This window comes from Lentzea sp. NPDC005914, from assembly GCF_040629405.1.
In the GTDB taxonomy this organism is placed as follows: domain Bacteria; phylum Actinomycetota; class Actinomycetes; order Mycobacteriales; family Pseudonocardiaceae; genus Lentzea.
The window spans coordinates 55,218-110,909 of the sequence record NZ_JBEXVQ010000012.1 but is presented as its reverse complement, the minus strand read 5'-3'; the positions used below and the strand labels follow the sequence as shown (position 1 = coordinate 110,909).

Below are 55,692 nucleotides of genomic sequence, written 5' to 3'. Positions count from 1 at the left end.
CACGCCGCGTGCGGTGGCTCGTCTGGAAGACGGGATCCGGTCCAACGCCCGCGAGATCATCGCCAACCTCTCGGGTGATTTCGCCGCCGACGTCGCCGATCTGCCGCTGTTGACGCTGGCCGACGTCTTCGGGGTGCCCCGGCAGGACCGCGCGTTGCTCTACGACTGGAGCAACCGCGTGATCGGCTTCCAGGACTCGGAGTACGCGCTGTCGTCCAGTTCGACCGCGGGCATGACCGATATGGCTCTCCAGGCGTTGGAGCTTCGTCCTGAAGACGGTCGTGATCCGCGCGCACGGGGTGGCATGCCCGACCTCTACGCGTATGCGCACGCGTTGGGCTCGTACAAGCGTGCGCATCCTTCTGATGATGTGCTGAGCAACCTCATGCAGGAGGACATCTCTCTTGAGGAGTTCGAGAACCTCTTCTGGCTGTTCTCCGTGGCGGGCAATGAAACCCTCCGCAACGGGATTCCCGGCGGCATGATCGCCCTGCTCGACCACCCCGACCAGTACGAGCGGTTGCGCGCCGACCGTTCGCTGCTTCCGACCGCCGTCGAGGAGATGCTGAGGTGGTGGACGCCCGTGATGCACTTCCGCCGCACGGCTGTCCAGGACACCGAGCTGAGCGGCGTGAAGATCAGGGCGGGGGAGAAGGTCGTGGTCTGGTTCTCGTCCGCCAACCGCGATGAGAGAGCTTTCACAGAACCGAGCAAGTTCGACGTCGGGCGCCGCGAGGCCGATCATCTGAGCTTCGGGCACGGTCCGCACTTCTGTCTCGGGGCGCAGCTGGCCAGGACCCAGATGCGCGCGATTTTCGCAGCGGTCCTGGACCTTTCTGGCACGATTCAGTTGGATGGTCCCGTCGACAGGCTGCGGTCGAACTTCCAAAACGGCGTCAAGCACCTGCCTGTCAGTGGGCCCAAGTAGGCTCGTCGCGAGACGAGACGCAGGAGAAACAGGGAGCGCAAGTGGCTGTCATCGAGCAGGTCGGAGCACGCGAGATCCTGGACTCGCGCGGCAACCCCACCGTCGAGGTCGAGGTGGCGCTGGACGACGGCACGCTGGAGCGCGCGGCCGTTCCGTCGGGCGCGTCGACCGGTGAGCACGAGGCGGTGGAGCTGCGGGACGGCGACGCCAAGCGGTACCTGGGCAAGGGCGTCGAGCGCGCGGTCACCGCGGTGCTCGACGAGATCGGGCCCGAGCTGGTCGGCATCGAGGCCGTCGAGCAGCGCGTCGTCGACCAGAAGCTCGTCGACCTGGACGGCACGCCGGACAAGGGTCGTCTCGGCGCCAACGCGATCCTCGGTGTGTCGCTGGCCGTCGCGAAGGCCGCGGCCACGTCGTCCGGCCTGGAGCTGTTCCGCTACATCGGCGGACCGAACGCGCACGTGCTGCCCGTGCCGATGCTGAACATCCTCAATGGCGGCTCGCACGCCGACACCGAGGTGGACATCCAGGAGTTCATGATCGCGCCGATCGGCGCGGAGACGTTCCGCGAGGGCCTGCGCTGGGGCACCGAGGTCTACCACGCGCTCAAGTCCGTGCTGAAGAGCAAGGGTCTCGCCACGGGTCTGGGTGACGAGGGTGGCTTCGCGCCGTCGCTGGGCAGCAACCGCGACGCGCTCGACCTGATCCTCGAGGCCATCGAGAAGGCCGGTTACCGGGCGGGCCGCGACATCGCGCTCGCGCTCGACGTGGCCGCCACGGAGTTCTTCTCCGACGGCGCGTACACGTTCGAGAAGAACAAGCGGTCCGCCGAGCAGATGATCGGCTACTACTCCGAGCTGGTCCGCGATTACCCGATGGTGTCGATCGAGGACCCGCTGTCCGAGGACGACTGGGACGGCTGGGTGCAGATGACCGCCGAGCTGGGCGAGAAGGTCCAGATCGTCGGCGACGACCTGTTCGTCACCAACCCGGAGCGCCTGGAGGAGGGCATCTCCCGCCGCGCCGCCAACGCGCTGCTGGTGAAGGTCAACCAGATCGGCACGCTGTCCGAGACGCTCGACGCCGTCTCGCTGGCCACGTCGTACGGCTACAAGTCGATGATGTCGCACCGCTCGGGCGAGACCGAGGACACGACCATCGCCGACCTCGCTGTCGCGACCGGCGCCGGCCAGATCAAGACCGGTGCTCCGGCGCGTGGTGAGCGCACCGCGAAGTACAACCAGCTGCTGCGCATCGAGGAGTCGCTGGGTGACGCGGCGCGTTACGCCGGTGAGCTCGCGTTCCCGCGCTACACGCCGGAGAGCTGAGAAGCTGAGGTATGGCCGAGCGCGCGCGTCGTCCCCGCCGCCCCCGCGAAGAGCGGGAGGCGCGGCCCGCGCGCGCTCGAAAGCCACCCCGTCCCAAGGCGCCTTCGCGGCGCAGTGACGGCACGGGTGGCGCGTTCGGCATGACCGGGACGCGGCGGGCCGCGATGTTCGCGATGGTGCTGTGCGCACTGGCGTTGAGCATCGCGGTCCCGCTGCGGACCTACCTCTCGCAACGCGACGAGCTGCGCGACGTGGGTGCCGAACAGCAGAAGCTGCGTGAGCAGGTCGCCGCCCTGGAACAGCGGAAGGCGCAGTTGAACGACCCGGCGTACGTGGAGATCGAGGCGCGCAAGCGGCTGCACTGGGTGCGGCCGGGCGAGACGCCGTACATCGTCCAGCTGCCGGGTGACGAGAAGCGGAACACTGAATCGGAGAGGCCGTCGGGCAAGCCCGCGGCACAAAGGTCTTGGTACGAGGAACTGTGGGAATCGGTGACGCACAAGTAAGTGCTGCTGACCTGGAAACGGTCGCTCAGCAGCTCGGCCGCATGCCGCGCGGAACGCGTGCGATCGCCTCGCGGTGCCCCAGCGGGCACCCGAACGTCGTGCAGACGGACCCGCGGCTGCCCGACGGGACGCCGTTCCCGACGCTGTACTACCTGACCTGCCCGAAGCTGAACTCGCTGGTCAGCACGCTGGAGGGCGGCGGGCTGATGAAGGAGCAGCAGGATCGGCTGGCGTCCGACGAGGAGCTCGCCGCGGCGTACCTGCGCGCGCACGAGTCGTACCTCGCGGAGAGGGACGCCATCGAGTCGTTGGGCACGCAAGTCACCGCGGGCGGCATGCCGAGCAGAGTTAAGTGCCTTCACGTGCACGTCGCTCATGCCCTCGCGAAGGGCCCTGGGGTCAATCCCATGGGGGACGAGGCCCTGGCACTCTTGACCGAGCAGGGCCTGTGGCCGGCGGGTGACTGTTCGGTGAGTTAACAGTCAACGGAACCGAACACACGCTTCACTCCGTCTTGGGTACACCTAGGCTTCAGCAGTGGGGCAGGGTGGAACTTGTGGGGGCGTTCGCCGTAACTGCAGGACGGCGAGCCGCGATGACGCACGAGAGGTGAGTATTCGTGGCAATGGCCAAGCTGCGTGGTCCGTCGGCGCTGAGTCCTAGGCAAAAGGGCTTCGCCGTGGCTGCGCTGGCTGCGATGCTCGCGCCCACCATGATCGTCGGCACCAAGCTGGTCGACTGGGTCAACCTGTCCAAGCACAACGACATCGCTGTCAGCCTCGGCCCGGCCGACGTCTGGAACGCCCTGCACCGCGACCCGTCCGAACTCGGCGCGTCCGGCCGCCTGCCGCTCTCCGACGAGCTGAGCGCGGCCCTGCTGGCCGACCTCGAGGACGGCAAGCTCGACGACAACCTCGACAACGACCCCGGCGACGCGATCGACGACTTCCCCGGCAGCTACGACATCCCGGGCGTCGTCTTCGAGGCCTACCTCCGCGCCGAGGACAAGATGGCCGAGCTGGTCCCCGGCTGCAACCTCGACTGGGCCCTGCTCGCCGGCATCGGCAAGGTCGAGTCCAACCACGCCAACAACGGTCGCGTGAACGCCGTCGGCGACGCCACCCCGAAGATCCTCGGCCCGATCCTGAACGGCGCCCCCGGCGTGGCCGCCATCCGCGACACCGACGGCGGCCGCCTGGACGGCGACAGCGCCTGGGACCGCGCGGTGGGCCCGATGCAGTTCATCCCGGGCACCTGGGCGAGCTACGGCGGCGACGGCAACGAAGACGGCAACGTCAACCCGAACAACGTCTACGACGCCGCCCTGGGCGCCGGCCGCTACCTCTGCGCGGGCGGCGGCGACATGACGAAGCAGGACGCCCGAGCCAAGGCCGTCTTCCGCTACAACAACTCCACGACGTACGTCGAAACGGTCCTCAAGTGGGCCAAGGAGTACAGCGAGAACGTCAACGCCCTGCCGTCCCTGCCGAACAACGGCAACAACGTCCAAAACCCGACGCCGGGCAACAACAACCCGGGCGGCACCGACCCAGGCGGCACCCCGGGCACCTCGAACCCGCCGTCGTCCTCCTCGTCCTCGACGCCCCCGTCGACCCCGGACTGCCCGACCCCTTCCTCCTCGACGCCGACCTCCTCCTCGACCCCGTCGTCCACGTCGTCGTCGTGCCCGCCCTCCTCCTCTTCGTCGACGCCTCCGTCTTCTTCGTCGTCCTCCTCGACGCCGCCGTCGTCGGACCCGTCGAAGCCGTCCGACCCGCCGCAGCAGTCCTCGAACCCGCCGCAGCAGTCGTCCGGCACCTCGCAGTCGTCCACGTCGGCGACCGAGAAGTCCACGACGGGCGCGAACAGCAGCTCGGCGCAGCCGACGACGAACAGCCTGATCACGAGCACGCCCAGCTAGTACTGCGCGTTCCGCTGGTTCGGCGAAGGAGAGCCTGCTCCTGGGTTCGATGCCTCTCGACGCGGGCTGTGCGCCCCCATAAATCGCGAGGCGGGGGCGGCGATCCTTGGCAAGGTGGTGTGCGTGCGCCCTGTCTATCCCTTGAGGACCGACCGCCTCGTCCTCCGCCCGTACGAACCCGCGGACTTCGACGACTTCTACGCCTACCGCTCCCGCCGCGACGTCTACCGCTACCTCTTCGCCGACCACCTCGAAGACCGGGCAGTCGCCGAGGAAGCGTTCGCCAAGAAGATGACCCAGACCGAGCTGACCGAAGAGGACCAGTGGCTCGTGCTGGCGGCCTACTGGCCGGAGGCCGGCCGGGTCATCGGCGACGTCGTCCTCAGCTGGCTGAGCGAAGAGCACCGCCAGGGCGAGATCGGCTACGTCTTCAACCCCGAGTTCCACGGCAAGGGCCTGGCCCGCGAAGCCGCCGCTGAGATGCTCAAGATCGGGTTCAACGACATGAACCTGCACCGGATCATCGCCACGTGCGACCCGCGCAACGAGCCGTCGTGGCGCCTCATGGAACGCCTCGGGATGCGCAGGGAAGCCCACCTGAGGGAGTACGAGATCTGCAAGGGCGAGTGGCGCGACGCCTTCATCTACGCGCTCCTGGAAGAGGAGTACGCGCGTGCCTGACTTCCCGATCAAGACCGCGCGCCTCGTCCTGCGCCCGTTCGAACCGCACGACCTCGACGACCTGCACGCCTACCGCTCGCAGCCCGAGGTGCACCGCTACCTCTACAGCGAGGCCCAGGACCGCGAGCAGACGAGAGAACTGATCGCCGAGCGGATGGCCTGCACCGAGCTGTCCGACGAGGGACAGAAGCTCTGGCTGGCCGTCTACTGGCCGGAACAGGGCAGGGTCGTCGGCGACGTGGTCCTCAAGTGGCTCAGCAAGGTCAACCGCCAGGGCGAGATCGGCTACGGCTTCAACCCCGAGTTCCAGGGCAAGGGGCTGGCCACCGAGGCGGCTGAAGCGCTGCTCGAGTTCGGGTTCGGCCACCTGAACCTGCACCGGATCATCGCCCAGTGCGACCCGCGCGACGAGCCGAGCTGGCGGCTGATGGAGCGGCTCGGGATGCGCCGGGAGGCGCACTTCAGGCACAACGAGATCTTCAAGGGCGAGTGGGGCGACCTGTACGTCTACGCCATGCTTGCGCAGGAGTATCAGAGACTGAAGTAGGGGTGATCATGTCGCGGGTCGCGGCCATCGACTGCGGGACCAACTCGATCAGGCTCCTGATCGCCGACGTGACCAAGCGCGACGACGGCACCGCGTGGCTGCGGGACGTGCACCGCGAGATGAAGATCGTCCGGCTCGGGCAGGGAGTCGACGCCACCGGACGGTTGCATCCCGATGCGATCCAGCGGACGAGGGAAGCACTGACCGACTACGTGCGCACGATGCGGCGCAAGGGCGTGGAGGTGGCGCGCATGGTCGCCACGAGTGCGACGCGCGACGCGAGCAACCGGGACGAGTTCTTCGGCATGACCGAGGAGGTTCTCGGGGTGCCCGCGGAGGTGATCACCGGGGACGAGGAGGCAAGGCTGTCCTACCTCGGCGCGGTGGCCGATCTTGACCCGGACGAGGGACCCTTCCTCGTCACCGATTTGGGTGGAGGTTCGACCGAGTTCGTCCTCGGCGGCGGGACGGAGGTCGAGGCCGCGCGGTCGATGGACATCGGATGCGTGCGGTTGACCGAGAGGTTCATCCACTCCGATCCGCCCGAGAAGGACGAGATCGCCGAAGCGGAAGCGTTTGCGCGCGCGCAGATCAAAGAGGCGTTCGAGATCGTCCCGGTCGAGAAGACCAAGACGTGGATCGGCGTCGCGGGCACCGTCACGACGTTGTCAGCCCTGGTCCAAGGGCTGGAGGTGTACAACAGCGACGTTATTCACCTCAGCCGAATCACACTTGACAATGTAGAAGAAATCACCGACCGTATCCTGTCGATGACTCATGATGAGCGTGCCGCGCTCGGGCCCATGCATCCCGGTCGGGTGGACGTGATCTGCGGTGGAGCCATCGTTCTGCGCGCGATTGCCAGGGAGCTGGAGAATCGCGCGGGTATTCGCACGCTCGTGTGCAGTGAGCACGACATCCTCGACGGCATCGCGTTTTCGCTGGTCTAGCCGAGAATTAAGGTCGGCTTGAGGTGATCGTGACTACTTTGTGACCGCTTTCGATGCGCGTACTCCTGGACACCCCGGTTAACGTCCTCTCACGTTTTGGGAGGTGGACGAGACCTCCCGGGGAGGCGTGCGCACGCAATAACTGCGGCGGCGCCGGGGAAAGGCGGGAGAGACTGATGTCGCGATCACGGGTTGCGTGGGTGGCTTTGCCAGCTGCGCTCGCCATGACGCTCACTGCGTGCGGCGGCGGTGGTGGTTCGTCCACGACCGGTGGCAAGGAGAACCCGGACGGCACGGTGTCCATCTACGGCACCGAGCCCAAGAGCACGCTCTTCCCGGCCAACACGACCGAGGCCGGCGGTGGCAAGGTCACCGACTCGCTGTTCTCGCGTCTGGTCGGCTACAAGGCGGAAGACGGCGCGCCCTACAACTTGATGGCGGACTCGATCACGTCCAGTGACGCGAAGGTCTACGACATCAAGCTCAAGCAGGGCTGGAAGTTCCACGACGGCACCGAGGTCAAGGCGAAGAACTTCGTCGACGCCTGGAACTGGGCCGCGTACGCGCCGAACGCGCAGCAGGCGGCGTCGTTCTTCTCCCCGATCGCGGGCTTCTCGGACGTCCACCCGGACGACGAGAACGCCAAGCCGGCCAAGGACAAGATGTCCGGCCTCGAGATCGTCGGCGACTACGAGTTCAAGGTCACCCTGAACGGTCCGACCTCGGTCTTCACCACGATGATCGGCTACACGCCGTTCTCGCCGATGGCGGACTCGTTCTTCGCGGACCCGAAGGCCGCCGAGGCCAAGCCGATCGGCAACGGCCCGCTCAAGTTCGTCTCCCGCACGCCGAACGCGCTGATCAAGATGGAGCGCTTCGACGACTACAAGGGCGAGGACAAGGTCCACTTCAAGACCTTGGACTACAAGATCTACTCCTCCCAGGAGACCGCGTACCAGGACCTGGTCGCGGGCAAGCTGGACTTCATGGAGGCCCTGCCGCCGTCGGCCAAGGTCGGCGAGAAGTACAAGGCGGACCTCGGTGACGCGGTCGTGACCGCGAACCTGCTGGGCCAGAGCGCGATCGCGTTCCCGCAGTACATCCCGGCGTTCCAGAACGTCAAGCTGCGCCAGGCCGTCTCGATGGCCATCAACCGGGAGCAGATCACGAAGACCGTGCTGGCCGGCTCGTACGTGCCGTCCACCAGCTTCGTGTCGCCCGGCATCAAGGGCTACCGCGCGGACACCTGCGGCGAGTACTGCAAGTACAACCCGGAGAAGGCCAAGGAGCTCTTCAAGGAGTCGGGCTTCACCGGCAAGCTGACCATCCAGTCCAACCAGGACGGTGGCCGCAAGGAGCCTCTCGAGGCGGCGTGCAACAGCATCAAGCAGGCGCTGGGTGTTGAGTGCGAGTTCGTCGGTGCCACCAACTTCGGTGCGTTCCGTCAGATCGTCGACGGCAAGCAGCTGACCGGCATGAGCCGTTCGGACTGGTCGGCCGACTACCCGTCGATCGAGAACTTCCTCAACCCGCTGTACCGCACGGGTGGTTCGTCCAACGACTCGAACTACTCGAAGCCCGAGGTCGACGCGCTGCTGAAGAAGGCCGACGAGACGGCCAACGAGGACGACGCGATCAAGCTGTACCAGCAGGCGGAGGACATCATCGCCAAGGACCTGCCCTCCATGCCGACCTGGAACGAGAAGGGCATCGGTGGTCGCTCGAAGAACCTGACCGCCGCCAAGATGTCGTTCAAGCGCCAGGGCGTCCTGGAGTCGTTCCGCGTCAAGGCCTGATTGCCGAACAACCTGAGTTCTGAGTGAACCGCCCGGCCCCGCGTCCGTCGAACGTTACGGGCGCGGGGCCGGAGCGGTGTTCAGGCTCAGGGCGCCCCCCACCACGCAAGGAGCCGACCTCATGGGTCGCTATGTGCTGCGCCGTCTGCTGCAGCTGATACCGGTCTTCCTGGGGACCACTTTTCTGATCTACGCCCTGGTCTGGGCGATCCCGCAGGACCCCTTCGCGGGCAAGTGCGGCCAGCGGCCGTGCGATCCGGCCTACATCGCTGAGATGAGCCAGAAGCTCAACCTCAACGACCCGTTGCTCCTCCAGTACTTCAAGTACCTCGGCAACCTCATCACCGGCGACTTCGGCACCACCTTCAACGGCGTGTCCGTCGGTGAGCAGATCGCCACGTCGTGGCCGATCACCCTCAAGATGGGCATCATCGCCCTCGTCATCGAGGCGATCATCGGCATCACCGCCGGCATCCTCACCGGCCTGCGCAAGCAGGGCTTCCTGGACAACCTGGTCCTGGTCTCGACGCTGTTCCTGATCTCGCTGCCGGTCTTCGTCACCGGTTTCGTGCTGCGGCTCTACCTCGGCCCGCAGGGCTTCGACATCATGGACACCTCGGTCAGCTCCGATCCGACGCTCGGCGAACTGGTCCTGCCCGGCTTCGTGCTCGGCAGTCTCTCGATGGCCTACGTCGCCCGGCTGACCCGTACGAGCATCGTCGAGAACCGGCGCGCGGACTACGTGCGCACGGCGATCGCGAAGGGCCAGCCGCAGACCCGCGTCGTCGGCATCCACCTGCTGCGCAACTCGCTGATCCCGGTGATCACGTTCCTCGGCACCGACCTCGGCAGCCTCATGGGCGGCGCGATCGTCACCGAGGGCGTCTTCAACATCAACGGCATCGGCGGCCTGATCTTCCGCGGCATCCAGGAGAAGGAAGGCATCATGGTCACGGGCATCGTGACCCTGCTGGTGCTGGTCTACCTGCTGGCGAGCCTGCTCGTGGACCTCCTGTACGCCGTTCTCGACCCGAGGATTCGCTATGAGTGACCCAGGATCCGTGTCCGGCGGTTCCGGACTCGAGGCGGCCGCGGCGGCCGGTGTCGACCAGCTCAGCCACGTCGACGACTCGTCGCAGAAGCAGAAGAAGCCGCGCTCGCTCTGGAACGACGCGTGGGGCGAGCTGCGCACGAAGCCCACGTTCATCATCTCGCTGGTGATCATCGCGGTCATCGTGCTGATGGCGATCTGGCCGACGCTGTTCACCTCCGTCGACCCGCGCCACGCAGACCTCGACAAGTCGCTGCAGCCGCCTTCGGGCGACGCGTGGTTCGGCTACGACCTGCAGGGCTACGACGTCTACGCCCGCGCGATGCACGGCGCCCGCGCGTCGCTGCTCGTCGGCATCTTCGCGACGCTGCTGACCGTGCTGATCGGGTCGACCGTCGGCATCATCGCCGGGTACGCGAAGACGTGGCTCGACAGCCTGCTGTCCCGGTTCGCCGACATCTTCGCCGGCATCCCGTTCGTGCTCGGCGCGATCGTCATCCTGACCACGCTGAACGCGCCGTCGGAGAACCCCGGCGTCGTCCGGATCGTCACGCAGGTGGTGCTCTCGATCGCGGTGCTGTCGTGGCCGGTCGCGATGCGCATCATGCGTTCCGCGACACTCGTGGCCAAGCAGCAGGACTACGTCAAGGCCGCCCGCGGTCTCGGCGCCTCGCCGCTGCGGATCGTGTTCCGGCACCTGCTGCCGAACACCGTGGCGCCCGTGCTGGTGTACGCGACGATCGCCCTGGGTGCCTTCATCGGTGCCGAGGCGACGCTGGCGTTCCTCGGCATCGGCCTGCGTCCGCCGGTCGTGTCGTGGGGCGTGATGATCTCGGAGTCGCGCGACTACTTCCAGTCGGCACCGCACATGCTGCTGTTCCCCGCGGGCTTCGTGACCGTCACCGTGCTGGCCTTCGTCATGCTCGGCGACGCCGTGCGCGACGCCCTCGACCCCAAGTCCCGATAGGGGAATCCTGTGACTCAGCCATTGCTGGAGGTCGAGGATCTCCACGTGGAATTCCGCACCCGCGACGGTGTCGCGAAGGTGCTCAACGGCGTTTCGTACCACGTCTCGGCGGGCGAAACCCTTGCGGTGCTGGGTGAATCCGGCTCCGGAAAGTCCGTGACCGCGCAGACGATCATGGGCATCCTGGACATGCCGCCGGCGTTCATCACCAAGGGCACCATCAAGTTCCGCGGTGAGGACCTGCTGAAGCAGTCCGCGGACGAGCGGCGCCAGATCCGTGGCGAGGGCATCGCCATGATCTTCCAGGACGCTCTCTCGGCGCTGAACCCCGTGTTCACCGTCGGGTTCCAGATCGAGGAGCAGCTGAAGGTCCGCCGCGGGATGTCCAAAGCGGACGCTCGCAAGCGGGCCATCGAGCTCCTGGACCAGGTGAAGATCCCGAACGCCAAGGGACGGATCTCCGACTACCCGCACCAGTTCTCCGGCGGTATGCGGCAGCGCGCGATGATCGCGATGTCGCTGGCTCTGGACCCCGAGCTGCTGATCGCGGACGAGCCCACGACCGCGCTGGACGTCACCGTGCAGGCCCAGATCATGGACCTGCTGGCGGAGATCCAGAAGGAACGCGAGATGGGCATGATCCTGATCACCCACGACCTCGGCGTGGTCGCCGACGTCGCGGACCGGATCTCGGTCATGTACGCGGGCCGCATCGTCGAGCACGCCGACGTGTACGAGCTGTTCCGCGCGCCGGGACACCCGTACACCGAGTCGCTGCTGGAGTCCCTGCCCAGGCTCGACCTGAAGGGCCAGGAGCTCAAGACGATCAAGGGTCTGCCGCCGTCGCTGACCAACATCCCACCCGGCTGCCCGTTCAACCCGCGCTGCCCGCGCGCGTTCGACCGGTGCGTCACCGAGGTACCTGCAGTGCACAACCTCGGCATGGGCCGCACCAGCCGGTGCCACATCGCGGAGGAGGTGGTCGCTCGTGGCTGAGCCGATCCTCGAGGTCGAAGGCCTCGTCAAGCACTTCCCGGTCCGCGTCGGCGTGCTGTTCAAGCGCACCGTGGGCCACGTCAAGGCCGTCGACGGCGTCTCGTTCTCGCTGAACAAGGGCGAGACCCTCGGCGTCGTGGGCGAGTCCGGCTGCGGCAAGTCCACGCTGGCCCAGGTGCTGATGCGCCTGGAGCAGCCGACGGCGGGCTCGGCCAAGTTCGAGGGCCGTGACATCTTCGGCATGAAGGGCGCGGAGCTGCGCAGGCTGCGCCGCAACATCCAGATCGTGCTGCAGGACCCGTACACCTCGCTGAACCCTCGGATGACCGTCGGCGACATCGTCGGCGAGCCCTACGAGATCCACACCGAGGTGGCGCCGAAGGGCGACCGGCAGCGCAAGGTCCAGGAGCTCCTGGAGATCGTGGGTCTGAACCCGGAGCACATCAACCGGTACCCGCACCAGTTCTCCGGCGGCCAGCGCCAGCGCATCGGCATCGCGCGTGCCCTGGCGTTGCGTCCCAAGGTGATCGTGTGCGACGAGCCGGTGTCCGCGCTGGACGTGTCGATCCAGGCCCAGGTGATGAACCTGCTGGGCGACCTCCAGACGGAGTTCGGCCTGTCCTACCTGTTCATCGCCCACGACCTGTCGGTGGTGCGCCACCTGTCCAACCGCGTGGCGGTCATGTACCTCGGCAAGATCGTGGAGATCGGCACCGAGGACGAGATCTACGAACGCCCGATGCACCCGTACACGCAGGCCCTGCTGTCCGCGGTGCCGGTGCCGGACCCGACCCAGCGCGGCCGGCGTGACGTCATCCGCCTGACGGGTGACGTGCCTTCGCCGATCGACCCGCCGTCGGGCTGCCGGTTCCGCACGCGGTGCTGGAAGGCGCAGGACATCTGCGCGACCGAGGTGCCGGAGCTGGTGCCGCGCAACGGGGGCCACCCCGCGGCGTGCCACTTCGCCGAGGAGCGCGCGGTCGTCTGAGCAGTTTCGCGTGGTGAAGAGGGGTCGTGCCGTTCGGCGCGGCCCCTCTTTCGCGCTATGGCAGACCGGTCCGGGCAGGCGCAGAATCGCCGGATGAACCCCACCCGGCACACGAACTACTGCGCCATGGCGGTTCAGATCGCCCTGGTGAAGGTCATTCGCATCCAGGCCGCGGAGGTGAGGGCGGGCAGGCTGAAGTGCGGTGACGTGTTCGACGAGTACCGGCGCACCCTGGCGATCCTCGACGACCGGACGCGGCTCACAGCCGACTTGTGGCCGTGGGACCGGTGGAAGGTGCGCCGTGCCCATCGCAGAAGCCTGCGAGATGTGGTCCGCGCGGCGAAGCAGCACCGCCGAACGCCGCACTGATCATCAGCTCGTCCTGGCGAGGTCGGTGAGTGAGACGCCGGGGGCCACCTCGCGCGTGTCGACCTCGACGAAACCGCGCTTGCGGTACAGCCGGAGCGCGGGTTCGTTCCTGGTACCGGTGCTCACGGTCTGCGGCCCGTCCGGCAGCGCGTCGAGCAACTTCGTCGCGATGCCACGCCGATGTGCCCGCGGGTGCACGACCAGCCGACAGATGTCCACAGTGGACCCGTCGAGCTGGTACGAGACCGCGCCGGCGAGTCCTTCCTCGTCGTACAGCCCGAGGAACGTCTCGCCGCACGCTTTCAGCTCGTCGAGTGACTCGTGCAACGGCGGAATGCCGTCGAAGCCGATGATCTCGGCCTCGACGGCATAAGCCAGCCGCTGCACCGTCCACAGCTCGTGCAGGACGGCGTCGTCGGACAGGTCGAGGATCACGTGTTGGACGAGTTCCGCACGAACGTGGCCAGGTCCTCGGACTGCTGGACGCGCGACGGCTCGTGCACGTACATCATGTGGCCAGCCGGGTAGTAGGCCGACTCGATGTTCGCGGTGAGCTCCTTCGGGATCTGCAGGTGCGCGATCAGGTGCTCGGCCGCGAAGTACGGCGTTGCGCCGTCGAACCAGCCGAACGCGACGTGGACCTTCAGGTGCGGGTTCGCGCGCATCGCCGCCGAGAGCTTGCCCGCCGTGGTGACGTGGCGGCCCTCGAACTCCTTGTACGACCACTGTTCGATGGCCCGCGAGAGGATCTCGTACGGCAGGTCGTTGGAGTACTCGAGCTCGGCGTGCAGGTAGTGGTTCAACGACGCCGCGTACGGGCCGAGGATCGCGTCGATGGACGGGTCCGCGGAGATCTCCTCGCGGCCGTAGTCCTTGTCCCAGCCGGTGAAGCGGCCGTCGATGCGGCCGACGGTCTTGCGCTCGTGGCGCAGCAGTTCGGTGAAGAACCGGATGTGCTCGATGCGCAGGTCGACGGCGTCCACGTACTGCTCGGACAGGCCGGTCAGACGCGCCAGCTTCTCGATGGTGGCGGCACGTTCGACGTCGCTGAGCCGGTTGCCGCGGGCCAGCGCGTAGGGGTAGTCGCGGACCGCGAACTCCTCCGCCTCGGCCAGGACCTCCTTCAGCGGACGGTCGCCGTGCAGGCCGTGGTAGTGCGCGATGGCCGCGTACGTGGGCAGGAAGAGCGTGTAGCCGAGGTCGTGGCCCTCGTTGAACTCCAGCGTCGCGAAGTCCAGCACCGAGGAGATCAGCATGAGCCCGTTGAGGTACATGCCGTACTTCTTCTGCAGGTGCTCGGCGAGGCCCGCCGCCCGCAGCGTGCCGTACGACTCGCCGCAGATGAACTTCGGCGACATCCACCGGCCGTTGCGCGAGGTCCACAGGCGGATGATCTCGGCGATGGAGTCGATGTCGGGCTGGTAGCCGTGGTAGCTGCCGGGCTTCTCGCCCTTCGCGGCACGGGAGAAGCCGGTCGACACGGGGTCGATGAACACGAGGTCGCTCTCGGCGAGCAGGCTCTCCTCGTTGTCCGCGATCCCGTACGGCGGCGCGGTCAGGTTGCCGACGTCGCCGCTCAGCACCCGGCGCGGCCCGAGGAGCCCCATGTGCAGCCAGACGCTGGCGGATCCGGGCCCGCCGTTGAACGCGAACGTCACCGGCCTCTTGAGAGGGTCGGCGCCGTCGAGCGTGTACGCGGTGAGGAACACCTCGGCCTTGGGCTTGTGGCCCTCGAACACGCCGTCCTTGAGCACTTCTTCCCTGAGCACGACACGCCCGGCGGTCGCGGTGTAGTTCAGCTCGCGGCCCTTGACGGTGATGCTGTGCTGGGTGGTGACCAGGTCATCAGCGGGAGACTCGGGCTTTTCTTCGGTCTTCTCCTCGGACATAGGAGCAACACTACGGAACTCGACGATCGAATAACGGCCTGCCGAGCGTGCCCGCGCCTGGTCGCCTGGCGCGAGTCCGTGGCCTCGGTGAAACGTGCCGCGTTCCGCGACTGGGACTACTGGGGCAAACCCGTCCCGGGCTTCGGCCCGATGGACGCCTCGCTGCTGATCGTGGGACTGGCCCCGGCGGCGCACGGCGGAAACCGGACAGGGCGGATGTTCACCGGTGACGCCTCCGGGGACTTCCTCTTCCGGGCGCTCTACGAGGTGGGGCTGGCCTCTCAGCCCCACGCCTGGGCGAGGGACGACGGCATGGAGCTGCGCGGAGTGCGGATGGCCTCACCGGTGCGGTGCGCGCCGCCGGAGAACAAGCCGACGCCGGAGGAACGGGACAGGTGCTCGCCGTTCCTGCGCGAGGAGATCGGGCTGATGAAGAACCTGCGGTCCGTCATGGTCCTCGGCGCGTTCGGGTGGAAGGCGTTCCTGCCGCTGCTGGGGCCGGAGCGGCCGAAGTTCGGGCACGGGGTGGAGGTGGAGATGGGCGGGCTGCGAGTGTTCGGGTGCTATCACGTGTCGCCGCACAACACCTACACCGGGAAGCTGACCCAGGAGATGCTGCAGGACGTGCTGCGGCGGGCGATGAGCTGATGGGCAAGCGCAGTCCCGCGCACGTGGTGCGCAAGCGCATCGGCGAGCACGCGGCGGCGCTGCGCGAGGTGGTGCCGCTCCTGGTGAGTCCGGACCCGGAGTCGCCGATCCGGCGTCCCGGACCGTGACCTTCAGCGTCACTGCGACACCGGCGAGTTGGCCGGACGAACGTCCCAACGCCGCCGTTCCGTGTCAGGCTGATCCGCATGAAGTGGTGGCGGGCCGGGGTGGCGGTGGCGGCGCTGCTGATCGTCGTCGTCGCGGCCAGCGGTTCGTCGCCGATCATGCTCGTCAACCGGCTGGACGACCGGCCGCCGCCGCAGAACCGCGAACCGTCGCTGGACCTGGCGATCCCGCAGGAGCTGCCGGACGTCGTCGCCGTGCCGTTCACGGTGTTCCTGCTGATCCTCACCGGGCTGGTCCTCTTCGGACTGGTCGGGATCATCCTCGCGATCGAGCTGCCGCGGTGGCGCCGTCGCCGTGGCGTGCGCGGGGTGGAGATCGAGGAGTTCGACGTCGGTGCGCCCGTGCCCGCGATCCGGCGCGTCGAGAAGGCGTTGCAGGAGTTCACGAACCACCTGCAACGGCCGCCGCGTGACGCCGTGATCGCCGCCTGGCTCGCGCTGGAGGAAGCCGAGCAGCGCTTGCCGCACCAGACGCCCACCGAGTTCACCGAGAAGCTCGGCGTGGACGCGACCGTCCTCAGGAACCTCTACCAACGCGCGCGGTTCGGGCACGAGGACGTCACCGCGCAGCAAGCCGCCGAGGCGCGACAGGAACTGGGCCGCATCATCCGGGAGCTCGCATGAGAACGGCGCTGGCGCTGGGCATCGGGGTGATCATCGGGGTCGCCGTCTGGCTGCTCGGCGCCGAACCGCTCTGGGCGACGGCGCTGGCCGTGCCGCCGACCGCGTTCGCCGTGCTGGTCACCAGGCTGCCGCGCGCGACGGACGTCGTGTGGAGCTCGGAACCGCCGCCGCCCGGCTCGATCAGCACCGCGCACGCCAGCACGCTCGCGTCGAGGCTGCAGGAGGCGGCGGAGAACCCGAGGCGCTTCCAGGACCGGTTCCGAGGCAGGCTGCAGCGACTGGGGATCGACGCGGCCGAACTACCGGATCCCGAGGATCTCGCCGAACGGCTCAGGAGGGTCGAGTGAGCATCGAGCTGGAGGCCAAAGCCGTTCTCGACGAGATCGGCAAGGTCGTCGTCGGGCGCACGCGGACCGTGCGGCTCGCGCTCGCGGCCGTGCTGGCGGGCGGGCACGTGCTGCTGGAGGACGTGCCGGGCCTGGGCAAGACTCTGATCGCGCGGTCGCTCGCGCAGGCGCTCAGCCTCGACTTCCGCCGCCTGCAGTGCACGCCGGACCTGCTGCCCGCGGACGTCACCGGGTCGTTCCTCTACGACCCCGGCAGCCGCGAGTTCGACTTCCACCAGGGGCCCGTGTTCACCGGGCTGCTGCTGGCCGACGAGATCAACCGGACACCGCCCAAGACGCAGTCCGCGCTGCTGGAAGCCATGCAGGAGCGGCAGGTCACGGTCGAGGGGCGCACGTTCCCGCTCCCCAGGCCGTTCCACGTGCTCGCGACCTCGAACCCCGTGGAGTACGAGGGCACCTACCCGTTGCCCGAGGCGCAGCTCGACCGGTTCCTGGTGCGGCTCGACATCGGGTACCCGCCGGCGGAGGAGGAAGTGGAAGTCCTGCGGCGGCGGATCGCGCGGCAGAAGGAAGAGGCCGAGGTGCCGCCGGTCCTCGCGCCGGGGCGTTTGGCGGAGCTGCAGCACGAGCTCGAACAGACCACGGTGGACGACGATCTCCTGCGGTACTGCGTCGATCTGGCCGTCGCGACGCGGCAGCACCCGTCCGTCGAGGTCGGCGCGTCACCACGTGGTGCGCAGGCGTTGGTCCTCGTCGCTCGCGCTGTGGCCACTTTGGACGGTCGTGGCTATGTGACGCCCGAGGACGTCAAGGAGTGCGCGGTCGCCGTTCTCTCGCATCGGCTCGTGATGAAGCCGGAGACGTGGACGTCCGGCGTGAGCGGCGTGCAGGTCGTCACCGAACTGCTCGGCAAGGTTCCGGGCCCGCCCAGCTCATGAGCAGAGCGGACAAGATCAGGAAGGCGTTCGCCGAGTCCCACGGCGCCCACTGGCACGCCACGGACGCGTACTCGCGCGCCGTCTGGCTCGGTGTCGGGCTCGTCCTCGCGGGCATGTTCCTGCACCAGGTCGAGATGGTGCTGTTCGGCGTGCCGCTGCTCCTGTCCGTGCTGCTCACGCACAAACCGAAGGGCAGGCCGACGGTCAGCGTGCGTCCGGTGCCGCGAGGTGCTGGCATCGGTGTCGTGCACACCGTCGCGCAGGTCGAAGGCGCGGACGCGGAGATCGCGGTGATCAAACTGCCAGGCGGGATCAGGGCGGTCCCGGCGCACTCACCCGACCTGCCGGTGGAGATCCGCCGTGACGCGTGGGGGCCGGGCGTCGATCTTCGCCTCGACCACCTCTTCGCGGGACCGGACGGCCTGCACGTCTACGGCCCGATCGTCGGCGTCGAGCACGTCCGCACGATCCTGCCGCCGGTCGAGCACCACCCGTCCGGACCGCTGCCGCCGCGTCCCGCCGGCCTGGTCGGCATCCACCGCTCGCCGCGCGCGGGCGACTCGACGGAGCTGCGCGACATCAGGGCGTTCCAGCCCGGTGACCGGCTCAAACGGATCGACTGGAGGGTCACGACCCGCACCGGCACGGTCCACGTTCGCGAGAGACACGCCGAGGCCGACGCGGAGATCGTGCTCGCTCTCGACACCCGCACGGACGTGGGCGTGAACGTCGCTGACTGGTCGTCTCCTCATTACGGGGCCACGACGCGGCCGGGCGGCAGTCTGGACCGTGCGGTGCGCCAGGCGGCGTCGATGGCCGCGGGGTATCTGCGGCAGGGCGACCGGGTGGCGTTGATGGACCTGAGCCGGCCGCAGCTCAACGTCCGTTCCGGCGTCGGGCGACGGCACCTGATGCGGATCCGCACGCAGCTGGTCGTGTGCGTGCAGGCGGCGGGGTGGGCGTCGCGTGTGGCGTTGCGCAAGCTTCCGCACGGATGCGTTGTCGTGCTGCTGTCGCCGTTCCTCGACGACGAGATCGCCGAACTGGCCGTGCAGACGCGTAAACACGGTCACGTCGTGCTGGCGATCAACACGCTGCCGTTGCCGCTGAAACCCGACCTGGAGACGCCGTGGGGCGAGGTGGCCGCCGAGATGATCGCCGCGGAGCACCGGCTGCGGCTGCGGCGCATGGCCGAGCACGGGGTGGCGGTGACGCGCGAATGCTGATGCGACTGGCGATCCTGCTCGCGGCGTTGCCCGTGGCGCTGATCCTGCACCTGGAGTCGGACACGGTGGCGCCGCTGGTCATCGTGACGGCGCTGGCGGTGATCTCGGCACTGATGCCGGGCAGCGCGGGCCCGGCGTTGCTCATCGGCTACGCGGCGCTCGCGATGGCGTTCGGCGACGGGCACCCGTTGCGGCTGGGCGTGTGGCTCATGATCCCGGCGCTGCACCTCATTCACGTGACGTCCGCACTCGCGGCGGTCGTTCCGGTGAAAACGAGAATCGAGCTCGCTGCGCTGAAAGCACCAGCACGCCGGTTCGCCATTGTCCAGGCGATCTCTTTTGGCGTTGCGACGTTCGCCTCGTTCATCCCATCGGGGCCCGGGATCGGCCTCGTGGAGCTGCTCGGGCTGGGGTCTCTGACGGTCGTGATCGCGGTCGTCGCGCTGAGGATCTGAATCGCTCCTCTCAGCGAGAACTCCTCGAATCCGACTCGAGGCGCAGGTCAGCCGCGATCGTGTTCGGCGTCACCCGGCGACGGTAGTCACAACGGCCCCTTATGACGCGCGAAAAAGGGGGTCCTGGTGCGACCATATGTGTATGGCTGCTGTGAAGTCGCAACCCACGCGAATCGTCATTGTCGGCGGTGGGTACGTCGGTATGTACACGGCTCTCGGACTGCAGAAGAAACTGCGCTCCGGTGAGGCATCTGTCACCGTGATCGACCCGCAGCCGCACATGACCTACCAGCCCTTCCTGCCAGAGGCGGCAGCCGGCTCCATCGAGCCGCGCCACGTCGTCGCCCCCCTGCGCAAGGTGCTCAAGCGCTGCCACGTCGTCACGGGCCGCGTCACCAAGATCGAGCACGCGCGCAAGATCGTGACCGCCGAGCTGTCGGACGGCCACGTCGAGGAGATCGAGTACGACGTGCTCGTCTCCGCGCTGGGTGCGATCTCCCGCACGCTTCCGATCCCCGGCCTGGCCGAGGTCGGCATCGGCATGAAGACGATCGGCGAGGCGATCTACGTCCGCAACCACGTGCTGTCGCGCCTGGACCAGGCCGCGAGCACGAACAACGCGGACCTGCGCAAGAAGCTGCTCAGCTTCGTCGTGATCGGTGGCGGCTTCGCGGGCATCGAGACGCTCGCCGAGCTCGAGGACATGACGCGGTATGCGCTTCGGTACTACGAGGGCGTCAAGCCCGAAGAGATGAACTGGGTCCTCGTCGAGGCGATGGGCCGCATCATGCCCGAGGTGTCCGCCAAGCTCGGCGCGTGGACCGTCGAGGCGCTCGAGAAGCGCGGCATCAAGATCTACCTCGACACCCGCGTGAAGTCGCTCGAGGGTGGGCATGTCGTTTTGGACGACGGTACGGAGTTCGACTCCGACACGATCATCTGGACCGCCGGCATGAAGGCGAACCCGGTGCTGCGCAACACGGACCTCCCGCTCGACGAGCGCGGCCGCGTCCGGTGCACCGCCGCCATGCAGGTCCAGGGCCTCGACGGCGTGTGGGCCGCCGGTGACTGCTCCGCGGTGCCGGACCTCTCGCGTACTGAAGAAGACCCGACGGCCACGTGTGTGCCGAACGCGCAGCACGCCATCCGTCAGTCGAAGCTGCTCTCGAAGAACATCGTCGCGTCGATGCGCGGCCAGAAGCCGAAGGACTACTTCCACAAGTACCTCGGCTCGGTCGCGGGCCTCGGCCTCTACAAGGGCGTCGCGGACGTGTTCGGCATGCGCTTCAAGGGCCTGCCGGCGTGGTTCATGCACCGCAGCTACCACGTGGCGTTCATGCCGACCGTCAACCGCAAGCTCCGCGTGCTGATGGACTGGACGCAGGCGCTGTTCTACGGTCGCGAGGTCGTGGCGCTCGGTCAGATCAACGACCCGAAGTCGGACTTCGACCGCGCGGTGCAAAGCTGACCTTCACTCTCTGTGAGTGGTGAGATGCCCCGAGCGTTATCTCGTTCGGGGCATCTCGCTGGTCCGGAGGCGGAACTTAAGCGCCCAATCGGAGTAAAGCTCCGGGGCTCGCCTTGACATTGCGTTACGTGAACCAGAGACTACGGCTGGTGCATCACCTGAATGCGTGATTCGCCGTGTGGGGAGAGAGGTGATCCCGATGTCTCTCGAGGAGCTGGCCGCACAGCTTCGTCGCGGTGAGATCGAGGACCCCGCGTTGGCGCAGTACGCCGCAGAGTACGCGCAGGCGGGGCAGAGTTTCCGCAGCAAGAAGGACGATTGAGCAGGTCGGCTGACGGGCGGGTGCCAGGTGCCCCGTCCGAGGCTGCCAGACCTCTGCTGCTCCAGGGGCAGGACTACCTCTTCCGCTCTCCGCCCAAATGCCTGGACTTCCAGGAACAGGTGCACCGCCTCGGCATGGTCGACGAGGGCGACGGCAACCCCCAGCCCTGCGTGCTCGTACTGGCGCGCGCCGCCGACATGGAGATGAACGAACTCTCCATCGCCCTGGCCGAGCGCGGCATCCGCATGGCCCGCATCGACGCCGATCGTTGTGTGGATCTCCCGCTGTCCGTCTATACGGATCAGCCTCTCGTTGAGCTCGATCGCTGGCTGCTGCGCCCGTTGTTGGTGTGGCGCCGCCATTTCGAGCTCTCCGCAGTGCCCGTGGAGCCAGGAACTCTCGCCGGCGCCTACGCGGTGGACCAGTGGGCCTCAGTGGCGAACTGGCTGTCGTCGCGCTCCGACTGGGCACACGTGAACCCTTCGCGCTTCTCGACGCATCTGGACCGTCTCACACAGCTTTCCGACGCTTCTTCTTTCGGCCTGCGCGTGCCACGCACGGCCGTGACGACGCGTCCAGGCCGTACGCGCCCCGGCGGCGGCCGTTGCATCGTCAAGACCGCAGGCCGCCATCTGCTCGAACCGCGTCCCGGCGTGCAACACGGCCTGTTCCCGCGTCCTCTCGAGACCTCCCGCGCCTCGGACGCCCCCGAGCCCGCGCCGGTGATCGTCCAGGAGTACGTCCCGTCCGACACCGAGCTGCGCGTGTTCGTGGTGGGGGAGCGCTGCATCGCCTTCCAGGTCGACAAACTCGACCCGGCCCAGCTCTGGGTGGACCCCGACGCCGTGCGCGTGACACCAACCTCCGTGCCTTCTTCTTTGTCAGACCGGTTGCTGGCGCTGGCCCGCCATTGGCGCGTCCAAGTGGCGGCGTTCGACCTGCTTGTCACCGGCTCCGACCACGTGTTCCTGGAGATCAACGTCAACTGCGACTGGCGCTGGTTCGAGCACCGCGCAGGCGACAACTCGGTCTCCGCGGCTGTGCACGACTGGGTGGCGCTGCGCTTCAAGGAGCTGCTCGGAGCGGGGAGGGCACGCTGATGTTCGGGTCCGTTCGACGCTTACCCGGATGCTCGCTCTAGTCCAATTCGCTGGGCCGTGCGGGCGAGAAAAGACCATCCGCTCACACAAGCCGACGATCAAGGCCTAGGCTCCCACCGCCCCCGTAGCCCAATCGGTAGAGGCAGGTCCCTTAAAAGGATCACAGTACGGGTTCGAATCCCGTCGGGGGCACTCCGTTTCACCTGTATGGATCACCCCTGACCAGCGCAGACGTGGTCAGGAGGTGATCTTGTAACTCCCGGTGATACCCAGGCTGTTCCCGGTCCTGGCCAGCGGTCCGCGCCCAATAGGCGTCCAAGTTGGCGTGGTCACTTACGCCGTCTTTGCTGCTCAGCACCTTGTCGATGCGCTTACGGAAGCCCTCCTCCTGGTTGGCGTAGATCCAGTGCAGGACGTCAATGACCTGACCTGCCTATCTGGCGCCCTCGGCACACCAGCCGCGAGCCGCGCCGACACGCAGGCGTGACGTAGGTCTTACGGCCTCCCTCCGCGAGCGGCGCAAGAACGCAGAGAAGAACCTCAGGTACCTCGCGGGCGAGTTCCTCAAGACCGATGCGCACCGACGCCTCAAAGCTGCCGGTCTTCATCCCGTGTGGCGCGCGTCTCAACGGACCGTTGTCGCCGCGGAACCTGCCTGCATCTGACGCCTTGAGCTCACTCGTTTGGGTAACACCTGACAGGGTGAGGCGCGATCATCTGGTTACTGATCGTCGTCATGAGGTGGTGGCGCGTTGCCCATGCGTGAGCTTCTGCGTGACGTCTTGTTGCTGCAGCCCGACTGGAACTCGAAGAACACTCCCGCCATGAAGGAGCGGGGGCAGTTGATTCGAGGTGGAGTGGCGCAGTGGTTGCGTGATCAGCTGCCCGGGCTCCAGGGGGACGTGCCGGTCTTGATCGACGACTGGCGGGTGGACCCGAGTGACGGTGCGGGGCTCAAGAGCGAGATTCCGTGGGTTCGGGTGCACTCTGCGGGCCGTTCGCCCTCCGCGACCATCGGGTGGTACGTGGTTTACCTGTTCGAGGCTCAGGGCGACCGTGTGTACCTGTCGTTGATTCAGGGCGCCAGCCGGTGGGTGAACGGTGAGTTCAAGCCTCGGCCCCGGGCTGAACTTCGTCAGCGCGTGCAGTGGGCGCGAAACGCGTTGGCGACGCACCTGCTGCCGCGGCCTGATCTGGTGGAGAAGATCGAGCTCAACGCGCGCAAGTCGAACCTCGGGCCGGCCTACGAGGAAGGGAACGTCGTTGCGTTCGAGTACGCGCGCGATGAGTTGCCTTCTGATGATGTGCTCCGCGACGACCTGAGCTTCCTCGTATCCGTGCTGAGTCACCTCTACGAGCTCGATGGTTCCCGCGAAGTGGCGCCTGAGGTCGCTGACGCGGTTGCCATCGCCGAGCGGTCAGCGGGTCGGGCTCGGCGCGGGCAAGGCCTTCTCCTCTCCGCGGAGCAACGGGTCGCGGTTGAACGTCGGGCTGTTGCCGTGGCGACGGATTACCTTGTGGAGCAAGGATTTGAGGTTGAAGACGTCGGAGCGACGCAGTCCTACGACCTCGATGCCAGACGCGGCGAGGAGGGGTTGTACGTCGAGGTCAAGGGCACGACGACCACGTGGTCGAGCGGCAGTTCCGAGATCATCGTGACGAAGAACGAGGTCGACCTGCACCTGCGTGAGTACCCGAACAACATGCTGCTGATCGTCAGCCAGATCGTGTTGGATCGCTCTGCCACGCCGCCGTCGGCATCGGGCGGCGAGCTGCGGGTCATTCACCCGTGGGAGGTCAAGCCGCCCAACCTCACGCCGGTGACCTATCGGTATCTCGTGGGGGAATAGGTCACCAGGTCGGGCGGGCCGTGACGCCGCCGTCGACCACCAGGTCGTGGCCGGTGATCCAGGAAGCCAGGTCCGAAGCCAGGAACACGCACGCGTTGCCGATGTCCTCCGGCGTGCCGAGGCGGGTCAACGGGGCCGCTTTCTCCCACCGCGCAACGCCTTCCGGCCACCGCGACGCGATGTCGGGGCGGGCGATCAGGCCGGGCGAGACGGTGTTGACGCGGATACCGCGCGAGCCGTACTCCAACGCCGCCGCACGCGCGTGCATGATCAGGGCGGCTTTCGAGGCGCTGTAGTGGGCGTGGCCGACAGCAGGAAATGAGCCCTCGATCGACGCGATGTGCGTGATCGAGCTGACCGGAAACCGGACCGCAGCCTGAGTTACGGCGAACGGGGCGGTCAGGTTTGTGTCCACAACGGACTGCCATTGCGCGACGGTCATGTCCGGCAACGGTTCCACGGGCTGCACGCCCGCGTTGTTGACGACCGCGTCCAGGCGGCCGTGCACATCGAAAGCTTCGGACACCACGCGGATGGCGTCCGTGCGCAGGTCGCCGTCGGAAAGACCGTTGTGGCGAACGACCAGTGCGCCTGCCGAAGAGAACTGACGTGCGATGCCGGCGCCCACACCGCTGCGGGCTCCGGTGACCAGCACGACCTTGCCGCTGAGATCGATCACGAGACGATGCCTTCCAGCCGTTCAGCAAGCCACGAGACGATCTCACCACGGCCCGCCACGAAACCGTCCGAGCCGATGGAACGAAACTCCCCGCCCGCCGCGCGGACTAGCACCGAGCCCGCTGCCACGTCCCACGGGTGGATGCCGAGGTTCGCCGCCGCGTCTGCCCTGCCCGCCGCGACCCAGGCGAGCGACAGAGCCGTCGAGTAGACGCGGCGCACGTCCGCGACGGCCATCAGGGAGGCGAGCAGGTCCATCTCGTCCGAATAAGGGCTACCGGGCAACGGGATGTCGGTCAGCACGAGCGGCCGCGGACTCACACCCGGCTGAATCACGAGACCTGCGGAACGGACGGAGAAAGGCACGTCCACAGCCGCCGTGAACAGCTCGTCGCGGAACGGGTCGAGCACGCAGCCCGCTACCAGCGAGCCGTCCACGGCCGCGGCCACCGAGATGCACGACAGCGGGATGCCGCGCACGAAGTTCCGGGTGCCGTCGATCGGGTCGACGAACCAGGTGATCGGCGCTGAAGCTGCCCCCAGCTCCTCTCCGACCACGGCCGAACCGGGAACGGCGAGTGCGCGGCGCAGGAACGCCTCCACCTCCAGGTCAGCGGTGCTGACCTGGTCGAACTCGCCCTTCGTCGCGACCTCGACGGGCAGTTCGTGCAGCAGCTTGGCGGCATCGACACAGGATTGAGCGGCCAAGGCCAGGAGGTCCCCAGGAGTCACGCCCTCATTGTGATCGGTCACAAACACGACCGGATGACTCTGGGCAACGTCCCACCTGGATCAGTGACCAGAACCACCACGATGAGCTGACCTGACGATGACGTTGGAGGTTCGGGATGCGAATCGTGGCCGGGGTGGCGTTCGTGGCGGCATTGGTCGCCGGCACAACCACAGCACAGGCGGACACGCTCGAGTACGTGGCGCTGGGTGACTCGGCGGCGGCCGGTCCGCTCATCCCGAACCAGGACCCCGCGCTGTGGTGTCTGAGCAGCGACCGCAACTACCCGCAGGTCGCCGCCAGCACGCTCGGCGCGACGCTCACGGACGTCACGTGCAGCGGTGCTGTCACCGACGACCTCGCCGGGCGGCGGTTCGGGGTGCTGGCGCCGCAGCTCGACGCGCTCAAGCCGAGCACGGACCTCGTCTCGGTCACCATCGGCGCCAACGACGTCGGCCTCTTCCAGACTGCGTTGAGCTGCATCAACTTCCTGCCCGAGCCGGTGGGGATCTCCTGCTACGACCGCTACAACGCCGGGGGGCAGGATCAGCTCGCCAAAGCCGTCGACACGTGGGCGCCGGAGTTCGGCGCCGCGCTCGACGCGATCAAGAAGCGCTCACCGCACGCGAAGCTGCTGGTCACCGGGTACGGCACCTACATCAGGCCGGGCGGTTGCTATCCGACCCAGCCGGTCTGGGGTCGCGACGGCGACTACCTGCAGAGCGTCATGAACCGGCTCAGCGCGACCGCCAAGGCCGAAGCGGTCAAGCGCGGGCGACGTTCGTGGACTTCGCGGCGGTGACCGTCGGCCACGACATCTGTGCCGCGCCGGCTGACCGTTACCTGGAGGGCCTTGTCCCGACGACGATCGCCGCGCCGTTGCACCCCAACGCGGCGGGCATGAAGGCGTTCGCGGCGGCGATCGTGAAGGCCACCAAGTGATCACCGCACTGTTCGCGGCGGGCCTGGCGCTGGCCCCGCTTCCGGTCACGTACAACGCGCTGCCCGCGGTCGCCATGACGATCAGCCAGCCCGGCGCGGCGCCGCCCGGCGCGAACGACTGGGCGTGTCAAAGCGATAAGAGGCCGGTCGTGTTGTTGCACGGCACGCACGCGAACATGGCCATCAACTGGAACACGCTGTCGCCGCTGCTGAAGAACAACGGCTACTGCGTCTTCGCGTTGAACTACGGAAACCTCAGGGCAGACCAGGTCGGGGGAACCGGGCCGATCGAGGACTCCGGCGCCGAGCTGAGCCAGTTCGTGGACAGGGTGCGCGCCGCGAAGGGAAAGTCCGAAGTGGACCTCGTCGGGCACTCGCAGGGCGGGCTTCTCGCGCAGTACTACGTGAAGTTCCTCGGCGGCGCGCAGAAGGTGCACGACGTGGTCGGACTCGCGCCCACGAGCCACGGTTCCGACGCGGCCGGCCAGAACCGGTGGATCTGGTCACTGCTGCAGATCTTCCCCGCGCTGGAAGGACTGATCAGCGCCACGGATCCCGCGGTCCTGCAGCAACTGCGCGGTTCGGCGTTCATGGACCAGATGAACGCGACACCGGACGTCGTAGCCGGCGTGCGGTACACGACGATCGCCACGCGCTACGACGGCACGGTCACGCCGTACCAGTCGCAGTTCTTGGAGGGCGGCCGGAACATCGTCCTGCAGGACCTGTGCGGCAACGACTTCGCCGACCACCTGGCGCTGGCGTTCGACCACGTGGCCCTGCGCGAGGTCCTCAACGCCCTCGACCCGCCGAACGCGGGGGCACCGGACTGCTCAACGCCCGTCTGGCCGCTGCTCGGTGGCTGACCGCGCGGCGAGGGCGGCGGTCAGCAGCGCGACGTGCTCGATCCGCGTCGGGTCCAGGCCGGTCAGCTCCGCCACCCGCCGCAGCCGGTAGTCCACGGTGTTCGGGTGCACGTGCAGTTCGGAGGCCGCGGGTCGCCGGGAACCTCGGCGGAGGTAGACCTCCAGCGTCCCGACGAGCTCGTCGGTCAGCGGCGCCACGATCGACGCCAACGGTCCGAGCGCCGCGCTGGGACGGGACAACTGGTACTCCAGCATCACGTCCTCCAGCCGGTACAGGCCAGGACCTGACCGCAGAGCCACGAAAAGCACCTCACGCGCCAGTGTGGCGGCGGCCGCGACCCCGGAGGGAGGGGCCGCGACCGCCGCCACCGTCAACGGAACGCCCGCGGATCGCTCCACGTCCGCCACGATCCGGTCGAGCGGGAGGCCTTCACCTGGCAGCAACGCGAGACCGCCGTCCGCGCCGAGCGACGACAGCACCGGCTCCCGGCTGTGCCGCTCCAGCTCCGTGCGCAACCGGCGCAACTTCCGCCGGGCGGCGACCGAGGCGTCCACACCGGGCAGCAGCTCGTCCGGATGCGGCGGCACGTGCAGCGCCAGCACCACGTAAGGCCCTGACGCCTCAACGGTTCCGGCGAGCAGACCGGTCAGCAACGTGTGCCGCGCCGACCGCTCGTCGTCGAAGATCGTCTGCCGCTCGTCCAGGTACCCGGCGCTCACCACCGGCGTGACGACCTGCAGGTAGCGCATGGCCAGCGCGTTGAGCTCCAGCACCTGCCCGACCTCCTCCGGCCGGGCGTCGGGCACCAGCGCTTCCCACACGACCTGGATGCCCACGTGGTACGCGGTGAGCACCACGTCGATCGGCACGCCCTCCTCGGCTCGGCGTGCGGCCGACTCGCGCAGGGGGCGCAGTTCCTCACCGCTCGGCACGACACCCGTGCGCAGCACCTCGGCGAACGCCTGCAGGGCCCGCTCGATCACGCGCGTGATGTCACCAGCCAGCTCCTCGCTGGGCAGTTGCTGGTACTCCGGCACCCGCTCGGTGATCTCCGCGAGCACCCGCCGGACGAAGAAAGGCATCTCCGCGACGAGCCGTTCGGCCAGCGGTCGTCCACCGATCACATAGGACATCTGCTGATTCTGACGGCAAAAGGGTCAGCGCCAGGGTTCCTGAGCACAGCGGGTCTTGCCGGGGCACCCGCGCAGCAGCTGCACGACGGGCGGCTTGGTGATCTTGGCCGGTGCGCGGGAAGCACCGTCCGGCCACTGCACCGAGACGGCCATGGACGACGCGTTGTTGTCGTAGTTCTTCTCCTGCAGCACGCGGTCGGGGTTTGCGACCGTGACGACGTCGTAGACCCCGGAGGCGACGCCGGTGAGGTCGAGCCACTGGAACTCGACCTGATACTTGTAGTCGTCGCCCTGCCCGACGGAGATCCCGAAGAACACGTCCAGCGCTTCCGGGTTGTGGTGCTGGCACTTGTGCCCGTCGAGCTCGCGTGCGAGCGCGCCGGTGTAGCTGTCGCTCCTGGGCAGGTACGGCAGGGATCCGGCGTCCACGTTGGCGTACCGGTCGCCCAGGCAGAAGCCGTTCTTGCGGTCGGTCACGACGGTCTCACCGGACGGTGTCCGCAGCTGGAAGTACTCGAAGCCCATCAGGTGCCAGTGCTGGTGGGCGGCGGCCGGCTCGTAGTACGACCAGGTCGGGGTGCGGTGCTGCGCCTCGGCGAACGTCATCGGCACCGGTCCGTCCACATCGGACTGGATTGCCTGCCGGACGGCCATGCGAGGCTGGGCGGTGCTGTTGCGGTGGGCGTGCACGAGGAACGGTCCGTCACCGATGTTGTCCACCGAAGTGGTGAATCTGAGGCGCACTGCCTTGATGTCGCCCTCTTCGACGCAGGGGCCGCCGGGCGAGGACGGGTCGGTGACCATGCAGACGTCCCACGACTCGCACTTGCTCGCGTCGCCGTCATATCCGCCGGAACAGCCGACGGGAGCCTGTCTCAGGTCCGGCAGCATCGGCGTGGCGGCGTGGGACGAGGCGGTGAGCGCGGAAGCGGTGACCGCGGCGAGGAGCACCGCGACGGGTCTCTTGAACACCTCCGCACATTAGTTGCGCTGCAACGACTTCTGCGGCATCTGACGTGGTGCCTCACCCGATCGACTGACACACCAACAGAAATCGCCGCGCTGGGATCTAGTGTGCGGCCGGTGAGAAGAGGCGTCATCACCATGGTGTGCGGCACAAGGCCGGAACTGATCAAGCTCGCTCCACTCATCCGCCGGTTCGGCGACGAGGCGTGCGTTGTCTACACAGGACAGCACTACGACCGGGCGATGTACGCGCGCATCCGCCAGGACATCGCGGAACCGGGCAGCTTCGTCGAGCTCGGCCTGGGCGGTGGACGGCGGGGTGCCCAGCTGGGCAACGCCGTGGCGGCACTGGACGCGCACTTCGCCGAAGAACCACCCGATGTGGTGATCGTTCAGGGCGACACCACCTCCGCGCTCGCGGGAGCGTTGGCCGCCAACGCGAACGACGTGCCGCTCGTGCACGTCGAAGCCGGCCTGCGCAGCTACGACCGCGCCATGCCGGAGGAGCACAACAGGGTCGCCATCGACCACCTCGCCGACCTCTGCTGCGCACCGACGTCGATCAACTTCACCAACCTGATCGCGGAAGGTGTCGCGGCGGACCGGATCACGGTCACCGGCAACACCGTCGTCGAGGCGCTGGAGGAAGCGCTGCCAGGCCACGACGACTCGCGAAGGCTGATCGGGAAACTCGGCCTCCAGGCCGACTCGTACGTGCTCGCCACCGTGCACCGGCCGGAGAACGTGGACTGCCGGGAGAACCTCGAGACCATCCTCGGCGAGCTCGCCCGGCTGCCGCTGCCGGTCGTGCTGCCGCTGCACCCGCGCACCGCGAAGCAGGTCGCGGCCTTCGGGCTCGACCACCTGCTCACGCGGCTGCGGGTGATCGAACCCCAGTCCTACAAGGACTTCCTCTCGCTGGCGCGCTGGGCCGCCGTGCTCGTGTCCGACTCCGGCGGTGTGCAGGAGGAGGTCAGCGTCCTCAAACGGCCCGTCGTCGTGGTCCGCCGCAGCACCGAACGGCCCGAGATCGAGGGCACGTTCGGCACGCTCGTGCCGCCGGGTCCCCGAGTGCGGACCGAGGTGCTCAGGTGGCTCGACGACGTGAGCGGGCACCGCGCCAGGCTGGCCGGCATCCCCTCGCCCTACGGCACCGGTTCGCCGTCCGGGCTCATCGAGGCCGCCGTGCGCAGGATGATCTCCGACACCCGGTTCGCGAGTCCGACGCTCGAGTTCCAGCTCGTCACCGAGGGGTAGACGTGCGCGGTGGTGGCGAGCATCAGCGAGGTGCCCGCCACCTCCACCGCCGGCCTCTGGGCCAGATATCCCACCGGGTACACGGGTTCCACGAACGGCGCGCGGAAGACGTGCACCTCCTCGACGTCGAGGCCGGGGTGCAGTGACCGCAGCTGCGACGTCCACCTGGCCGCGATGGCGCTCTCGTCCTCGGCGAACAGTTCCGAGTCCCGGCCGGTGTAGCGCATGACGTAGACGAGGTGCCGCCCGTCGACCGGTCCGGTCAGCGGGGACATCTCGACGACGCCGTCGAACTCGGTGCCCGACCGCAGCACCGGCGTCCAGTAGTGCCCGGACAACGGCTTGCGCAGCACGAACAACGCGTTCACGACGCCCTGGTAGCGCAGGTTCACTGACGGCAGCAGCGGTGCCAGTTCGAGGTCCACCACCTGCCGCAACGCTGGCAGCGGGAGCGTGGACACGATCCGTTCGGCCTCGATCGTCTCGTCTTCGAGCTCGACGGACCCGTCCCGCAGCACCCTGACCGGAGCGGACGTCCGCACGGTTCCGCCATGCGACTCGATCGAGGCCCTCAGTGCGTCGATGATCGTCTTGTAACCGCCGCGCGGATAACCGCGCACGGCGACGTTGCGTTCCCGGCCGAGCCGTTGCCACAGGTACAGCGCGGGCACGTCACCGAACGCCGCGCCGAACTTCGACCCGAACAACGGGGCGAAGAGGTTCTGCCACACCTTGTCGCCGTACAGGCCGCGCAACCAGTCCTCGGTGCGCAGGTTGTCGAGGTCCTTGCCCTTGCCGAGCCTGCGCAACAGGACCGACACGGCCCCGAACCGGACCCGGTCGACGACACCCAATGCGGTGAACCGCAGCAGGTCCAGCGCCGAGTTGAACGGGTAGCGCCGACCGTCGACGATCATGCCCATGCTGGTGCGTTCCCAGCGGACGTCGTCGCGCAGTCCGAGCTCTTCCAACAGCGGCAACAGGTTCTCGTCGGTCGGCATGACGCAGTGGTAGAAGCGCTCGACCCACCTGTCGTGCCACGGGAAGAACGTGCCGAGCCCGCCGAGCTGACCGGACGCCTCCAGCAGCGTGACCTCGGTGCCGGCGCGAGCGAGCCGGTGGGCGACGGCGAGGCCGCAGATGCCGCCGCCGATCACCACTGTCCGCATCACAGCTCCCGGTACGGGGCCGGGGTGAGCCGGTCGCGCGCGAGGAGGCGGACGTACTGCACGACGGTGCGGCGCAGCTGGAGCTTGCTCGGGCCCTGCTTGCGGTCGTACTGCAGCTCCAGGGGAACCTCGGTGATCACCGGGTGGCAGTGCCGGAGCTTGAGCAGCAGCTCGACCATGCAGGCGAAACCGCGTTCCTCGACGAGCCGTTCGCCCCAGTGCGTGCTGGCGCGGGTGAGCAGACTGACCCGATACGCGCGGAAGCCGCTGGTGAAGTCGTGCACGTCGACCAGCCCGAGCACGCGCCGGAACAGCACGGCGGCGCCGCGCGAGAGCATCCGGCGGAACAGCGGGGCGGTCTTGTCATCGCCGCCGTCGACGAACCGGGAGCAGATCACCACGTCGGCCCCGGCGAGGATCTCGTTGCCCAGCTTGGTGACGAGCACGGGGTCGTGCGTGTCGTCGGCGTCCATCACGACGATGAAGTCGTGCTCGTCCGCGTCGGCCAGCGCGGCCTTCAGTCCTGTTTGGACGGCCTGGCCGAGGCCCAGGTTCACCGGGTGGCGCACCAGCCGGACGTCGAGCCCGTCCACGCCGGTCACCACGTCGGCGGTGCCGTCGGACGACCCGTCGTCGACGACCCACGCGGTCACCTGCTCGGTGCGCGCGACCTCGGCGATGCGGCGCAGCAACGACGGCAGCCCGGCTGCCTCGTTGTAGGCGGGCAGCACGACGTGCGCACGGCCGCGGACCGGTGTCGCGACCGCTGTCGCGGCTCTCGGACCGGCCGTCGGCGAGGCGTGAACCTCGCGTCCGTCTACTGTCATGGAACCCCCATTTCATCGGGTCTCAGAGCGGCGGCGAGAATTATTCGCACGCCCGGCAGTAAATTTCGGGCCACCCCTGGCTGACTTCTGCTCGGCGGTGGGGGTGTGGAAGGCCGATCTGATTCCGGCTGTAATTCGAAAGGGGTACGAGTGTTCCTCGAACGAGTGACGACGGGGCTCGCTGCCGTCATTCTCGGAACATTTTTCTCCCAGATGATCTCGATCGGGTGATCTCGAATGAGACAGAGCACTGAGGCGGAGTCGAGTGTGGGTCTTCCCCTGGAAGAGTGGTTCGCCGGAGAGTTGACGGCGCCGATGGTGCCCGTGCGTGACGACGTGCGTCCGCGCGGCGCGCTCGGCCGCGTCAACGGAGTGGCAGTGCTGCTCGTCCTGGTGGATGCGCTCGCACTGCTCGTGATGACGACCAACGCCGGCGTGACAGCCGGGTGGGCGTTCGTGCTCGCGGGCGCGCTGCTGGCCGTCCGGGCGTCCGGGCGGATCTACCGAAGGCGCCTGATGCTCTCGTGGCTGCAGGACCTGCCGCGGTCGCTCGCCACGACGGCGATCGCGTTCGCCGCGGTGAGTGGAGTGGTGCTGGCCGCGGGCTGGGAGCCGGAGGTGTTGCTGCAGCTCAAGACGGCTGTCGTCGTCTTCACCGTCGTGGGCGAACCGGGCAGGCTGGCGGTGTTCGCGTTCGGCAGGTGGTGCCGTCGCCGGTTCGACCGCTGCGACCGGACCATCGTGATCGGCGCCGGAAAGGTGGGTACCGACCTCGCCGAGGTCATGCTGAACCACCCCGAGTACGGCCTGCGCCCGGTCGGGTTCATCGACGCCGACCCGCCCGGCGACCGGAAGCTGCCGGTCGCCCTGCTGCGCGAGGACCTGGCCACGGCCATCGACCGGCTCGGCGTCGGCACCGTGGTGATCGCGTTCTCGCACGCCGTCGACTCACCGCTGGTCGACGCGGCCGTCACCGCGCACCGGCTCGGCTGTTCGACGCTCGTCGTGCCGAGGATGTTCGAGCTGCACCAGGACGGGCCCGACGTCGAACGGCTGCGCAGCTACCCGTTGCTGCGCCTGAGCACCGCGCCCACCAGCAGGCCGACGTGGTGGATCAAGCGCCTGCTCGAGCGCTCGCTCGCGGCGCTGGCGTTGCTCGTGCTGGCGCCGGTGATCGCGGTGTGCGCGCTGGCGGTGCTGGTCGAGAGCGGCCGGCCGATCATCTTCCGGCAGGTGCGCGTCGGCATGGACGACCGCAAGTTCGTGATCCTGAAGCTGCGCAGCGTCCGGCAGACCGGCGTGGACGACTCGGACGTCCGGTGGTCGGTGGTCGGCGACTCGCGGGTCGGCCCGGTCGGCGCTTTCCTGCGCAGGACGTCGCTCGACGAGCTTCCGCAACTCTGGAACGTGCTGCGCGGCGACATGTGCATTGTCGGGCCGCGGCCGGAAAGGCCGGGTTTCGTTCGCCAGTTCTCCGCGATCCACGAACTATACTGGGCGCGCCATCGGGTCCCCACCGGATTGACCGGGCTCGCCCAGGTCCACGGATTGAGAGGCGACACCTCGATCGTGGACAGATCTCGGTACGACAACTACTACATCGCAAATTGGTCGCTGTGGCTGGACGTCAAAATCGTGCTGCTGACTGTGGGTGAGCTGTGTTGCCGAAGGAATCGCTGACAGGTCGGGTTCTCACGCGGTTCCTGGTGGCACTGCTGGTGTTCACCGCGACCGCGTGCACGTTCCTGCCGGTCTCGGAGAAGGCGGCGCAGGACAGCCTCGCTCCGCCGGACCCGTCGATCGTCAGCGGCCCGCAGCCGAAACCGCTCGCGCCGTGCGCGTGGTGGTACGGCATCGGCGGGAAGCCGACCTCGTTGCAGCTCAGGTTCGCCGCGGAGCACTACAACCTCGTGGTGCTCAACTCGTGGGAGACGGCGGCGCTGCGTCGGCTGCGGCAGCTGAACCCCAAGGTGAAAGTGCTGGTGTACAAGGACTTCTCCAGCACCCGGAACTATCCGGGGACGGTCGACAACGGCGTCGACGCGCCGTACCTGCCGACCGGGCTCGGGTACGCCGCCACGGAGAAGGCCCACCCCGAGTGGTTCGCCCTCGACACCGCGGACAAGCGGATCGAGTGGCAGGGCTACGAGAAGCACTGGCAGATGGCCGTGTGGACCGAGGCGTACCAACGCGCGTGGACAGCCGCTGTCGTCGCGGAGGTCGTCCACGAGGGCTGGGACGGAGTCCTGGCGGACAACGACTTCAGCTCGATGAGCTTCTACTCGCCGGCCGTGCTCAAGGGCACCGCGGACGTCGACGCCACCGATCGTGTGCTGCGCGACGGCTTCGACTCGTTCCTCGAGATCGCGGGCGACGGGCTGCAGAAGGCCGGGAAGATGCTGGTGCCCAACGTGTCCGAGTCGCACCTGCGGCCCGGCCGGTGGACCGCGCACTCCCGCTACGACGGCGCGATGGAGGAGAACTTCGGGCTGCGCGACGACGGCGGCAACGGTGAGCTGCTCACGTTCCGCGGCAACGAGTGGAAGGAACTGCGCGCCCAGGCCGCGCTCGGCGAGTCGTGGCTGCTGCTGGTCACCCACACGGCCAGCCCGCGCGAGGAACGCGTCGGTTACGCCACGGCGGCGCTGCTGGCCGGTCCGTACACCTGCTGGAACGGTGCGATGCCCGACTACAAGAACCCCGCGTGGTCGCAGTACCAGGAGGCGGGGCTGGGTGAGGCGGTCGAGACGGCGAACCGGCTGAGCAACGGGTTGTGGACGCGCCAGTTCAGCAACGGCTGGGTGGTGGTGAACCCGACGAGCAAGCCGGTTCAGGTGACGCCGCCGACCGGTCTCCTCGACATCAACGGGGCGGCGCCGACCGTGCCGTTCGAGCTGCCCGGGGCGGACGCCAAGGTGCTCGTCAAGCCGAAGTTCGGTCCGACGACCCCACCGGTCAAGCCGCCGACGGTGCCGACGACGACCACCACGAAGCCGCCGGTTCCTCCGAAGCAGGGCGAGGATCCGGCCGAGGATTCGATCAGTCCAGACCCCGGTACAACTCCAGGTGCCGCTGAGCACACACTTCCGAGCTGAAGCGCTCGCGGGCCCGTGCGGCCAGCAGCCGGCCCGTCCTGGACGGGTCCGGGTCGGCGAAGAGCGCGCGCAGCTGCTTGGCCAGCGAGACCGAGTCGCCGGGCGAGGCGAGGCGGAGTGCGGCGCCCGGCACGTCGAGCATGTCCGCCACGCCGCCGGTGTCCGTTGCCACCACGGGCTTTCCGGCGGCCATGGCCTCGGCGACCACGAGCGGCTGCTGCTCCATCGTGGACGGCAGGACCAGCGCGTCGTGTTTGCTGAGCAGCTCGGGCACGTCGGTGCGGAAGCCGAGGAACTCGACGGGCAGGCCCGCGGCGAGCTCCTCACACCTGGCGCGCAGCGGGCCGTCGCCCGCCACGGTGAGCGTCGCGTCCCGGGGCAGCACGCCGTGCAGTGCGTCCAGCAGGATTGGCAAACCCTTGCGTTCCACCAGAAGTCCGGCGAACAACAGGCGGCGCACCGGGCAGGTCGGCGGCTCGGCGTCGGTCATCGTGACGCAGTTGTCGATGTGCGTGATCCGGTGTGCGGGCACGCGCAAGCGCTCACGGAGGAACCTGCCCATCACGGGCGCGGGCACCACGGTGCGGTCGGCCCTGCGTGCGACGAGAGCGTCCGCGGCCAGCACGGTCATCGTGTAGGTGGACGGCCTGGGTGCTCGTGCGGCGCCGCGGAACCACGGTTCGGTCACGTCGTCCGGTACGCCGTGATAGGTGTGCACGACCGGGATGTCGCCCAGCCCGGCACACACGAGTCCGCTGCGGCGGTCCTGCGCGTGTACCACGTCCGGTCGCCACGCCCGCAGCGCCGCGCGTGCCTGACGGCTCGCCCGCAGATCTCCCTTGCGAGGAACGCAGATCTCCTCGTGCTCGACCAGGTGCGCGTCTCGGGCGGGTTTCGGGCCGAACACCCTGACCTCCGCCTCGCCGGAAGCCTGCAGTGCGGCGGCGAGCCGGACCGTGACGTCGACCGGCCCGGCCCGGTCCTGGGTGAGCAGGAACGCGACCCTCATCGTGCTTCTCCCTCGAGCTTCTCGACGAGCGTGATGATCTGATCGGTCATCCGGCCCCGGTCGAACAACGTCTCGGCGCGCCGTCGTCCGGTGCGGCCTTCGTGGTCCGCCAGCGACGGATAGGCCAGGCGCGCCGAGAGTTCCTGTCCTAGGGCGACGACGTCTTCCTTCGGTACGAGGGCGCCTGCCGGTCCGAGGCTCTGCCGCACGCCGTCCACGTCGAACGCCACGACGGAACGTCCGCAGGCCATCGCTTCCAGCGGTACCAGGGCCATGCCCTCGGCGCGTGATGGCAGCACCACGACGTCCGCCGCCGCGTAGAAGGCTTCGGCGTCGTCGCTGTGGCCCCACCACAGCACGGACTCCTGGTCGTCCTGCCAGACCGTCCTCATCGGACCGTCGCCGACCAGTACGAGCTGTGCTTCCGGCACGTCGGCGAGCACCGCGGGCCACGCGGCGAGCAGGAGGTCCTGGCCCTTCTGCCGCGTCACTCTGCCGATGCACACCACGGTGGGCCGTTCCGGGAGTCCGAGCCGCTGCCGGGCTTCTATGCGATGCGAGGGACGCAGACGGGCGGTGTCGACGCCGTTGCACACGACCTCTGCCGGTGCGGTCACTCCTGCCGCGCGGCCGGATTCCAGTTCGTCGTCGCTCACGCACACCAGCTGCTGCGTCCACCGGGAGGCGAAGGCTTCCCAGGCGGTACAAGCCTCTCGCAACAGCCCGTCCGACAGCCGGAACGACCACAGATGCGGCTGGAAGATCGTCGGTGTCCGGCCGCGCACCGCCAGCCTGCCGATCAGCCCCGCCTTCGAGCTGTGCAGGTGCACCACGTCCGGCCGCAGTTCTCGCAGCAACTTGCGCAGCCGCAGCGTTTCTCGCAGCGCTGACGGTCCGGGAGACCGGGTCGCACGCCACGGGTGGATCGTGTCCAGTTGGTCGGGCAGCCAGCCGTCCGGCGGGCAGATCACGTGCACGTCCCAGCCGGCGGCCCGTTGTGCCAGCACGAGGTCCAGCACGACTTTCGCGACGCCCGCCTCGACCGGCTGCGTCACGTGCACGACCTTCACAGGTTTCCTCGCAGTTCCCGCACGGCTTCGCGGTTGAGTGGAAGGACGATGGCCACGTACACGCCGAGCAGCGCCAGGCCGCAGAGCAGTGCGCCGGCGATTCCTCCTGAGGCGGGCAGGACCTTGGATGTCAGAACGCAACCCGCACCGGCCGCGAGCAGCCCGGCCACCGTGCGGGCCAGTTCTGCCGGCGGGAAGGCGAGTCCGTGCCGCACGAGCACCCACCAGGTGAGCGGGACGAGCAGCCAGACGATGACGGCCTGGGCGACCGCCACGGCCAGCACGCCGTGCTGGGTGGTCACCGCCAGAGCTCCCAGCAGCGCCACCAGGTGGGTGACTTCGAGTGCGAGGTACCAGCGCGCGTGACCGGCGGCCCGGATGACCTGGTACCACGTGTGCAGCAGGCCGAGCCCGAGCCCGTAGCCGCACAACGCGACCAGCACCGGCGCCGCGGGAGCCCAGCGTGCGCCGAACAGCACCACGCGGTCCGCGAGCAGTGCGGTGACGATGTACAGGCCGCCGGTGATCACCAGCGTCGCCTTGGTGAACCTCAGCAGGGCCCCGGACACCGTCTGTCCACTTCGGACCAGCTCGGCGCAGACCGGGAACATCACGCCGCCCAGCACGACGGCCACGAGGATGTACGGCATCCAGGCGATCCGGAACGCGAGCGAGTACACACCGACGGCCGACGGGCCGAGCACGTGCCCGATCGTCAGGTAGTCGACGTTGATCAGCAGGGTGGCGATGAGGGCTCCGGGGCCGACCACTGCCGTCCACCCCAGGGCTTCCTTCGCGGCGGCTCGGTCCCAGCGCGGGAGGATTCGTGCTCCCGCCGGAATCGCCAGCAACGGCTGGGCGACGGCGGTGCACAGCAGTCCGACGGCCATCGCGAGTGGGCCGAAGCCCAGTGCTGCCAGGGTGATCGTGACCGCGGCGCCCAGCACCATCCCGCCCGCGTCCGGCAGCATGCGCTTCTGGAAGTTCAGGTCGCGGTGCATCATCGCCATCTGCACACCGCCGATCGCGGTGAACGGCAGGCTGAGCGCGGCGATGCGGATCAGGGTGGCCGGTGTCCCGAGTGCGGCGGCGAGTGGTTCCGCGGCGAGCTGCAGCACCGCGGTCAGTGCCGCGCCGCCCGCCGCGCTCAGGGTGAGCACCGTGCCCGCGAGTTGGTGCGGGTCCCGGTTCGTCCGGCTGATCACGTCGTAGACGCCGGCGGACTGCACGACCTGGCCGATGTTGACCAGTGACACGACGAGTGCCACCGCACCGAGGCCGTCCTCGGTGAGCAGCGCAGCGAGCACCAGCGTGACCGCGACCTGACAGCCCTTGCTGACCACGTTGACCGCGAAGAGCCACAACGATCCCCGGACCGCCCGCGTGCCGACCTGGTTCGTCACGCGCGTCTCCTGGTGGCGACGACGACCAGCAGCACCCAGGCCACGACGATCGCCGCGCCGTCCACCGTGACGTCGGTCCGGCTGCCGAACAGTCCGATGATCGCTTCGTTTACGAAGTACAGGTGTACGAACGGAACCGTGAGGGCGAGCAGAGCCGCGCTGGTGAGCTGCCAGGCCTTTTCTTGCCTGCGTCGCCAGCAGATCACCGCGACCGCGGCCATGGCGGGCACCGCGATCAGCACGTCGCCGGGCTGGTGCACCAGTGCCACGACCGCGCCGACGCACGTGATCAGGTCCGCCACCGAACGGCTGTCGTCGTCACCGCGGTCGAGCTTGCGCGCGAGGTACGCGGTGGCACCCAGGACACCCAGCAGTGCCACGAGTTCGGCCCCCGGCGGCAGCCAGTCCGTCGTCCGGAAGAACACGGCCGGCAGGTCGACCCGTTGCGCGGTCAGGGAGTCGACCGCTCCGTAACTCGTGTGGCTGGCGTGCGCGAGGTTCGCCTTGATCACGTCGAGGAATGCCCCGACCCCGCCGCCCCGGTAGACCAGCAGACCGATGACGGGCAGGCTCGCGAGCGCCGCGATGGCCGTGCCGCCGAACGAGACCCGGCGCGACCCGCGAGCGAACAGCAGAACCGCCAACGGCAGTCCGAACTGCGGCTTCAACCACGCCACCGCCAGCCCGAGCGCCGCCACCCGAGGATGACTCGACCGCGCCATCAACGCCGCCGCCGCACCCACCGCGATCAACGGGTTGACCTGCCCCACGTACAGCTGCGCCTTGCCCACCTGACTGGTCACCAGCAGCGCCGCGATCACCGCCGTACCCAGCACGAGCGGCAGCTTCGCCTGCCGTGCCGCCAGCAACCCGAGCAGCCCCAGCAGCACGAGGGACGCCAGCGTGAAGGCGATCGCGCCGATCCGGTACTCGGGCAGCGCGAACGGCAGGTGCAGCACGAGGTGATACGGCTGGTAGAGGTTGAAGTTCTGCCGCACCGGCCAGTGCTCGAACATCGCCGCCGGGTCGTACGGGTTGCCGCCCGCCAGGAACTCGCGGATCGGGAAGTACGTCGCGTCGCGGAAGTCCTGCAGCCGCTCCTCGGCGAGGTTGGCCTCGGTCGGCGCCGGGACCTCCCACGCCGGCCGCAACGCCCTTGCCGCGCTGAACGCTCCGACGAGGGCGACCGCGATGGTGGCGAGCGTGCGGGTGCTGGTGGCCCTGGTCGTGGTGCTCACGCCGGCACCTCCGCCGTGAGGGCGGGTGGCGTCGTGGTGGTCACGCCTGTGCCTACGCGAGGAGGTCGTGTGGGACGGCGTGCGTGTGGACTCTGGTCTGGCCGCCTGCCGTCTGCAACGGGAGCGCGGGCGGGTGGGGTTGCGAGTGCGCGGGATCTGGTCGTGGTGGTCACGCCAGTGCCTCCGCGAGCAGGTCGGGCGGGACGGCGAGCGTCCGGACGCCGGTCTCGCCACCCGCCGCCTGCACCAGGAGCGTCGGCGGGACGACCGAGATGTCGACGAAGCCGTCTTCCTCGTCCTGCTGCGGGGCGGTCACGTCAGCACCACCGCTACGAGCACCGCGGACGTCGGCAGCACGGCGAGGGCCGCGGCCAGGTCGCCCGGCTCGCCCACGGCGTCGGCGACCGCGATCACCGCTGTGCCGTCGCCGGGCTCGCCTGCCTTGTCCGGCAACGATCCCGCGAGTGACTCGGCCTGCGCGGTGAGGCCGTGGTCGGCGGCGATCACGCGCACCGGACGGGCCGCCGCGACGCACAGCGCGGTCAGGCGGTCGAGCATGCCCGGGTCGTCCTCGCGGACCAGCGCCACCGGGTGGCGCACACCGGCCGCGGCGACGGCGGCTCGTACGGCGGCCGCGCCGGAACGTGGCCTGCGCAGGGTTCGCACGGCGGCGGTGGCGATGCCCGCCGCCAGGGCCGCGGCCAGTGCCAGGCCCGCGGCCAGCTTCCAGTCCGGGGCCACGCGGATGGTGTCGGGGCGGTCGTCCAGCACGCGCAGCCGGCCGGCGGGGGCCAGGAGGTTCGCGTCCGCCACGGCCTTGGCTACGGCGGTCACGGCGGATGAGGCCGCGGAACTCGATCCCGCTCGCACGGACAACCGGGCGAGGCCGGACGCCGGCACCAGCTCCACGCCCACTCCGGCCGCGATCTCACGGGAGGTGCTGCCCGACGCCTGTGCGGCGGCGTCCAGCACGGTCGGGCTGTGCACCAGCTGGACGATCGCCGGCATCGCCAGCGACGCGACCTCGCCGTACTGGGCGGCGGCGTCGGTCTGCGCGTTGGGCACGGCTAGCACGGCCACCCGGCTCTCGTACTGCTCGCCGCGCAGTGACGTCACCGCGAGCACCAGCACCGCGACGACCAGCGCCACGGCCGTTCCCTCCAGCAGCCTGCGCTTGTTCACCGTCGTTCTCCCACAATGGTTCGGAGCAGTTCGTCGTAGGACTTCATGAACGTGTGCGGGTCGTGGTCGCGCTCGACGGCCGCCCGGCCCGCCGAACCGGCCGCGGCACACGCACGCGCGTCGAACAGGAACGACGCCAGCGCGGCAGCGGTCGCCGCGGGCGAGCGGCGCGGCACGAGCACGCCGCCGCCACCGGCCAGTGCCTCGCGCACACCGTCCACATCGGACGCCACGACCGGGCGTCCGGCGGCGAGCGCCTCCAGCACCGCGATCGGCATGCCCTCCCAGTCGCTGGTGAGCACCATGACGTCGCAGGCCTCCAGCAGGTCGGGGACGTCGCACCGGGTACCGAGGAACCGCACGCGCTCCGCCACCCCGAGTTCCGCGGCGCGGAGCTCGAGCGAGGCGCGGAGGCTTCCGTCACCGGCCAGCAGCAGCACGGCGCCCGCGACCACGGCCCACGCCTCCAGCAGCACGTCGTGCCGCTTCTGGGGTTCGAGGCGGGCCGGGCACAACGCCACCGGCACGTCGGGGCCGATGCCGAGCACCCCGCGGACCGCCGCCCGAGGCACCCGCGGCGGTTCCGCGAACACCGCGTTCGGGATCACCTCGACGCCGAGGCCTCCCACGCGCAACCGGCCCGCGCTGGCCTCGGAGACGGCCACCACCGCACGCGAGGTGCGCCGCAGAACCCGTGCCGCCCCACTGAGATCCGCCTCGGAAACGCCGTGGAACACCGTCACGACGGGCCGCCCCCGCGCCGCCAGCCGGGACACGAGGCTCGCGGACACGTTGTGCGCCAACACGACGTCCGGCGAGAACGCCCGAACTGCCGACCGCGCGGCACCGACAGCCCGCAGCACCCCGACGGCCCTGCGTCGCGCCACCGGCACGTCGAACGTCGAGAAGCCCTGCGCGCGCAGGGCCTCGGCTCGATGCCCGCCCCCGCTCGCGACACCGGACTCCCAGCCGAAGTCACCGCCGGACCGCACCATTCCCGCGACGACGGCTTCGGCACCCCCGGCGCCCATCTCACTGATGACGTGCAACACACGCATCGCGCTCACGCTCCTCACGCCGCAGGTCGGCCGCGATCGCCACCGCGACCAGCGACCAGATCGGCAGGTAGTACTGCTCGGACAGGAAGGTCGACGCGACCAGCGCGGCGATCAGCGCGGCCTGGACGGCGAGCATCGGCCGCAGGTTCCAGCTCACGCGCAGCACGCGTTCCGATGCCACGAACGCCATCGCGATCGCGCCGAGAAAACAGGCGAGACCGGGCAGGCCGAGCTCGGCACCGATCTCCAGGTAGATGTTGTGCGCCACCGGCTGCTGTTCGTCGATCTCGGCGTTGTGCGAGGCGGCGGCGTAGGAGCTGCGAAAGCCGCCGGGGCCCACCCCGAGCACGGGATTCGAGGCCAGCATCCTGGCAGCGGCCTGCCAGCGCATCTCGCGAGTGTCCACATTGGTCGCGGCGATGTACGTCTTCTCCGCGAACGCCCGCTCCAGCACCGTGCCCGCGAACACCACGGCGCCAAGGCCGATGACCACGATCCCGCCCACCGCCACCGCCACCGCGCGCATCGACACGGCACGACGGGCCACGAGCCACAACGTCGCGGCGGCCAGCGCGAGTCCACCGCCGCGGGAGAACGTCGCCGCCGCACCCGCCGCCAGCACCGCCGCGACCGGCAGCAGGAACTTCCTCCCCGGCAGCGCGATCAGCAACGGCAGTGCCGCCACCAGGAAGAAGGCGAGGTCGTTCGGGTCCTCGAGCGGACCGGTCGCTCGTGGCGCGCCTTCGAAGACCAGGCTGTACAACGCACCCAGTGCCGCGAGCCCGGCACCGCCGAGCGCGGCCGCGAGCACCGTCCGCACCGGCACCTCCCGCGCCACGACGTCGGCCAGCACGCCGGTGATCACCAGGAACGGCAGGAACCGCTGGACGTAGTCCGTCGTGAACGGGTCACCGGCGTGCACGGCCGACGACACCAGCAGCACCACGCCGAAGACGGCCAGCAACGCGTGCAGCGGATGTGCGGCGGGCAGCCGGCGCTCACGCACGCGTTGCACGACCCACGACACGATCAGCAGCCCCGGAGCCACCTTGGAGAGGTGCGGGTGCACCACCTGCAGATAACCCTCCAGCGGAGCCAGCAGGACCGTCGCACACGCCAGCACGCGCAGCAGCAACGTCATCCGCACAGCTCCGTCCGGCGCTTCCGGAGCAGCGGAAGCCGGTCGACGTGCGCACCGGTGCCGACGACGTCGAAATGCCGCCGCAGCACCGAAAGCACCCAGCCGAGCAGCGCCACCTTCTGCGCACCCGGTACCGCCATGCCGGGGAAGAACTCCATCCCCGGCGCCTCGGCCCCGCTCAGCACGTCGGTCGGGTGCAGCAGCAACGACGGTGCCGTGCCGGTCGCCAGGCACAGGCGCAGCGCGGCGCGGAAGTAGCCACGTGCCAGCCGCGGCGAGATCTGGTGCAGCTGCAACAGGTACGCGCCGTGGATCGGGACCCGCGTCAACGGCATGGTGGTCACCGGCAGCTCGACCAGACCGGTGCCGTGCCAGCGGAACGGCTTGTTCGGCGTGAGCACCTTGCCGAACCCGCCGAAGAGGTCCTCGGCGGCACCCTGCGGCGCGGTGCGGTTGTGGTACGCGCGGGCCAGCGGGCCGATCCACGTCGGCAGCGTGCTCGCGTCGTAGCGGTAGCCGCGGGAAGCGAGAACCGAGAGCAGTTCCGGGGTGACGCTGTAGCCCGGACCGCGGAACCCGACCGGCCGGGGCGCCCCCGCGGCGACAAGCGCGTCCTCAGCCCTGACGATCTCCGCTTCCAGCTCGCGCCGGGAGTACCGGTGCAGCCAGGGTTCGTGGCCCCACGAGTGGTTCGCCACCTCGTGTCCAGCCTCGACGACGTCGCGGACGGCCTGCGCCCCGTCGTCACGTTCGGCGTCCGCCCCGACCACGAACACCGTTGTGGTGAGCCGATGTTCGCCGAAGACGTCCAGCAGCCGCGGCACGGCCGTGGCGAGGAAGCTCGGCCTGTTCTCCCAGTTCGGGTCGCCGTGGGTCTTGAGGTAGGCCCACAGGTTGTCCAGGTCCAGCGAGACGCTCGCGGTTCTCACCCGGCCACTCCGGCGGTGACGCGGCTCGGCGCGCCCAGCGTCAGCACCCCGGCGACGACGAGCGTCATCCCGAACCCGACGGCCCACTCCCAGCCCGGCGTGATCCGGTCACCGAGCATCCCGATGCCGACGACCGAGGTCAGCACCACGGTCGTCGCGTCCATCGCCGCCACGGACGACGTGGCCGTGCCGCGCTGCAACGCCACCGCGAGCCGCGACTGGCCGATCAGCGCCGCCACGACCAGCAGCCACATCAACGGGTTCAGCAGCAGGTCGAGCACGGGCTCGGCGGCGACCGCCCGGCCGATGATCGCCACCACGGCGAACGCCGTTCCGGCGAGCACCGAGATGATCACGGCGTTCGCGCCCTGCAGCGCCCGTGAGCCGAACACGACGCCGAGCAGCGGCAACCCGAGCAGGACCAGGCCCGGCACCGTCGGGATGTCCTTCGCGACCGACGACTCCGACGCCGTGACCAGCAGGACGAGCCCGGCCGCCATCATGATCAGCACCGCGATCTCCACCGGCCGCACGCGCCACTTCAGCACCAGCAGACCGAACGCCGTGGCCAGTCCGACGGCACACGAAGAGCCCGCCTGCACCAGGTAGAGCGGCAGTTCGGCGCGGGCGAGAAAAGCGAACCCGAATCCACCCACCTGGCCCGCGAAACCGAGCAGGTAAAGGCGGTCCTTGGCCAGCCGGGCCAGAAGTCCCATCCCGGTTCCCGGCCGTCGGTCCGCCCGTTGCGCCGCGACGGTCTGGGCCACGATGCCCAGGCCGTACAGCGTGGTGGAGATAACGAGCTCAAGGTATCCGGACACGCAGGACCTCCCTCGTCAAGGCCCCGAAGAATACGGAGCCGCGAGGACGATCCCCATTAGAGGGATATCAACAACTCATTGCCACAATTGCGGACCTGGTATTCGCTCTAAAGATGGAGAAATTTACTCGAAAGGGTGACGAATCAGAGTTCGATCACGGTGCCGTCCAGTGGCACCTCGACGCCGGCTTCGCGCAGCTTCGCCGCTTCGGGAGACTCCGGGTCGAGCACAGGATTCGTGTTGTTGAGGTGTGTGTAGATGCGCCGGACGGCGGGGAACCTCCGCAGTTCGGGCAGGCTGTGCGTGATCGGCAGGTGGCCCATCGCGGCCTGGCCGGACGAGCTGCCGGTCGCCGAACCCATCTCGGACGCCGCGTAGAACGTGCCGTCGAGCAGCAGGCAGTCGGCCCCGGCCACCACCTCGTCGAACCCAGGAGGCCACGACGCCAGGCACGGCGCGTAGACCAGCACGCCGCCGGAAACCGGGTCGAAGAACCGGTACGCGATCACCCAGTGACCATCCACAGTGGACGAACGGGCGTACTTCGGCCGCTTGGCGCTGATCGGGATCGCGGAAACCTGCAGCCCGCCGATGTCGAACGCCTGGTCCGCCTCGACCTGCCGCCACGCCACGGGCGCATAGCCGTCGATCACCGTGCGCAGGTCGAACTGGTCCTTCAACGCGTGCAGCACCGGCCCCGGCGCCCACACCGTCAACCCGGCACCACCGCGCAACGTCAGCAGCCCCAGCGTGTGGTCCAGCTCGGCGTCGGTGAACAGGGCTCCGCGCAACGGTGTCTCGCGCGGCCCGGGCCCGGGGTTCAGCAGCGAGCAGGCCGCGATCTGCGTGCGGATGTCCGGCGACACGTTGACGAGCCACCAGTCCGTGCCGTTGCCGCTGATCGCCAGGCAGTCCTGCGCACGCGACTCCAGGTCGCCGGAACGAGCGCGCACGCACAGCGCGCACGCGCAGTTCCACTGCGGGAATCCACCACCAGCCGTCGTACCGAGCAGAACCGCCTTCAAGACATCTTCCTCATGGCCATCGCGGGAACCTCCGCGGGCGTCATCTCGGTCTCCAGGATGAGGTCCACGGTGGACCGTTCAGGCGACAGCGAGCAGACCGGGTCGGTGTTCGCGGCGTCCCCGGTGAGCTGGAACGCCTGGCACCGGCACCCGCCGAAGTCGATCTCCTTGCGCGGGCACGAGCGGCACGGGTCCTTCATCCAGTCGAAGCCGCGGAAGGCGTTGAACGACGACGAGTTGTGCCAGATGTCGTGCAAAGACGAGTCCCGCACGTTCTCGATCTTCAGCGACGAGATCACCGTGGCGGCCGGACAGGGGAGCACGTCGCCGTTCGGTGCCACGGTCAGCTGTCGTGCGCCCCATCCGTACATGCAGGGCTTCGGATGGGCCTCGTGGTAGTCGGCGATGACGTAGACGATCTCCATCCGCCCGCGCAGCCGTTCCTGCGCCGCCGCGACGATCGGATCTGCCACCGAAAGCTGCTCGCGGGTCGGCAACAGCACCGCCCGGTTGCGCAAAGCCCAGCCGTAGTACTGGGTGTTGGCCAGCTCCAGCCGTTCCGCGCCCATCTCCTCGGCCATCGCGATGATCCCGCCGATGTTGTCGAGGTTCTGCCGGTGCAGCACGGTGTTGACGGTCAGTGGCAGACCTTCCTCACGGATGTACGCCGCCGCCTCCACCTTCCGGTCGAACGCCTTGATGCCCGCGATCCGGTCGTTGCCCTCACGAGTCGCGTCCTGCAGGGAGAGCTGCACGTGGTCGACACCGCGCGAAGCCAGGTCCCGCAACCGGTCGCGGGACAGACCCACTCCCGACGTGACCAGGTTGACGTAACAGCCGAGGCTGTTCGCGTGCACCACCAGCTCGGGCAGGTCCGGACGCAGCAACGGTTCGCCGCCTGAAAGATGGATCTGCAACGCTCCCAGCGCCCGCGCCTGGTCAAAGACCCGGCGCCAGGACTCGGTGTCGAGCTCGGCGTTGCGCTTCACCAGCTCCAGAGGATTCGAGCAATAGCCGCACTGCAACGGGCATCGGTGCGTCAGCTCGGCCAGCAGGCCGAAGGGGGCCTCAGCCATCGACGTCCACCACCCTTCGTTCGACCAGACGCGCCACCAGTTCGGCGACGTCCTCAGGCTCCACACCCGCGTACACATCGCCCAACGACAAAGCGATCTCCCCGACCGACCTCACGCCATCACAAAGTGCCACAACGGAAGCGGCGGTCTCGTTCAGAACAAGAACACCCTCGGGGAACAGCACGACGTGCGACTCGCGGATCTGGTCGTAGGTGCACTTCACGCCGCGCCGGATGTACGGCACGGCGTCCAGCGCGACGACCGACGTCACGGCTTGCCCTTGCCCGAGTAGTAGTCGACGGCGTCCAGCACGGCCCGCAGCACGTCGCACTTGAACGACAGCGCGGCGACCGCCGCCAGCTGCTGCTCGCGGGTGAGCGAGTGCTCGACCACGATGTCCAAAGTGGCCCGTCCCTCGCCGGCGACCGCCTGGATGCGGTTGGTGAAGTAGGCGAAGCCCTCCTCGGCGATCCACGGGTACTGCTCCCGCAGCGCCGCCAAACGCTTGCGCATCAACGCACCCGAGAACATCTCGGTGAGACCGGACGCGATCCCGACGACCCAGGGTTGCGTGCGCGCGAAGTTCACGTAGGCGTCGACCGCGAACCTCGTGCCGGGCAGCACGTGGCGTTCGTCGAGCACCTCTTCCCGCGTCAGCCCGACGGCTTCCGCGAGGCGGATCCAGTTCTCGGCGCCGCCCTCGCCCGGCTGCGTGCCGTCGTGCCAGATGATCCGCTCACGCCACTGGCGGCGGATTTCCGGCAACGGGCAGTTGGAGAGGATCGCGGCGTCCTTCTGCGCGATGCAACGCTGGTAGTACCAGCGGTTCGCGGCCCAGGCCTGCAGCTCGTGCTTGCTCAGCTGGCCCGCGTGCATGCGCAGGTGGAACGGATGGCTGTCCCAGTACCGGGGGGCGAGGGCGCGGAGCTCGGCGACGAACTCCTCGGGAGGCACGGCAGTCATTGGCGGAAACTCCTCGGACATCAGGGACGCGCGGCGAGGCGTGTGGTGCCGGGGTTCCCGTGGTGTGACGGGAACCCCGGCGGATGCCCAACGTCAGCTGCGAGCTGCGTAGGCGGTGACCTCCATCGGCGTCTCGAAGTCGCGGAAGTCGGGCTTGACCCATTCGCGCTTGACCTCGGGAAGCTTCTGCTCGGTAGCGGTGACGACAACGTTCATGGCGCAACTCCTCGGGTCTTGAGCCTGCGAGCCCAAACGACTGGGCGCGCGGCACTTCCGTGGGGCGCGGCGGCGAACCACACGTTATGTCTTCCAGGCCGTCAAGGTCTAGACCGTACATAAAGTTACCTAAAGTCATCGGAGGGGTGACCCGGTTGGCGGATGCACCCTCGACTACACACCGTGGTTGTATCGAGAGGCCCCCAGTCCGAAACTTCCGATTCGGGCTCGCCGTCGCCGCACGACGCGAAAGTTGAGGGGTCAGCACAATGGGTGCTCGTCGAAGTGCTTACGTCGGCGTCCTCGCACTTGCGGTCGGACTGTCCAGCGGCACGCTGGCGTCCGCGGCCGAGAGCGGCGCAGAGAGCGATGGAGTCGGCACGATGGCCGTGAAAACCATCGCCACCGGCCTCAAGCAGGCCTGGAGCATCGACTTCCTGCCGGACGGCACCGGCATCTTCACGCAGAAGGACGCCAAGACCGTCTCCACGATCACCAAGGACGGCAAGGTCACCAAGGTCGGGGACATCCCCGGCGTCTCGGTGACCAAGGAGGCGGGTCTGCTCGGCATCGCGGTGTCGCCCTCGTACGCCGCGGACAAGACGCTCTTCCTCTACTACACCACCGGAAGCGACAACCGGATCGGCACGTGGAAGATCGGCGACAGCGCGCCGAAGCCCATCGTCACCGGAATTCCGCGCGGCGACCAGTTCCACCACGGCGGCCGCATCAAGTTCGGCCCCGACGGCTTCCTCTACGCCGGTACCGGTGACGGCCAGAACGGCGACAACGCGCAGAACAAGAACTCCCTGGGCGGCAAGGTCCTGCGCATGACCAAGGACGGCAAGGCGGCGCCGGGCAACCCGTTCAACTCGCTCGTCTACTCCTACGGCCACCGCAACGTGCAGGGCCTGACCTGGGTCGGAAGCCAGCTCTACGTCTCCGACATCGGCGCCAGCAAGGTCGACGAGCTCAACAAGATCGAGGCCGGCAAGAACTACGGCTGGCCGAAGTGCGAGGGCTCCTGCAACACCGCGGGCATGACCAACCCGGTCAAGCAGTGGCCGACCTCGTCCGCCACGCCGTCGGGCCTCACGAACTTCAAGGGCACGCTGTACATGGCCTCCCTCAAGGGCGGCACGTACAAGATCGACACCAACGGCAACGGCGGCAAGATCTACACCAACCTCGGCCGCACGCGCGACGAGGTCGCGGGTCCCGACGGCTCACTCTGGGTGATCACGCCCGGCGGCATCCACATCGCCGACGGCAGCTGACCACGAAGACTCGGCTACCCGAGGTAGTTGAGAACGTCCCTCGCCTCACCCGCTCGGAGGCGAGGGGCGTCCCAAGACATCCGATCATCGTTGTGGGTTATTCCGATGTGTGATTGGGTAAATACGCCCTGCAACGTCGCCGCCGCAGACTAATCGAACGAGCGGACCCAAAGGAGAGCACACATGCGTGCTCGTCGTATCGCGGTCGCGGCAGCCTGTACTGCTGTGGCCGCATCCCTCTGCGTCATCCCCGGAGCCTCCGCACAGGACGGCCCCGGCGCGCAGGCGGTGAGGACACTCGCCACGAAGCTCGACATCCCGTGGGACATCGAGTTCGCGCCCGACGGCAGTGGCATCTTCACCGAGCGGGACACGAAGAAGATCAAGAAGATCAAGGGCACCACCGTCACCACCCTGGACACCGTGGAACAGGCCCAGGGGACCGGCGGTGAAGGCGGCCTGCTCGGTCTCGCGCTGTCGAAGTCCTTCGCGACCGACAACACGGTCTTCATCTACTACTCCACGGCGAACGACAACCGCGTCGCCAAGATGAAGATCGGTGGCACGCCGGAGCCGATCGTCACCGGAATTCCGAAGAACACGTACCACAACGGCGGCGGCCTGGAGTTCGGTCCGGACGGCTTCCTGTGGGCGACCACGGGTGACGGCCAGAACAAGCCGAACGCCCAGAACTGGAACTCGTTGGGCGGCAAGATTCTCCGCTTCGACACCGCGGGCAAGCCCGCTGCCGGCAACCCTCGCGCCGGCAGCATCGTCTACTCGATCGGGCACCGCAACGTCCAGGGCATCACCTGGGTCGGCACCACCGCGTACGCCACCGAGTTCGGCGACGCCAAGACCGACGAGCTGAACAAGATCGAGGCCGGCAAGAACTACGGCTGGCCGAACTGCGAAGGAACCTGCAACGTCGCCGGCATGACCAACCCGGTCAAGACCTGGAGCAACAAGGAGGCCGGTCCGACGGGCATCGCGCTGTACAAGGGCGCGCTGTACATCGGCGCGGTCACCGGCAAGCGCGTGTGGAAGGTGCCCGTGAACGGCACTTCGCTCGGCACCCCGCAGGCCGTGTTCTCCGGCTACGGCCGGGTGCGCGCGGTCGCCGCGGCACCGGACGGCACGCTCTGGCTGGGAACGTCCAACCAGGACAACAACGGTTCGCCTGGCGCGACCGACGACCGGATCCTGTCGACTGACGGCTGATAGTGACGTGGGTGGTTTCCGTTGCCACGGCAACGGAAACCACCCACGAACTCATGCCCTGCGACGCTTCCACACCACCAGCGCGGTGCCGCTCAACACGAGCAGCACACCGAGCGCGAGCAGACCGAACGGCGTGGCGCCGGTGACCGCGAGCGGCGGCTTCGGTGCCTGCGGCGCCTGTGGCGGGTTCGGCTGCTGCTTGAGCTCGTTGTTGTCGCCGCCGAGCCAGCTCACGGCGGTGTCCTCGTAGGTGATCGCCTCGTCGCGCGAGTCGGCCACCGTGTCGGGCAACGTCGGGTACTGCTGGGTGAACTGCGCCTCGGGCATCGGCGTCTTCGGTGCCTTGTCGAGGATGACGCCGCCGGTGGCGTACTCGAACGTCAGCAGCTGACCGTCCTGTTCGTACTTCCGCTCGAACTTGAAGTCGCCTTCCTTGTACGACTTCAGGTACTCCTTGAAGACGTCCTCCTGCTTCCACGGCGTGCGCGCGGGCCACTGGTCCACGCTGCCGCTGCCGATGATCTTCGCGTAGGCACCGGGCCTGACCTCGTTGCGCTGCCTGATCCACTCGGCGACGACCCGGCTGTGGTAGACGCTGCGCAGGTCCTGGTACTCCGGCGCGGTGTTCACCGCCTTCTCCACCTCGGGGATGATGATCGTCTTGATCAGCTCGAAGTTCTGCTCCTGCACGGCTTTCGGCTGCGTGCACGGCGGGCCGGACGGCGTGTTGATCACCAGCGGCTCTGCCTGGACCTTCAGCGGCGCGTCGAGGATGTAGAGCTCGCCGCCGTTCTCCCGCACCGACGCGGGCGCTGCCTCCGCCCACACGCGGTAGCTCAGCCAGCAGGGCGCGCCGTTGACGTGCTTCAGCGAGTCCCAGAACCGGTTGCCGACCGGGTTGTCCGGCACCATCGTCTTGGCCATCGTGCGCTTCATCCGCAGGTCCGCCTGCAGCAGCACGCGTCCGGCGTCGGTCTTGGCCAGCTGAGGGTCGAGGACCTTGTCCGGCTGGTCGGGGTTCAGGTTGACCCAGAACGACTGCACCGGCAGCGCGAGCCAGGTGAACAGCGCGTCGGACGTCAGCTCGGCGGTTTCGAGCCCGCCGAACGACGGGTTCTCTTCCTCGTCGAGATTGTCGTCGGCCTCGAACGCGTACTGCACGCCGTCGGGGGAGTCGGACAGGTACCGCAGCTCCATCGTCGAGAAGTCGATGCCGCCCGGCCTGCGGGGCATGCCGTCGACCTTGCCGTCAGGCCTGGCGGACCGTCGCTGCAGCTCGTTCTCCGCGTCCTGCACCGACTTCGCCTCGGCCGCGTTGCGCCCGGCCCGGTCGAACATGTCGTTCGCCGCACCCTTGGCGGGGCTCTGAGGGTTGGGGTTCAACAGTTGTGACGACGGTCCTGGCTGCGGCTTGATCGGGATGGTGCCGCGTCCCGACGCCTTGCGGATGTGCGGATCCTCGAGCCCGGCGTTCTTGATGGCCTCGATCGTCTTCTTGCTCGGCTGGCTGCCGAAGACGTACTGGACGCGGTAGCCGTGCTGACGTGCGAACCGCGCGTCCTTCTCCAGCTGTTCCACGTCGATCCGGTTGCCGGCCTTGAACTCGTAGATGATCTTGTCTTTGTGGTTGATCGCGTCGTAGAAACGGCCGGCCACCGGCCTGCCCTGGGAGTCGCGGATCTGGTCCTGACAGATCCAGTCGTCCCCGCCGAGCCCGATCTCCTCGGTCATGAACTTCTCGTAGCCGGTGCCCTTGAAGTCGTTGCTCGTGTTGGGGATGTAGCCGTTGAGCCACCTCTGGTACCCGAGCTGCGCGCTGGGCTTCGGCCCGACCGGATTCGCGTTCCAGTCGGCTAGCTGCTTTTCCTTGTACTTGACGTACCGATTCCACGCGGCGTACGCGTGTTCCTTGGTGCCGAGCGCTTTTCCGTCGGTGCTCTCGCCGTACGAGAGGAGCTCGGCGGGGTCGTCGGGCAGTTTGAGCCCGCGCAGCTTCTCGCTGGGGTTGTCGAACGAGTACTGCCCGCGCTTGCTCGGCGGCGCGATCCCGTTCCCGAAGCCGGGCAGCTGGTTGCGGCCGGGTACCGGCTTCGTGACGTTGAACATCTCCTTGCAGGGCCGCGCCGACTGAGCCTGTGCAGGTGTCACTGGCGTCGCGCTGACGAGCAGGATGAGTGAGGCGGCAGCCACCAAGGCTCGGATGCGAGTCATGTTTCCCCCTAGAAACTCGACCCGAGCACCGTGGCACGTCCGTAAAGTGGCTGTGGGGAAACGTTCGCAAGATCCTCTGAACGGCCCAACCCGTTGCGCCCCAGAACAAGGGATGACCTGATGACCAGCGCGTGGCGCGAGGAGATGCAACCAAGGCTTGTCGCACTGGGAATTCCACTCGACTTCACCCCGGACACGCTGGCCCGCCTGGAGGGGATGGCCGCCGGGCAACCGCGCCTCGCACTCGCTGCCGCCGGTTATCTCGGCGAGGCGTTGATGCGCGTGGGCGGCGGCCACTGGGAGGTCACCGACGCCGGACCGGTGGTGCACTTCGACCCGGCGCTGGAACTCGCGCCACTGGCCGTCCTTCCCCTGGTCACCAGAGCGGTCGAGGCGCACGACGAGATCACGAGGACCGTCGCCGTCTTCAAGCAGCGCAACCCCGAGTGGTCACCGGCGAAGGAACACACTCCCGCGATCGACTGGATCGACGACTCGAACCACCCTCAGCACCCGTGGCTGGTGTCCTGGCTGGCTGACCGGGCCGCGGCCTTTCCACAGTGGACGGTCGACCACCCCGGTCCGTGGGACTTCTCCCCTGAGTCCCTGGACGCCTTGGAGAAACTGGTCCAGGAGGTCGGCCTGGCGCCGGAGGAGTTCGTGGAAGGTGCCGTCTGGTACCTCGGCGAGGTGGTCTGCCGCAACCGCGGCGCGCGGTGGAAGTACCACTACGACGAGCGTCCCTACTCCGAAACCGGCAGTGTGTGGGCGAACAACCCCTTCGTCGACCAGTCCGTTCCCGACGGAATCGGCGATGTGCCGATCTTCATGCTGAAGACGGCTGTGCGTCGTGGTGAGCCGGGCGTTCTGCGCGACCGGTTCGCCAAGTTCCGCTAGCGGTGTGGCCCGGCGACGTTCCGGGACGCGCCACTAGTTGCGCGCGGCGGGCAGGCGGCGGAACTGGTCCAGCACGGCCGGGTCCTGCAGCTGCATCCACTGGATCACCTCGGTGTAGGTGGCGCACACCGTCTCCGGCTTGTCGCACACGTACCCGAGGAACTGCTCCATCGCGTTGGAGAACGCCGAACCGTTCCACTCGTTGAAGTGGTTGCCGATCACGAGCGGCGCGCGGTTGCCGTTCAACGCGGCCTGGTGCACCGACTTGTAGGTGTCGAAGACGATCTGGCTGAACTCGGGCGCGCGCTGCGGTTCTTCCTTGGCGCCGTTGAGCGAGTACCAGAGGTTGAAGTCCATCATGACGACCTGCTTGCCCAGCGCGGGAACCCGCACCTCGGGCATCGGGAACTCGTACAGTCCGTTTTGGACGGACGGCCACTGCACGCCCAGCGCGACCTTGCTGGTGTCGTAGACCAGGCCGTGCGCGGCCATCGCGGGGAAGGCCTGGTCCCAGTTGCCTTCCAGGCACGGCGTCCGTCCACCCCGGACAGCGCCGTCGGCGAGCTTGAACCCGGCGGCGCGCGCCTTGTCCACGATCTGCTTGAACTGGTCGAGCTCCTGGCTCCAGGCCGCGTTGTCCCACTTGTCGACCGACGGCTGGGTGCCGCCGGAGCAGAAGTGGCCGTTGTAGTGCGTGCCGAGCTCGTGACCGTCGTCGATCACCTGGTTGAGGTAGCCGATGCGGGAGGTGATGTCCTGCTTCGTGCCGCCGAACGAGATGTCGGAGACGCCGCGCTTGAGCCCGGCCGGCGGCTGGTAGAGCAGGTTGTCCTGTTCGGCCAGCATGTACACGCCGGACAGCAGGCCCGTGACGTGTGCCTTCTTCTCCTTGGCGATCGGCAGAACCTTGTCCCAGTGCTGCTTGGACACCGCGCCGTCGAAGGAGAACAGGACGAACTGCGGCGGCTTCTCGCCGGGGCCGAGCTTGTGCATCCACGGCTGCTTCGCGACCTGCTCGGCGGTGGGGGCGGGCACGGTCGGCGTCGGCCCGGCGTCCTTGGGAGCGGGCAGCCGCGGCGCCATCGGTAACGGGCCGGAGTCCGGCAGGCTCTCCTGGTCCTTGTGCGGACCGAGGGTCATCACCAGCACGAGAGCGAGCGCCAGCGCCACGCCCGTGGTCAACCATCCCCACCGTTTCACACTAAAGGAGA

Annotated in this window: 59 protein-coding genes and 1 tRNA gene (1 of these 60 cut by a window edge); 35 read left to right on the top strand and 25 right to left on the bottom strand. The window is 68.4% G+C overall.

Going from position 1 to position 55,692, the window contains the following annotated elements; translation table 11 throughout:
* From ABZ345_RS19070 to ABZ345_RS19005, 14 genes are all read left to right on the top strand, one after another.
* On the top strand, positions 1-928 hold the 3' portion of the coding sequence (locus tag ABZ345_RS19070) for a cytochrome P450 (protein ID WP_359849953.1). The gene continues 311 nt to the left of window position 1, outside the view; 928 of the gene's 1,239 nt are visible here — the last part of the coding sequence; its start codon lies beyond the left edge, outside the window; its stop codon occupies positions 926-928.
* 41 nt (positions 929-969) lie between these two features.
* Complete coding sequence (gene eno / locus ABZ345_RS19065) at positions 970-2,256, top strand: phosphopyruvate hydratase (RefSeq protein ID WP_359849950.1); 1,287 nt, start codon at positions 970-972, stop codon at positions 2,254-2,256.
* An 11-nt stretch (positions 2,257-2,267) separates the two neighbouring features.
* Positions 2,268-2,762, top strand: coding sequence for a septum formation initiator family protein (locus ABZ345_RS19060; protein WP_359849947.1), 495 nt, complete (start codon positions 2,268-2,270; stop codon positions 2,760-2,762).
* Positions 2,763-2,803: 41 nt separating this feature from the next.
* A complete protein-coding gene (locus ABZ345_RS19055) occupies positions 2,804-3,241 on the top strand; it encodes a DUF501 domain-containing protein (protein WP_359850290.1) in 438 nt (145 codons plus the stop codon).
* A 200-nt stretch (positions 3,242-3,441) separates the two neighbouring features.
* A complete protein-coding gene (locus tag ABZ345_RS19050; RefSeq protein ID WP_359849944.1) occupies positions 3,442-4,683 on the top strand; it encodes a lytic transglycosylase domain-containing protein in 1,242 nt (413 codons plus the stop codon).
* Between the two features lie 123 nt (positions 4,684-4,806).
* Complete coding sequence (locus ABZ345_RS19045) at positions 4,807-5,364, top strand: GNAT family protein (protein WP_359849941.1); 558 nt, start codon at positions 4,807-4,809, stop codon at positions 5,362-5,364.
* The gene (locus ABZ345_RS19040; RefSeq protein WP_359849938.1) at positions 5,357-5,911 is read left to right on the top strand and encodes a GNAT family N-acetyltransferase; all 555 of its coding nucleotides are present in this window, start codon (positions 5,357-5,359) and stop codon (positions 5,909-5,911) included. Before ABZ345_RS19045 ends, ABZ345_RS19040 begins: the two co-directional genes overlap by 8 nt.
* A gap of 8 nt (positions 5,912-5,919) precedes the next feature.
* Positions 5,920-6,861: a Ppx/GppA phosphatase family protein gene (locus ABZ345_RS19035; RefSeq protein WP_359849935.1), complete on the top strand. Its 942-nt coding sequence runs from the start codon at positions 5,920-5,922 to the stop codon at positions 6,859-6,861.
* A 224-nt stretch (positions 6,862-7,085) separates the two neighbouring features.
* Positions 7,086-8,657 carry an ABC transporter substrate-binding protein gene (locus ABZ345_RS19030; RefSeq protein ID WP_359849932.1) on the top strand — a complete coding sequence of 524 codons (1,572 nt, stop codon included), beginning with the start codon at positions 7,086-7,088 and terminating at the stop codon, positions 8,655-8,657.
* A gap of 121 nt (positions 8,658-8,778) precedes the next feature.
* Positions 8,779-9,708, top strand: coding sequence for an ABC transporter permease (locus tag ABZ345_RS19025; RefSeq protein ID WP_359849929.1), 930 nt, complete (start codon positions 8,779-8,781; stop codon positions 9,706-9,708).
* Positions 9,701-10,675 carry an ABC transporter permease gene (locus ABZ345_RS19020; protein WP_359849926.1) on the top strand — a complete coding sequence of 325 codons (975 nt, stop codon included), beginning with the start codon at positions 9,701-9,703 and terminating at the stop codon, positions 10,673-10,675. Before ABZ345_RS19025 ends, ABZ345_RS19020 begins: the two co-directional genes overlap by 8 nt.
* A 9-nt stretch (positions 10,676-10,684) precedes the next feature.
* Positions 10,685-11,671: an ABC transporter ATP-binding protein gene (locus ABZ345_RS19015; protein ID WP_359849923.1), complete on the top strand. Its 987-nt coding sequence runs from the start codon at positions 10,685-10,687 to the stop codon at positions 11,669-11,671.
* Entirely contained in the window at positions 11,664-12,659 is a 996-nt protein-coding gene (locus ABZ345_RS19010; RefSeq protein WP_359849920.1) for a dipeptide ABC transporter ATP-binding protein, read from the top strand. Before ABZ345_RS19015 ends, ABZ345_RS19010 begins: the two co-directional genes overlap by 8 nt.
* Before the next feature lie 93 nt (positions 12,660-12,752).
* Entirely contained in the window at positions 12,753-13,028 is a 276-nt protein-coding gene (locus ABZ345_RS19005) for a hypothetical protein (protein ID WP_359849917.1), read from the top strand.
* Positions 13,029-13,031: 3 nt separating this feature from the next.
* Here the strand turns inward: ABZ345_RS19005 and ABZ345_RS19000 are convergent, their stop codons facing one another.
* Complete coding sequence (locus tag ABZ345_RS19000; RefSeq protein WP_359849915.1) at positions 13,032-13,463, bottom strand: GNAT family N-acetyltransferase; 432 nt, start codon at positions 13,461-13,463, stop codon at positions 13,032-13,034.
* Complete coding sequence (locus ABZ345_RS18995; RefSeq protein WP_359849913.1) at positions 13,460-14,917, bottom strand: peptidase S10; 1,458 nt, start codon at positions 14,915-14,917, stop codon at positions 13,460-13,462. The genes ABZ345_RS19000 and ABZ345_RS18995 overlap by 4 nt, the downstream gene beginning before the upstream one ends.
* Positions 14,918-14,947: 30 nt before the next feature.
* Here ABZ345_RS18995 and ABZ345_RS18990 point away from each other — a divergent pair, with 30 nt between their 5' ends.
* The 12 genes from ABZ345_RS18990 (at position 14,948) to ABZ345_RS18935 (ending at position 24,080) form a co-directional block, all read left to right on the top strand.
* Complete coding sequence (locus ABZ345_RS18990) at positions 14,948-15,565, top strand: uracil-DNA glycosylase (RefSeq protein WP_359850287.1); 618 nt, start codon at positions 14,948-14,950, stop codon at positions 15,563-15,565.
* A complete protein-coding gene (locus ABZ345_RS18985; protein WP_359849910.1) occupies positions 15,565-15,693 on the top strand; it encodes a hypothetical protein in 129 nt (42 codons plus the stop codon). Before ABZ345_RS18990 ends, ABZ345_RS18985 begins: the two co-directional genes overlap by 1 nt.
* A gap of 78 nt (positions 15,694-15,771) precedes the next feature.
* Positions 15,772-16,374 (top strand): DUF4129 domain-containing protein, encoded by a 603-nt coding sequence (locus ABZ345_RS18980; RefSeq protein ID WP_359849907.1) that lies wholly within the window; start codon positions 15,772-15,774, stop codon positions 16,372-16,374.
* Positions 16,371-16,721: a hypothetical protein gene (locus ABZ345_RS18975; RefSeq protein ID WP_359849904.1), complete on the top strand. Its 351-nt coding sequence runs from the start codon at positions 16,371-16,373 to the stop codon at positions 16,719-16,721. Before ABZ345_RS18980 ends, ABZ345_RS18975 begins: the two co-directional genes overlap by 4 nt.
* On the top strand, positions 16,718-17,659 hold the full coding sequence (locus ABZ345_RS18970) for a MoxR family ATPase (protein ID WP_359849901.1): 942 nt from the start codon (positions 16,718-16,720) through the stop codon (positions 17,657-17,659). The genes ABZ345_RS18975 and ABZ345_RS18970 overlap by 4 nt, the downstream gene beginning before the upstream one ends.
* Positions 17,656-18,885 carry a DUF58 domain-containing protein gene (locus tag ABZ345_RS18965; RefSeq protein ID WP_359849898.1) on the top strand — a complete coding sequence of 410 codons (1,230 nt, stop codon included), beginning with the start codon at positions 17,656-17,658 and terminating at the stop codon, positions 18,883-18,885. Before ABZ345_RS18970 ends, ABZ345_RS18965 begins: the two co-directional genes overlap by 4 nt.
* A complete protein-coding gene (locus ABZ345_RS18960; protein ID WP_359849895.1) occupies positions 18,879-19,340 on the top strand; it encodes a hypothetical protein in 462 nt (153 codons plus the stop codon). The genes ABZ345_RS18965 and ABZ345_RS18960 overlap by 7 nt, the downstream gene beginning before the upstream one ends.
* Before the next feature lie 142 nt (positions 19,341-19,482).
* Positions 19,483-20,808, top strand: coding sequence for an NAD(P)/FAD-dependent oxidoreductase (locus tag ABZ345_RS18955; protein WP_359849892.1), 1,326 nt, complete (start codon positions 19,483-19,485; stop codon positions 20,806-20,808).
* 199 nt (positions 20,809-21,007) lie between these two features.
* Positions 21,008-21,130, top strand: coding sequence for a hypothetical protein (locus ABZ345_RS18950; protein ID WP_269083663.1), 123 nt, complete (start codon positions 21,008-21,010; stop codon positions 21,128-21,130).
* Positions 21,127-22,230, top strand: a complete 1,104-nt coding sequence (locus ABZ345_RS18945; protein WP_359849889.1) for a hypothetical protein — start codon at positions 21,127-21,129, stop codon at positions 22,228-22,230. Before ABZ345_RS18950 ends, ABZ345_RS18945 begins: the two co-directional genes overlap by 4 nt.
* A 118-nt stretch (positions 22,231-22,348) precedes the next feature.
* Positions 22,349-22,422 (top strand) — tRNA-Leu (locus tag ABZ345_RS18940).
* A 566-nt stretch (positions 22,423-22,988) separates the two neighbouring features.
* A complete protein-coding gene (locus ABZ345_RS18935) occupies positions 22,989-24,080 on the top strand; it encodes a DUF3578 domain-containing protein (protein WP_359849887.1) in 1,092 nt (363 codons plus the stop codon).
* Position 24,081: 1 nt separating this feature from the next.
* Here ABZ345_RS18935 and ABZ345_RS18930 read toward each other — a convergent pair whose 3' ends face one another.
* Together ABZ345_RS18930 and ABZ345_RS18925 are read right to left on the bottom strand one after the other, a co-directional pair.
* Positions 24,082-24,759: an SDR family NAD(P)-dependent oxidoreductase gene (locus ABZ345_RS18930; RefSeq protein ID WP_359849884.1), complete on the bottom strand. Its 678-nt coding sequence runs from the start codon at positions 24,757-24,759 to the stop codon at positions 24,082-24,084.
* Complete coding sequence (locus tag ABZ345_RS18925; protein ID WP_359849881.1) at positions 24,756-25,490, bottom strand: inositol monophosphatase family protein; 735 nt, start codon at positions 25,488-25,490, stop codon at positions 24,756-24,758. The genes ABZ345_RS18930 and ABZ345_RS18925 overlap by 4 nt, the downstream gene beginning before the upstream one ends.
* A gap of 116 nt (positions 25,491-25,606) precedes the next feature.
* Between ABZ345_RS18925 and ABZ345_RS18920 the strand changes: the two genes are divergently transcribed.
* Genes ABZ345_RS18920 through ABZ345_RS18910 form a run of 3 tightly spaced genes read left to right on the top strand, consistent with a single transcriptional unit; the run spans position 25,607 to position 27,296 of the window.
* Entirely contained in the window at positions 25,607-26,290 is a 684-nt protein-coding gene (locus ABZ345_RS18920; protein WP_359849879.1) for an SGNH/GDSL hydrolase family protein, read from the top strand.
* Positions 26,272-26,430 carry a hypothetical protein gene (locus ABZ345_RS18915; RefSeq protein ID WP_359849876.1) on the top strand — a complete coding sequence of 53 codons (159 nt, stop codon included), beginning with the start codon at positions 26,272-26,274 and terminating at the stop codon, positions 26,428-26,430. The genes ABZ345_RS18920 and ABZ345_RS18915 overlap by 19 nt, the downstream gene beginning before the upstream one ends.
* Entirely contained in the window at positions 26,427-27,296 is an 870-nt protein-coding gene (locus tag ABZ345_RS18910; protein WP_359849873.1) for an alpha/beta fold hydrolase, read from the top strand. Before ABZ345_RS18915 ends, ABZ345_RS18910 begins: the two co-directional genes overlap by 4 nt.
* On the opposite strand, the gene ABZ345_RS18905 is transcribed toward ABZ345_RS18910, so the two are convergent.
* A complete protein-coding gene (locus ABZ345_RS18905) occupies positions 27,264-28,430 on the bottom strand; it encodes a helix-turn-helix domain-containing protein (protein WP_359849871.1) in 1,167 nt (388 codons plus the stop codon). The two genes, ABZ345_RS18910 and ABZ345_RS18905, sit on opposite strands and share 33 nt — an antisense overlap.
* A 24-nt stretch (positions 28,431-28,454) precedes the next feature.
* A complete protein-coding gene (locus tag ABZ345_RS18900; protein WP_359849868.1) occupies positions 28,455-29,402 on the bottom strand; it encodes a lysyl oxidase family protein in 948 nt (315 codons plus the stop codon).
* A 111-nt stretch (positions 29,403-29,513) separates the two neighbouring features.
* Here ABZ345_RS18900 and wecB point away from each other — a divergent pair, with 111 nt between their 5' ends.
* Positions 29,514-30,653 carry a UDP-N-acetylglucosamine 2-epimerase (non-hydrolyzing) gene (gene wecB, locus ABZ345_RS18895; RefSeq protein WP_359849866.1) on the top strand — a complete coding sequence of 380 codons (1,140 nt, stop codon included), beginning with the start codon at positions 29,514-29,516 and terminating at the stop codon, positions 30,651-30,653.
* Here the strand turns inward: wecB and ABZ345_RS18890 are convergent.
* The gene (locus ABZ345_RS18890) at positions 30,542-31,822 is read right to left on the bottom strand and encodes an FAD-dependent oxidoreductase (protein ID WP_359849864.1); all 1,281 of its coding nucleotides are present in this window, start codon (positions 31,820-31,822) and stop codon (positions 30,542-30,544) included. The two genes, wecB and ABZ345_RS18890, sit on opposite strands and share 112 nt — an antisense overlap.
* Complete coding sequence (locus tag ABZ345_RS18885; RefSeq protein WP_359849862.1) at positions 31,822-32,649, bottom strand: glycosyltransferase; 828 nt, start codon at positions 32,647-32,649, stop codon at positions 31,822-31,824. The genes ABZ345_RS18890 and ABZ345_RS18885 overlap by 1 nt, the downstream gene beginning before the upstream one ends.
* Before the next feature lie 237 nt (positions 32,650-32,886).
* Between ABZ345_RS18885 and ABZ345_RS18880 the strand changes: the two genes are divergently transcribed.
* Both ABZ345_RS18880 and ABZ345_RS18875 read left to right on the top strand, forming a co-directional pair.
* A complete protein-coding gene (locus ABZ345_RS18880; protein WP_359849860.1) occupies positions 32,887-34,329 on the top strand; it encodes an exopolysaccharide biosynthesis polyprenyl glycosylphosphotransferase in 1,443 nt (480 codons plus the stop codon).
* Positions 34,308-35,744 (top strand): putative glycoside hydrolase family 15 protein, encoded by a 1,437-nt coding sequence (locus ABZ345_RS18875; protein ID WP_359849857.1) that lies wholly within the window; start codon positions 34,308-34,310, stop codon positions 35,742-35,744. Before ABZ345_RS18880 ends, ABZ345_RS18875 begins: the two co-directional genes overlap by 22 nt.
* On the opposite strand, the gene ABZ345_RS18870 is transcribed toward ABZ345_RS18875, so the two are convergent.
* From ABZ345_RS18870 to pqqA, 15 genes are all read right to left on the bottom strand, one after another.
* Positions 35,689-36,753, bottom strand: coding sequence for a glycosyltransferase family 4 protein (locus ABZ345_RS18870; RefSeq protein WP_359849855.1), 1,065 nt, complete (start codon positions 36,751-36,753; stop codon positions 35,689-35,691). The two genes, ABZ345_RS18875 and ABZ345_RS18870, sit on opposite strands and share 56 nt — an antisense overlap.
* The gene (locus ABZ345_RS18865; protein ID WP_359849852.1) at positions 36,750-37,823 is read right to left on the bottom strand and encodes a glycosyltransferase; all 1,074 of its coding nucleotides are present in this window, start codon (positions 37,821-37,823) and stop codon (positions 36,750-36,752) included. The genes ABZ345_RS18870 and ABZ345_RS18865 overlap by 4 nt, the downstream gene beginning before the upstream one ends.
* Entirely contained in the window at positions 37,820-39,226 is a 1,407-nt protein-coding gene (locus ABZ345_RS18860) for an oligosaccharide flippase family protein (RefSeq protein WP_359849849.1), read from the bottom strand. The genes ABZ345_RS18865 and ABZ345_RS18860 overlap by 4 nt, the downstream gene beginning before the upstream one ends.
* Entirely contained in the window at positions 39,223-40,464 is a 1,242-nt protein-coding gene (locus ABZ345_RS18855) for a glycosyltransferase family 87 protein (RefSeq protein WP_359849846.1), read from the bottom strand. Before ABZ345_RS18855 ends, ABZ345_RS18860 begins: the two co-directional genes overlap by 4 nt.
* 169 nt (positions 40,465-40,633) lie before the next feature.
* Positions 40,634-40,780 carry a hypothetical protein gene (locus tag ABZ345_RS18850; RefSeq protein ID WP_359849843.1) on the bottom strand — a complete coding sequence of 49 codons (147 nt, stop codon included), beginning with the start codon at positions 40,778-40,780 and terminating at the stop codon, positions 40,634-40,636.
* Positions 40,777-41,646 carry a hypothetical protein gene (locus ABZ345_RS18845; RefSeq protein ID WP_359849840.1) on the bottom strand — a complete coding sequence of 290 codons (870 nt, stop codon included), beginning with the start codon at positions 41,644-41,646 and terminating at the stop codon, positions 40,777-40,779. The genes ABZ345_RS18850 and ABZ345_RS18845 overlap by 4 nt, the downstream gene beginning before the upstream one ends.
* Positions 41,643-42,704, bottom strand: coding sequence for a glycosyltransferase (locus tag ABZ345_RS18840; RefSeq protein ID WP_359849837.1), 1,062 nt, complete (start codon positions 42,702-42,704; stop codon positions 41,643-41,645). The genes ABZ345_RS18845 and ABZ345_RS18840 overlap by 4 nt, the downstream gene beginning before the upstream one ends.
* A complete protein-coding gene (locus ABZ345_RS18835; protein WP_359849834.1) occupies positions 42,679-43,845 on the bottom strand; it encodes an O-antigen ligase family protein in 1,167 nt (388 codons plus the stop codon). Before ABZ345_RS18835 ends, ABZ345_RS18840 begins: the two co-directional genes overlap by 26 nt.
* Positions 43,842-44,774: a polysaccharide deacetylase family protein gene (locus ABZ345_RS18830; protein ID WP_359849831.1), complete on the bottom strand. Its 933-nt coding sequence runs from the start codon at positions 44,772-44,774 to the stop codon at positions 43,842-43,844. The genes ABZ345_RS18835 and ABZ345_RS18830 overlap by 4 nt, the downstream gene beginning before the upstream one ends.
* Positions 44,771-45,595, bottom strand: coding sequence for a hypothetical protein (locus ABZ345_RS18825; protein WP_359849828.1), 825 nt, complete (start codon positions 45,593-45,595; stop codon positions 44,771-44,773). Before ABZ345_RS18825 ends, ABZ345_RS18830 begins: the two co-directional genes overlap by 4 nt.
* Positions 45,596-45,738: 143 nt before the next feature.
* Complete coding sequence (pqqB, locus tag ABZ345_RS18820) at positions 45,739-46,620, bottom strand: pyrroloquinoline quinone biosynthesis protein PqqB (RefSeq protein WP_359849825.1); 882 nt, start codon at positions 46,618-46,620, stop codon at positions 45,739-45,741.
* Entirely contained in the window at positions 46,617-47,696 is a 1,080-nt protein-coding gene (pqqE, locus tag ABZ345_RS18815) for a pyrroloquinoline quinone biosynthesis protein PqqE (protein ID WP_359849822.1), read from the bottom strand. Before pqqE ends, pqqB begins: the two co-directional genes overlap by 4 nt.
* Positions 47,689-47,967 (bottom strand): pyrroloquinoline quinone biosynthesis peptide chaperone PqqD, encoded by a 279-nt coding sequence (gene pqqD, locus ABZ345_RS18810; protein ID WP_359849819.1) that lies wholly within the window; start codon positions 47,965-47,967, stop codon positions 47,689-47,691. The genes pqqE and pqqD overlap by 8 nt, the downstream gene beginning before the upstream one ends.
* On the bottom strand, positions 47,964-48,659 hold the full coding sequence (gene pqqC, locus ABZ345_RS18805; RefSeq protein WP_359849816.1) for a pyrroloquinoline-quinone synthase PqqC: 696 nt from the start codon (positions 48,657-48,659) through the stop codon (positions 47,964-47,966). Before pqqC ends, pqqD begins: the two co-directional genes overlap by 4 nt.
* A 93-nt stretch (positions 48,660-48,752) precedes the next feature.
* A complete protein-coding gene (pqqA, locus tag ABZ345_RS18800) occupies positions 48,753-48,875 on the bottom strand; it encodes a pyrroloquinoline quinone precursor peptide PqqA (RefSeq protein WP_112270711.1) in 123 nt (40 codons plus the stop codon).
* A gap of 269 nt (positions 48,876-49,144) precedes the next feature.
* Here pqqA and ABZ345_RS18795 point away from each other — a divergent pair, with 269 nt between their 5' ends.
* Both ABZ345_RS18795 and ABZ345_RS18790 read left to right on the top strand, forming a co-directional pair.
* Positions 49,145-50,152 (top strand): PQQ-dependent sugar dehydrogenase, encoded by a 1,008-nt coding sequence (locus ABZ345_RS18795; RefSeq protein WP_359849813.1) that lies wholly within the window; start codon positions 49,145-49,147, stop codon positions 50,150-50,152.
* Positions 50,153-50,335: 183 nt separating this feature from the next.
* Positions 50,336-51,373, top strand: coding sequence for a PQQ-dependent sugar dehydrogenase (locus ABZ345_RS18790; RefSeq protein ID WP_359849810.1), 1,038 nt, complete (start codon positions 50,336-50,338; stop codon positions 51,371-51,373).
* Positions 51,374-51,424: 51 nt separating this feature from the next.
* Here the strand turns inward: ABZ345_RS18790 and ABZ345_RS18785 are convergent, their stop codons facing one another.
* Complete coding sequence (locus ABZ345_RS18785; RefSeq protein ID WP_359849807.1) at positions 51,425-53,479, bottom strand: hypothetical protein; 2,055 nt, start codon at positions 53,477-53,479, stop codon at positions 51,425-51,427.
* A gap of 225 nt (positions 53,480-53,704) precedes the next feature.
* Between ABZ345_RS18785 and ABZ345_RS18780 the strand changes: the two genes are divergently transcribed.
* Positions 53,705-54,481, top strand: coding sequence for a hypothetical protein (locus ABZ345_RS18780; protein WP_359849805.1), 777 nt, complete (start codon positions 53,705-53,707; stop codon positions 54,479-54,481).
* A gap of 33 nt (positions 54,482-54,514) precedes the next feature.
* On the opposite strand, the gene ABZ345_RS18775 is transcribed toward ABZ345_RS18780, so the two are convergent.
* Positions 54,515-55,663, bottom strand: coding sequence for a polysaccharide deacetylase (locus ABZ345_RS18775; protein WP_359849802.1), 1,149 nt, complete (start codon positions 55,661-55,663; stop codon positions 54,515-54,517).
* Between the last annotated feature and the right edge of the window lie 29 nt (positions 55,664-55,692).

What these genes read in the sequence shown, in the direction of transcription:
- ABZ345_RS19060 (WP_359849947.1), top strand. Translation starts at nt 2,268, where the DNA reads ATGGCCGAGCGCGCGCGTCGTCCCCGCCGCCCCCGCGAAGAGCGGGAG.
- ABZ345_RS19055 (WP_359850290.1), top strand. Translation starts at nt 2,804, where the DNA reads ATGCCGCGCGGAACGCGTGCGATCGCCTCGCGGTGCCCCAGCGGGCAC.
- ABZ345_RS19035 (WP_359849935.1), top strand. Translation starts at nt 5,920, where the DNA reads ATGTCGCGGGTCGCGGCCATCGACTGCGGGACCAACTCGATCAGGCTC.
- ABZ345_RS19030 (WP_359849932.1), top strand. Translation starts at nt 7,086, where the DNA reads ATGACGCTCACTGCGTGCGGCGGCGGTGGTGGTTCGTCCACGACCGGT.
- ABZ345_RS19025 (WP_359849929.1), top strand. Translation starts at nt 8,779, where the DNA reads ATGGGTCGCTATGTGCTGCGCCGTCTGCTGCAGCTGATACCGGTCTTC.
- ABZ345_RS19020 (WP_359849926.1), top strand. Translation starts at nt 9,701, where the DNA reads ATGAGTGACCCAGGATCCGTGTCCGGCGGTTCCGGACTCGAGGCGGCC.
- ABZ345_RS19005 (WP_359849917.1), top strand. Translation starts at nt 12,753, where the DNA reads ATGAACCCCACCCGGCACACGAACTACTGCGCCATGGCGGTTCAGATC.
- ABZ345_RS18995 (WP_359849913.1), bottom strand. Translation starts at nt 14,917, where the DNA reads ATGTCCGAGGAGAAGACCGAAGAAAAGCCCGAGTCTCCCGCTGATGAC.
- ABZ345_RS18985 (WP_359849910.1), top strand. Translation starts at nt 15,565, where the DNA reads ATGGGCAAGCGCAGTCCCGCGCACGTGGTGCGCAAGCGCATCGGCGAG.
- ABZ345_RS18980 (WP_359849907.1), top strand. Translation starts at nt 15,772, where the DNA reads ATGAAGTGGTGGCGGGCCGGGGTGGCGGTGGCGGCGCTGCTGATCGTC.
- ABZ345_RS18975 (WP_359849904.1), top strand. Translation starts at nt 16,371, where the DNA reads ATGAGAACGGCGCTGGCGCTGGGCATCGGGGTGATCATCGGGGTCGCC.
- ABZ345_RS18965 (WP_359849898.1), top strand. Translation starts at nt 17,656, where the DNA reads ATGAGCAGAGCGGACAAGATCAGGAAGGCGTTCGCCGAGTCCCACGGC.
- ABZ345_RS18960 (WP_359849895.1), top strand. Translation starts at nt 18,879, where the DNA reads ATGCTGATGCGACTGGCGATCCTGCTCGCGGCGTTGCCCGTGGCGCTG.
- ABZ345_RS18955 (WP_359849892.1), top strand. Translation starts at nt 19,483, where the DNA reads ATGGCTGCTGTGAAGTCGCAACCCACGCGAATCGTCATTGTCGGCGGT.
- ABZ345_RS18950 (WP_269083663.1), top strand. Translation starts at nt 21,008, where the DNA reads ATGTCTCTCGAGGAGCTGGCCGCACAGCTTCGTCGCGGTGAGATCGAG.
- ABZ345_RS18935 (WP_359849887.1), top strand. Translation starts at nt 22,989, where the DNA reads ATGCGTGAGCTTCTGCGTGACGTCTTGTTGCTGCAGCCCGACTGGAAC.
- ABZ345_RS18920 (WP_359849879.1), top strand. Translation starts at nt 25,607, where the DNA reads ATGCGAATCGTGGCCGGGGTGGCGTTCGTGGCGGCATTGGTCGCCGGC.
- ABZ345_RS18905 (WP_359849871.1), bottom strand. Translation starts at nt 28,430, where the DNA reads ATGTCCTATGTGATCGGTGGACGACCGCTGGCCGAACGGCTCGTCGCG.
- ABZ345_RS18890 (WP_359849864.1), bottom strand. Translation starts at nt 31,822, where the DNA reads ATGCGGACAGTGGTGATCGGCGGCGGCATCTGCGGCCTCGCCGTCGCC.
- ABZ345_RS18885 (WP_359849862.1), bottom strand. Translation starts at nt 32,649, where the DNA reads ATGACAGTAGACGGACGCGAGGTTCACGCCTCGCCGACGGCCGGTCCG.
- ABZ345_RS18880 (WP_359849860.1), top strand. Translation starts at nt 32,887, where the DNA reads ATGAGACAGAGCACTGAGGCGGAGTCGAGTGTGGGTCTTCCCCTGGAA.
- ABZ345_RS18870 (WP_359849855.1), bottom strand. Translation starts at nt 36,753, where the DNA reads ATGAGGGTCGCGTTCCTGCTCACCCAGGACCGGGCCGGGCCGGTCGAC.
- ABZ345_RS18840 (WP_359849837.1), bottom strand. Translation starts at nt 42,704, where the DNA reads ATGCGTGTGTTGCACGTCATCAGTGAGATGGGCGCCGGGGGTGCCGAA.
- ABZ345_RS18835 (WP_359849834.1), bottom strand. Translation starts at nt 43,845, where the DNA reads ATGACGTTGCTGCTGCGCGTGCTGGCGTGTGCGACGGTCCTGCTGGCT.
- pqqE (WP_359849822.1), bottom strand. Translation starts at nt 47,696, where the DNA reads ATGGCTGAGGCCCCCTTCGGCCTGCTGGCCGAGCTGACGCACCGATGC.
- pqqC (WP_359849816.1), bottom strand. Translation starts at nt 48,659, where the DNA reads ATGACTGCCGTGCCTCCCGAGGAGTTCGTCGCCGAGCTCCGCGCCCTC.
- pqqA (WP_112270711.1), bottom strand. Translation starts at nt 48,875, where the DNA reads ATGAACGTTGTCGTCACCGCTACCGAGCAGAAGCTTCCCGAGGTCAAG.
- ABZ345_RS18795 (WP_359849813.1), top strand. Translation starts at nt 49,145, where the DNA reads ATGGGTGCTCGTCGAAGTGCTTACGTCGGCGTCCTCGCACTTGCGGTC.
- ABZ345_RS18790 (WP_359849810.1), top strand. Translation starts at nt 50,336, where the DNA reads ATGCGTGCTCGTCGTATCGCGGTCGCGGCAGCCTGTACTGCTGTGGCC.
- ABZ345_RS18785 (WP_359849807.1), bottom strand. Translation starts at nt 53,479, where the DNA reads ATGTTCAACGTCACGAAGCCGGTACCCGGCCGCAACCAGCTGCCCGGC.
- ABZ345_RS18780 (WP_359849805.1), top strand. Translation starts at nt 53,705, where the DNA reads ATGACCAGCGCGTGGCGCGAGGAGATGCAACCAAGGCTTGTCGCACTG.